General features: G+C 58.9%; 58 protein-coding genes and 3 pseudogenes (2 of these 61 cut by a window edge). 18 read left to right on the top strand and 43 right to left on the bottom strand.

The annotated features are described in order from the left end of the window. The 3 genes in view from ccmI to ACZ1HN_RS11780 are tightly spaced (each overlapping or abutting the next) and all read left to right on the top strand, a layout consistent with a single transcriptional unit that may run on beyond the window. Positions 1 to 306: the final stretch of a c-type cytochrome biogenesis protein CcmI gene (ccmI, locus tag ACZ1HN_RS11790; RefSeq protein ID WP_472727635.1), read on the top strand. The gene continues 912 nt to the left of window position 1, outside the view; the window shows 306 of its 1218 coding nt (coding positions 913-1218); its start codon lies off the left edge, out of view; its stop codon occupies positions 304 to 306. Continuing rightward, complete coding sequence (gene ruvX, locus ACZ1HN_RS11785; protein ID WP_299703250.1) at positions 303 to 779, top strand: Holliday junction resolvase RuvX; 477 nt, start codon at positions 303 to 305, stop codon at positions 777 to 779. Before ccmI ends, ruvX begins: the two co-directional genes overlap by 4 nt. After that, on the top strand, positions 776 to 1018 hold the full coding sequence (locus ACZ1HN_RS11780; RefSeq protein WP_299206792.1) for a DUF1289 domain-containing protein: 243 nt from the start codon (positions 776 to 778) through the stop codon (positions 1016 to 1018). Before ruvX ends, ACZ1HN_RS11780 begins: the two co-directional genes overlap by 4 nt. Before the next feature lie 82 nt (positions 1019 to 1100). Here the strand turns inward: ACZ1HN_RS11780 and ACZ1HN_RS11775 are convergent, their stop codons facing one another. The 26 genes and pseudogenes from ACZ1HN_RS11775 to ACZ1HN_RS11650 form a co-directional block, all read right to left on the bottom strand. Next, positions 1101 to 1832 (bottom strand): hypothetical protein, encoded by a 732-nt coding sequence (locus ACZ1HN_RS11775; RefSeq protein ID WP_472727634.1) that lies wholly within the window; start codon positions 1830 to 1832, stop codon positions 1101 to 1103. Beyond that, positions 1829 to 2650, bottom strand: a complete 822-nt coding sequence (locus ACZ1HN_RS11770; RefSeq protein WP_472727633.1) for a sulfite exporter TauE/SafE family protein — start codon at positions 2648 to 2650, stop codon at positions 1829 to 1831. The genes ACZ1HN_RS11775 and ACZ1HN_RS11770 overlap by 4 nt, the downstream gene beginning before the upstream one ends. Before the next feature lie 29 nt (positions 2651 to 2679). Further along, positions 2680 to 3642, bottom strand: a complete 963-nt coding sequence (gene dusA / locus ACZ1HN_RS11765) for a tRNA dihydrouridine(20/20a) synthase DusA (protein WP_472729313.1) — start codon at positions 3640 to 3642, stop codon at positions 2680 to 2682. Between the two features lie 345 nt (positions 3643 to 3987). Next, on the bottom strand, positions 3988 to 4530 hold the full coding sequence (locus ACZ1HN_RS11760) for a cysteine hydrolase family protein (protein WP_472727632.1): 543 nt from the start codon (positions 4528 to 4530) through the stop codon (positions 3988 to 3990). 227 nt (positions 4531 to 4757) lie between these two features. Further along, positions 4758 to 5414: pseudogene (locus tag ACZ1HN_RS11755) on the bottom strand (SMP-30/gluconolactonase/LRE family protein); the annotation flags it as partial. Positions 5415 to 5564: 150 nt separating this feature from the next. Further along, positions 5565 to 6416, bottom strand: coding sequence for an N-acyl homoserine lactonase family protein (locus ACZ1HN_RS11750; RefSeq protein WP_299605154.1), 852 nt, complete (start codon positions 6414 to 6416; stop codon positions 5565 to 5567). A gap of 17 nt (positions 6417 to 6433) precedes the next feature. Then, entirely contained in the window at positions 6434 to 7321 is an 888-nt protein-coding gene (locus ACZ1HN_RS11745) for an amidohydrolase family protein (RefSeq protein WP_472727631.1), read from the bottom strand. After that, complete coding sequence (locus ACZ1HN_RS11740) at positions 7318 to 8415, bottom strand: vWA domain-containing protein (RefSeq protein WP_472727630.1); 1098 nt, start codon at positions 8413 to 8415, stop codon at positions 7318 to 7320. The genes ACZ1HN_RS11745 and ACZ1HN_RS11740 overlap by 4 nt, the downstream gene beginning before the upstream one ends. Next, positions 8412 to 9293: an AAA family ATPase gene (locus ACZ1HN_RS11735; RefSeq protein ID WP_472727629.1), complete on the bottom strand. Its 882-nt coding sequence runs from the start codon at positions 9291 to 9293 to the stop codon at positions 8412 to 8414. Before ACZ1HN_RS11735 ends, ACZ1HN_RS11740 begins: the two co-directional genes overlap by 4 nt. Further along, positions 9293 to 10315, bottom strand: coding sequence for a xanthine dehydrogenase family protein molybdopterin-binding subunit (locus ACZ1HN_RS11730; protein ID WP_472727628.1), 1023 nt, complete (start codon positions 10313 to 10315; stop codon positions 9293 to 9295). Before ACZ1HN_RS11730 ends, ACZ1HN_RS11735 begins: the two co-directional genes overlap by 1 nt. Further along, on the bottom strand, positions 10315 to 11148 hold the full coding sequence (locus ACZ1HN_RS11725; protein WP_472727627.1) for a molybdopterin cofactor-binding domain-containing protein: 834 nt from the start codon (positions 11146 to 11148) through the stop codon (positions 10315 to 10317). Before ACZ1HN_RS11725 ends, ACZ1HN_RS11730 begins: the two co-directional genes overlap by 1 nt. 94 nt (positions 11149 to 11242) lie before the next feature. Next, positions 11243 to 11989, bottom strand: a pseudogene (locus ACZ1HN_RS11720) (xanthine dehydrogenase family protein molybdopterin-binding subunit); the annotation flags it as partial. Between the two features lie 23 nt (positions 11990 to 12012). Then, entirely contained in the window at positions 12013 to 12489 is a 477-nt protein-coding gene (locus ACZ1HN_RS11715; protein ID WP_472727626.1) for a (2Fe-2S)-binding protein, read from the bottom strand. Further along, complete coding sequence (locus ACZ1HN_RS11710; RefSeq protein WP_472727625.1) at positions 12489 to 13289, bottom strand: FAD binding domain-containing protein; 801 nt, start codon at positions 13287 to 13289, stop codon at positions 12489 to 12491. The genes ACZ1HN_RS11715 and ACZ1HN_RS11710 overlap by 1 nt, the downstream gene beginning before the upstream one ends. Beyond that, complete coding sequence (locus ACZ1HN_RS11705; RefSeq protein WP_299210429.1) at positions 13286 to 13732, bottom strand: SRPBCC family protein; 447 nt, start codon at positions 13730 to 13732, stop codon at positions 13286 to 13288. Before ACZ1HN_RS11705 ends, ACZ1HN_RS11710 begins: the two co-directional genes overlap by 4 nt. 3 nt (positions 13733 to 13735) lie before the next feature. Continuing rightward, positions 13736 to 14173 (bottom strand): SRPBCC family protein, encoded by a 438-nt coding sequence (locus tag ACZ1HN_RS11700; RefSeq protein WP_299210431.1) that lies wholly within the window; start codon positions 14171 to 14173, stop codon positions 13736 to 13738. Next, the gene (locus ACZ1HN_RS11695) at positions 14174 to 17083 is read right to left on the bottom strand and encodes a flotillin family protein (RefSeq protein ID WP_472727624.1); all 2910 of its coding nucleotides are present in this window, start codon (positions 17081 to 17083) and stop codon (positions 14174 to 14176) included. It lies immediately after the preceding gene. Positions 17084 to 17107: 24 nt separating this feature from the next. Beyond that, positions 17108 to 17935 carry a phosphoenolpyruvate hydrolase family protein gene (locus tag ACZ1HN_RS11690; RefSeq protein ID WP_472727623.1) on the bottom strand — a complete coding sequence of 276 codons (828 nt, stop codon included), beginning with the start codon at positions 17933 to 17935 and terminating at the stop codon, positions 17108 to 17110. Continuing rightward, positions 17932 to 18603, bottom strand: coding sequence for a hypothetical protein (locus ACZ1HN_RS11685; RefSeq protein ID WP_472727622.1), 672 nt, complete (start codon positions 18601 to 18603; stop codon positions 17932 to 17934). Before ACZ1HN_RS11685 ends, ACZ1HN_RS11690 begins: the two co-directional genes overlap by 4 nt. 2 nt (positions 18604 to 18605) lie before the next feature. Next, positions 18606 to 19106: a Tm-1-like ATP-binding domain-containing protein gene (locus ACZ1HN_RS11680; protein ID WP_472727621.1), complete on the bottom strand. Its 501-nt coding sequence runs from the start codon at positions 19104 to 19106 to the stop codon at positions 18606 to 18608. 25 nt (positions 19107 to 19131) lie between these two features. After that, complete coding sequence (locus ACZ1HN_RS11675) at positions 19132 to 20133, bottom strand: ABC transporter ATP-binding protein (protein WP_472727620.1); 1002 nt, start codon at positions 20131 to 20133, stop codon at positions 19132 to 19134. Next, complete coding sequence (locus ACZ1HN_RS11670; protein ID WP_472727619.1) at positions 20126 to 20923, bottom strand: ABC transporter ATP-binding protein; 798 nt, start codon at positions 20921 to 20923, stop codon at positions 20126 to 20128. Before ACZ1HN_RS11670 ends, ACZ1HN_RS11675 begins: the two co-directional genes overlap by 8 nt. After that, entirely contained in the window at positions 20920 to 21969 is a 1050-nt protein-coding gene (locus tag ACZ1HN_RS11665) for a branched-chain amino acid ABC transporter permease (RefSeq protein WP_472727618.1), read from the bottom strand. The genes ACZ1HN_RS11670 and ACZ1HN_RS11665 overlap by 4 nt, the downstream gene beginning before the upstream one ends. Beyond that, the gene (locus ACZ1HN_RS11660) at positions 21970 to 22680 is read right to left on the bottom strand and encodes a branched-chain amino acid ABC transporter permease (protein ID WP_472729312.1); all 711 of its coding nucleotides are present in this window, start codon (positions 22678 to 22680) and stop codon (positions 21970 to 21972) included. Between the two features lie 14 nt (positions 22681 to 22694). Beyond that, complete coding sequence (locus ACZ1HN_RS11655) at positions 22695 to 22982, bottom strand: hypothetical protein (protein ID WP_472729383.1); 288 nt, start codon at positions 22980 to 22982, stop codon at positions 22695 to 22697. Between the two features lie 245 nt (positions 22983 to 23227). Further along, entirely contained in the window at positions 23228 to 25093 is a 1866-nt protein-coding gene (locus ACZ1HN_RS11650; protein WP_472727617.1) for a thiamine pyrophosphate-binding protein, read from the bottom strand. A gap of 80 nt (positions 25094 to 25173) precedes the next feature. Here ACZ1HN_RS11650 and ACZ1HN_RS11645 point away from each other — a divergent pair, with 80 nt between their 5' ends. Continuing rightward, positions 25174 to 25776 carry a helix-turn-helix domain-containing protein gene (locus tag ACZ1HN_RS11645; protein WP_472727616.1) on the top strand — a complete coding sequence of 201 codons (603 nt, stop codon included), beginning with the start codon at positions 25174 to 25176 and terminating at the stop codon, positions 25774 to 25776. A gap of 315 nt (positions 25777 to 26091) precedes the next feature. Here the strand turns inward: ACZ1HN_RS11645 and ACZ1HN_RS11640 are convergent, their stop codons facing one another. Beyond that, positions 26092 to 26592 (bottom strand): GNAT family N-acetyltransferase, encoded by a 501-nt coding sequence (locus tag ACZ1HN_RS11640; protein WP_472727615.1) that lies wholly within the window; start codon positions 26590 to 26592, stop codon positions 26092 to 26094. 89 nt (positions 26593 to 26681) lie between these two features. Between ACZ1HN_RS11640 and ACZ1HN_RS11635 the strand changes: the two genes are divergently transcribed. Next, positions 26682 to 27644 carry a LysR family transcriptional regulator gene (locus ACZ1HN_RS11635; RefSeq protein WP_472727614.1) on the top strand — a complete coding sequence of 321 codons (963 nt, stop codon included), beginning with the start codon at positions 26682 to 26684 and terminating at the stop codon, positions 27642 to 27644. Here the strand turns inward: ACZ1HN_RS11635 and ACZ1HN_RS11630 are convergent. After that, positions 27641 to 28756: a class II histone deacetylase gene (locus tag ACZ1HN_RS11630; protein WP_472727613.1), complete on the bottom strand. Its 1116-nt coding sequence runs from the start codon at positions 28754 to 28756 to the stop codon at positions 27641 to 27643. The two genes, ACZ1HN_RS11635 and ACZ1HN_RS11630, sit on opposite strands and share 4 nt — an antisense overlap. Before the next feature lies 1 nt (position 28757). After that, a complete protein-coding gene (locus ACZ1HN_RS11625) occupies positions 28758 to 29963 on the bottom strand; it encodes a pyridoxal-phosphate-dependent aminotransferase family protein (RefSeq protein WP_472727612.1) in 1206 nt (401 codons plus the stop codon). Between the two features lie 320 nt (positions 29964 to 30283). On the opposite strand from ACZ1HN_RS11625, the gene hpaH reads away from it, so the two are divergent. The 5 genes from hpaH to ACZ1HN_RS11600 all read left to right on the top strand — a co-directional run bounded on the left by hpaH (position 30284) and on the right by ACZ1HN_RS11600 (position 33691). After that, on the top strand, positions 30284 to 31099 hold the full coding sequence (gene hpaH / locus ACZ1HN_RS11620; protein WP_472727611.1) for a 2-oxo-hept-4-ene-1,7-dioate hydratase: 816 nt from the start codon (positions 30284 to 30286) through the stop codon (positions 31097 to 31099). Further along, on the top strand, positions 31099 to 31881 hold the full coding sequence (locus ACZ1HN_RS11615) for an aldolase/citrate lyase family protein (protein WP_472727610.1): 783 nt from the start codon (positions 31099 to 31101) through the stop codon (positions 31879 to 31881). Before hpaH ends, ACZ1HN_RS11615 begins: the two co-directional genes overlap by 1 nt. 368 nt (positions 31882 to 32249) lie before the next feature. Next, a complete protein-coding gene (locus tag ACZ1HN_RS11610; RefSeq protein WP_472727609.1) occupies positions 32250 to 32546 on the top strand; it encodes a nuclear transport factor 2 family protein in 297 nt (98 codons plus the stop codon). A 47-nt stretch (positions 32547 to 32593) separates the two neighbouring features. After that, positions 32594 to 33061, top strand: a complete 468-nt coding sequence (locus tag ACZ1HN_RS11605) for a nuclear transport factor 2 family protein (protein WP_472727608.1) — start codon at positions 32594 to 32596, stop codon at positions 33059 to 33061. A gap of 141 nt (positions 33062 to 33202) precedes the next feature. After that, the gene (locus tag ACZ1HN_RS11600) at positions 33203 to 33691 is read left to right on the top strand and encodes a YHS domain-containing (seleno)protein (RefSeq protein ID WP_472727607.1); all 489 of its coding nucleotides are present in this window, start codon (positions 33203 to 33205) and stop codon (positions 33689 to 33691) included. A 188-nt stretch (positions 33692 to 33879) separates the two neighbouring features. Here the strand turns inward: ACZ1HN_RS11600 and ACZ1HN_RS11595 are convergent, their stop codons facing one another. The 3 genes and pseudogenes from ACZ1HN_RS11595 to ACZ1HN_RS11585 all read right to left on the bottom strand — a co-directional run bounded on the left by ACZ1HN_RS11595 (position 33880) and on the right by ACZ1HN_RS11585 (position 36641). Then, the gene (locus tag ACZ1HN_RS11595; RefSeq protein WP_472729311.1) at positions 33880 to 34218 is read right to left on the bottom strand and encodes a molybdopterin cofactor-binding domain-containing protein; all 339 of its coding nucleotides are present in this window, start codon (positions 34216 to 34218) and stop codon (positions 33880 to 33882) included. Positions 34219 to 34551: 333 nt separating this feature from the next. Next, positions 34552 to 35936: pseudogene (locus ACZ1HN_RS11590) on the bottom strand (xanthine dehydrogenase family protein molybdopterin-binding subunit); the annotation flags it as partial. A gap of 252 nt (positions 35937 to 36188) precedes the next feature. Then, positions 36189 to 36641 carry a (2Fe-2S)-binding protein gene (locus ACZ1HN_RS11585; RefSeq protein WP_472727606.1) on the bottom strand — a complete coding sequence of 151 codons (453 nt, stop codon included), beginning with the start codon at positions 36639 to 36641 and terminating at the stop codon, positions 36189 to 36191. Between the two features lie 323 nt (positions 36642 to 36964). On the opposite strand from ACZ1HN_RS11585, the gene ACZ1HN_RS11580 reads away from it, so the two are divergent. From ACZ1HN_RS11580 to ACZ1HN_RS11570, 3 genes are all read left to right on the top strand, one after another. Then, entirely contained in the window at positions 36965 to 37960 is a 996-nt protein-coding gene (locus tag ACZ1HN_RS11580) for an MBL fold metallo-hydrolase (protein ID WP_472727605.1), read from the top strand. A 67-nt stretch (positions 37961 to 38027) separates the two neighbouring features. After that, positions 38028 to 38978: a quinone oxidoreductase family protein gene (locus ACZ1HN_RS11575; protein WP_472727604.1), complete on the top strand. Its 951-nt coding sequence runs from the start codon at positions 38028 to 38030 to the stop codon at positions 38976 to 38978. 91 nt (positions 38979 to 39069) lie between these two features. After that, positions 39070 to 39627, top strand: a complete 558-nt coding sequence (locus tag ACZ1HN_RS11570; RefSeq protein ID WP_472727603.1) for a TetR/AcrR family transcriptional regulator — start codon at positions 39070 to 39072, stop codon at positions 39625 to 39627. Between the two features lie 178 nt (positions 39628 to 39805). Here the strand turns inward: ACZ1HN_RS11570 and ACZ1HN_RS11565 are convergent, their stop codons facing one another. From ACZ1HN_RS11565 to ACZ1HN_RS11555, 3 genes are all read right to left on the bottom strand, one after another. Next, on the bottom strand, positions 39806 to 40426 hold the full coding sequence (locus tag ACZ1HN_RS11565; RefSeq protein WP_472727602.1) for a carboxymuconolactone decarboxylase family protein: 621 nt from the start codon (positions 40424 to 40426) through the stop codon (positions 39806 to 39808). A gap of 127 nt (positions 40427 to 40553) precedes the next feature. Beyond that, the gene (locus tag ACZ1HN_RS11560) at positions 40554 to 40973 is read right to left on the bottom strand and encodes a nuclear transport factor 2 family protein (RefSeq protein WP_472727601.1); all 420 of its coding nucleotides are present in this window, start codon (positions 40971 to 40973) and stop codon (positions 40554 to 40556) included. A 75-nt stretch (positions 40974 to 41048) separates the two neighbouring features. Then, entirely contained in the window at positions 41049 to 41582 is a 534-nt protein-coding gene (locus ACZ1HN_RS11555) for a TetR/AcrR family transcriptional regulator (protein WP_472727600.1), read from the bottom strand. A gap of 547 nt (positions 41583 to 42129) precedes the next feature. On the opposite strand from ACZ1HN_RS11555, the gene ACZ1HN_RS11550 reads away from it, so the two are divergent. The 5 genes from ACZ1HN_RS11550 to ACZ1HN_RS11530 all read left to right on the top strand — a co-directional run bounded on the left by ACZ1HN_RS11550 (position 42130) and on the right by ACZ1HN_RS11530 (position 47766). Then, on the top strand, positions 42130 to 42324 hold the full coding sequence (locus tag ACZ1HN_RS11550) for a hypothetical protein (protein ID WP_472727599.1): 195 nt from the start codon (positions 42130 to 42132) through the stop codon (positions 42322 to 42324). Positions 42325 to 43187: 863 nt separating this feature from the next. Further along, a complete protein-coding gene (locus ACZ1HN_RS11545; RefSeq protein WP_472727598.1) occupies positions 43188 to 44132 on the top strand; it encodes a DUF4123 domain-containing protein in 945 nt (314 codons plus the stop codon). Next, a complete protein-coding gene (locus ACZ1HN_RS11540; RefSeq protein ID WP_472727597.1) occupies positions 44129 to 45817 on the top strand; it encodes a hypothetical protein in 1689 nt (562 codons plus the stop codon). The genes ACZ1HN_RS11545 and ACZ1HN_RS11540 overlap by 4 nt, the downstream gene beginning before the upstream one ends. Positions 45818 to 45863: 46 nt before the next feature. After that, on the top strand, positions 45864 to 46745 hold the full coding sequence (locus ACZ1HN_RS11535; RefSeq protein ID WP_472727596.1) for a hypothetical protein: 882 nt from the start codon (positions 45864 to 45866) through the stop codon (positions 46743 to 46745). A gap of 263 nt (positions 46746 to 47008) precedes the next feature. Further along, positions 47009 to 47766, top strand: a protein-coding gene (locus tag ACZ1HN_RS11530; RefSeq protein WP_472727595.1) for an IS5 family transposase whose coding sequence is annotated in 2 segments (ribosomal slippage) — positions 47009 to 47333 and positions 47333 to 47766 — 759 coding nt in all. Because the reading frame shifts where the segments join, the coding sequence is not laid out codon by codon here. A gap of 193 nt (positions 47767 to 47959) precedes the next feature. Here the strand turns inward: ACZ1HN_RS11530 and xylA are convergent. The 8 genes from xylA to ACZ1HN_RS11490 all read right to left on the bottom strand — a co-directional run. Beyond that, positions 47960 to 49261, bottom strand: a complete 1302-nt coding sequence (gene xylA, locus ACZ1HN_RS11525) for a xylose isomerase (protein ID WP_472727594.1) — start codon at positions 49259 to 49261, stop codon at positions 47960 to 47962. A gap of 31 nt (positions 49262 to 49292) precedes the next feature. After that, positions 49293 to 50504, bottom strand: coding sequence for an NAD(P)/FAD-dependent oxidoreductase (locus ACZ1HN_RS11520; RefSeq protein ID WP_472727593.1), 1212 nt, complete (start codon positions 50502 to 50504; stop codon positions 49293 to 49295). Then, positions 50501 to 51676, bottom strand: coding sequence for an aldose 1-epimerase family protein (locus tag ACZ1HN_RS11515; RefSeq protein WP_472727592.1), 1176 nt, complete (start codon positions 51674 to 51676; stop codon positions 50501 to 50503). Before ACZ1HN_RS11515 ends, ACZ1HN_RS11520 begins: the two co-directional genes overlap by 4 nt. After that, the gene (locus ACZ1HN_RS11510; RefSeq protein WP_472727591.1) at positions 51673 to 52476 is read right to left on the bottom strand and encodes a 3-methyl-2-oxobutanoate hydroxymethyltransferase; all 804 of its coding nucleotides are present in this window, start codon (positions 52474 to 52476) and stop codon (positions 51673 to 51675) included. The genes ACZ1HN_RS11515 and ACZ1HN_RS11510 overlap by 4 nt, the downstream gene beginning before the upstream one ends. Before the next feature lie 4 nt (positions 52477 to 52480). Further along, positions 52481 to 52798, bottom strand: a complete 318-nt coding sequence (locus ACZ1HN_RS11505) for a MocE family 2Fe-2S type ferredoxin (RefSeq protein WP_472727590.1) — start codon at positions 52796 to 52798, stop codon at positions 52481 to 52483. A 9-nt stretch (positions 52799 to 52807) separates the two neighbouring features. Next, entirely contained in the window at positions 52808 to 53887 is a 1080-nt protein-coding gene (locus tag ACZ1HN_RS11500) for a fatty acid desaturase family protein (RefSeq protein ID WP_472727589.1), read from the bottom strand. 62 nt (positions 53888 to 53949) lie between these two features. Next, the gene (locus tag ACZ1HN_RS11495; RefSeq protein ID WP_472727588.1) at positions 53950 to 54864 is read right to left on the bottom strand and encodes a sugar phosphate isomerase/epimerase family protein; all 915 of its coding nucleotides are present in this window, start codon (positions 54862 to 54864) and stop codon (positions 53950 to 53952) included. A 24-nt stretch (positions 54865 to 54888) separates the two neighbouring features. Then, a protein-coding gene (locus ACZ1HN_RS11490; RefSeq protein ID WP_472727587.1) for a Gfo/Idh/MocA family protein crosses the window boundary here: on the bottom strand, positions 54889 to 55055 show its end. 919 nt of this gene lie beyond the right edge of the window; the window shows 167 of its 1086 coding nt (coding positions 920-1086); the start codon falls outside the window, past its right edge — the gene reads right to left on this strand; its stop codon occupies positions 54889 to 54891.

Here is a 55055-nt window from a genome sequence, read left to right as displayed (position 1 = left end):
AACTACGCCATGCCAGCGATCGGTACAGGGCGCGGACCTTCCGCAGATCAGATTGAAGCAGCGCAGGGCCTAAGCCCTGCAGAGCGGATGGAGATGATCCAGGGGATGGTCACTGGCCTGTCTGACCGTCTGGCAACCGAAGGCGGTCCTGTTGAGGATTGGGCGCAGTTGATTTCCGCTTTGGGGGTTTTGGGCCAGATGAATCAGGCCAATGCGATCCTGATCAATGCGCGCGAAGTGTTTGGCGACGATCCCCGCGCCGCAGATATCCTGAGCCGCACCGCTGACCGCGTGGGCTTGGAATGATAACGGACGATACCGTTGCGTTTTTGGCCGGACTGCCCCCAATGCAGGCCCTCATGGGCCTTGATCTGGGCGACAAAACCATTGGTGTAGCGGTTTCAGACACATTCTGGTCCGTTGCAACACCGCTTGAAACGGTGCGACGCAAAAAGTTCGGCGTGGATGCCGCACGCCTGCAGACCCTCATAGCTGAGCGCAACGTCGGTGGTCTTGTGTTGGGCCTGCCCCGCAACATGGATGGAACCGAGGGGCCGCGGTGCCAGTCCACTCGTGCCTTTGCACGCAACTTTGAAAGGCTTTGGGATGGTCCCATCACCTTTTGGGACGAACGATTGAGCACCGTGGCCGCCGAAAAAGCGCTGCTTGAGGCGGATACGACACGTAAACGTCGCGCCGAGGTGATTGATCACGTCGCTGCCGGATATATCTTGCAAGGACTGTTGGACAGGCTGGCAGCAATAAAGAGGCAGGCATGACAGACGTTCCCCGTTCCCTTGTGTGGAAGCGCGACGAGATCGAAAGCCCGTGCGTGCAGATCTGCGTCATTCATCCCGAGACGCGGCTGTGCACTGGCTGCGCCCGCTCTATCGACGAAATCGGTGGTTGGAGCCGAATGAGCACCGATGAACGGCGCATCATCATGGCTGAACTGCCAACGCGAGAAGCCGCACCGAAGGGTCGGCGTGGCGGACGTGCGGCCCGGCTCAAACGGTAGCGAAATCTGACGCAGTCCCTCGTGGTCCTACGACGAACGAACAATCTGGCGCATCGTTAGCAAAGCGATCTTTGCGTCAAGGTTAGTTGAGCCAATCCATCGGGTCCGGGAATTCAGGTCGAAAGAATGCGATCATGCGACGCCCGTCTTCGGGGCCCTTCCACGGTTCAGTGCCATGCAGGGCAAAACGGTGGATCAGGAACGACTGGCCGGGTCTTGCACGTATCTGCACCGCCTCACAGCTGCTGAAGACGATGCGCCGCGCGGCATGGTAGGCGTCGGTCACATCCACCTCACGCGGATCCTGATCGACGATGGCCTCTCTGAGTGCCTTCTGCATGATCCGATGGCTGCCTTTCCAAACAATGGTTGGAGCGGCAGATACATAATTGAGTGGTAGCCCCAGAATATAGGCGTGAAATTCGCGGGCAAAGCGCTGCCGGTCCAGCCCTTCGGGCAACAGGCCATCCACATGCGCGGCCATGCGCGTGATCCGAAACCGATGATTGGCTTCACTTTGGTCCGCGTCGCGTTTGGGATAACCGGGATAGACAATTGACACTTGACCGGCGTGCATCGGCAAATCCGGCACATGGCTTTGCCAAGGTCCGGCAAGGGGCACACCCATCACGCTGCCATCTGTTTTGTTTGGCAAAACATCGACACCTACGAACCATGTGTTGCCGTGCCGCAGATTGTGCAGCCTCGTTTCAGGATCATCAGCGGCCCTTGCCGCTGCTTTTTCTGCCGCTGCGGCCCATCGCACCGTCCGATCATCATAGTCAAAAACCACGAAGCCGTCCGGGTCGATCATCCCCACAGCGCCTTGCGCAGCATGTTGAGCGCGACAAGCACAAGGAAAACCGCAAACACCCGCTTGAGCGGACCGGGATCCATCGCATGTGCCAACCTGACGCCCCAGGGCGCGGTCACAAGGGTCATCGCAATAATGACTGCAAAGGCAACTAGGTTCACGGCCCCCACCGTAAATGGCGGCACCGGCCCATCAAGCGAAACCATCAAAAAGCCGATGACCGATGGAACAGCGATCAGCACACCGAAGCCCGCAGCCGTCGCGACGGCGCGGTGAATCGGAACTGAAAACAGGCTCATCAGCGGCACGCCAAAACTGCCCCCACCGATCCCCATCAGAACCGAAAGAAACCCCATGCCCGGTGACAGGGCAGCCCTGCCCGCACCGGTCGGCATTGCAGGGCCCAGCCGCCAGCTCGCGCGACCAAACCCCATGTAAAGCCCTACGATCAAGGCAAGAATGCCAAATATGGCCTGCAGGGTGGTCGTGCGCAGCTGTGCCACCAGCAGCATGCCCAATACGGCTCCGATCACGATGCCAGGTGCCCAACTGCGCAGGATGTCCCAGTCAACAGCACCTTTCTTGTTGTGGCTCATCACGGACCGGACCGAGGTTACGATGATTGTTGCAAGAGAGGTGGCCAAACACATCTGCATCAAGTCTGGCCCACCATATCCAAGCGTTTGGAATGCATAGAAAAATGCCGGCACCAGAACGATACCTCCGCCAACCCCCAACAGGCCGGCCAGTACGCCGGCAAAGGCACCGATCACGGCCAGCACGATCAGCATCTGGATCAGAAGAAATGTGTCCGGCATCGCCAGCTCCCGCGTGAAGTCGCGTGGTGCTACACTGCTTTGGCTTCGGGGGCCAGTGCCGTGACATGGCGCAGGGCGACCTCGACCAATTCCGGTCCTGCACCGTCACGTGTCGCACCTTCACTCAGAGTACGGCGCCAGCCACGCGCGCCGGGGCGCCCGGCAAAAAGGCCAAGCATATGGCGGGTGATCTGATGTAGACGGCCACCAGCCAAAAGATGCGCGTCGATGTATGGCAGCATGTTTGCAACTGCCTGTTCGGCAGTGCTGTCACGTCCCGTCCCGAAAATGCGTCTGTCAGCCTGCGCCAAAACATCCGTGGGTTGATGATACGCCGCGCGACCGACCATCACGCCATCAAAACCACTGTCGAGCAGCATTTCGACCTGATCCAATGTCGCTACGCCACCATTGATCGAGATATGCAGGTTTGGAAACAGACCCTTCATCCGCTGCACCAGATCATAGTCCAGCGGTGGGATATCCCGGTTCTCTTTTGGGCTTAACCCTTGCAGCCAAGCCTTTCGCGCATGGATCGTTACCCGTTCGCATCCAGCAGCAACGATCCGGGACAAGAATTCCGGCAGCACCTCTTCAGGGTCCTGCTCGTCCACACCGATGCGACACTTGACTGTCACCGGCACGTCAACCGCATCACGCATCGCAGCCACGCATTCGGCAACCCTGCCCGGCTCCCGCATCAAGACAGCCCCAAAGGTGCCGGATTGCACCCGATCTGATGGGCAGCCGCAATTCAGGTTTATCTCGTCGTAGCCAGCTTGCGCGCCCAATTGCGCGGCCTGTGCAAGTTCCCGGGCATCGGACCCGCCCAGTTGTAAGGCGACAGGATGCTCTGCCGCGTCGTGGTCCAGCAGATGCAAAGCGCCGCCGCGCACAAGCGCCGGGGCTGTTACCATCTCGGTGTACAAAAGCGCTTGCCCGCTCAACTGCCGGTGCAGGTAGCGGCAATGCCGATCTGTCCAATCCATCATGGGCGCGGTGGACAATCTCGCTGCCGCGGTGGCTGCGATGTTGGGCACTCCTGAAGCTCCTACGGTCCGCGATTTGCTATTTGCCACCATGCGGCACACATACTGCACACGAATTGGGGCAGTCCAGCCCCTCAAAAGAGAAGAACAATGACTAGGTGGGGCTTTGATCAAGGTCCCCTGCGCGACACTCAGGAACGACAAAAGGCAGCTCTTGGCAGCACAGGTGTTGCTGGCTGACCCATGTAATACCCGTTTCGCGGCGTTTCTCGATACGTCCAGATCTCGGTGCTTCAGGCCTCGAAGCACCGGGTAAAATTGTCAGCGATCCATGCTCCGTATCTCGGCCTAGCCCAGGGCTGCGATGACCGCGTCGGTGTTTGTCACCAAGGCCACGTTTGTCATCGCGTATTCGATGCTTGCTCGGTGCCAGTCGGCGTTCATGGTCGAACATCCGTCTTCGGGGATGACCATGACATAGCCTTTGTCGGCCCCTGTGCGGGCTGTGTGTTCAACGGACATGTTGGTCCACGCGCCTGTCTCAATCAGGACGTCGCGGCCTTCGGCTTTGAGGATGGTTTCAAGCGAACTGCCTTCCCAGGCGCTCATACGCATCTTTTCGACCACGTGATCGCCGGGCATTGGCTCCAGCCCCTCCACGGGCGCCCCACCCCATGTTCCGCGCACGAGGGCATTTTCATCCAGCGTCGCTTCGAAAAGCGGCGCATTGAGCGTCAGGCCAGCAGCCCCCGGGCTCACAAGAAAATGCACGTGGATGACCGGCACGCCCAGTGTGCGGCAATGTGCGGCAAGTCGGGCAGCGTTGGGAATCGCGTTTTGCTCGCGACAGTGTTGGGGGCTGCCTGAAGCGGCAAAGGCACCGCCCTCCATGACCACGTCATTCTGCATGTCCTGAATGATGAGCGCACAGCGCGATGGGTCGAGCCGTAGCAGTTCATCACCAGAAGCCGGTGCCGTTTGGGCACCACTTGCGGGCGCGCGCGCATGAACGGTTCGTTGCGGGGGCCGATCTTGACCGGGATTTCGTAGACGCTGGTCGAAGCCGCGACATAAAGCGTGCGCCAGTCCGCGCCGCCCCAGTGCAAGTTTGCCGCAAGTTCCGGGATCGACACTTTGCCGATCAGCTTGCCGGTCGGTGCATAGACCCAAAGGCCACCAGGTGCGGTGACCCAGACATTGCCCTCGGCGTCACATTTCATGCCATCGGGCACACCCGGCAACAGGCTGTCGCGGATGCCACCAGCAAAAACGCGGCCATTGACCAGCTTGCCGCCAACTTCGACATCAAACACACGGATATTCGCCTGCTCAGTGTCGTTGATGTACAGTTTTGACTCGTCCGGGCAAAAGCACAGCCCATTGGGCATGGTCAGCAGATAGCGGTCAACCACCAGTTCTGGCTCGGCCCCAGGCGTGTGATCGGGGGGCAGGCGGAAAACGCCTTGCCAACCAAGATCGCGCGGGCGTTCGACCCCGAACCCGGGCATGCGGCCATACCAGGGGTCCGTGAACCAGATCGACCCATCGGATTTGACCACGACGTCATTGGGCGAATTCAGTTCTCGGCCCTCGAAATGCGTACAAAGCGTCTCTTTCTGCCCGCTTGGGCGCATCCGCGTAACGCTCGACGTGCTGTGTTCGCAGACCACAAGGTTGAGGTTTGCGTCATAGGTCATGCCATTACCCTTATTGGACGGGCGCAAAACCTCGCGCACACCAGCGGTGTCATAGCGCCGGCGTACGTCCCCGGGCATGTCGGAGAACAGCAGATATTGCTCAGCCGGATGCCAGATCGGGCCTTCGGTAAAGGTGCAGCCTGACGCAATCTGCCGTACGGGCGCGTGTTGGTCGATCAGGCGGTCGAATGCGGGATCAAGAGCGTCATGCGCCATGGAAACGGACCTTTATGCTGGGAACCAGTCGCGGCGTGGCACGGACTGGCTAACCGGGCCGGGTACCACCATGTCAAGACGTCCAACCACCTGACCGTTCTCGACCTTGGCGGGCTTGTCATGGATGGGCAGAAGGAATTTTGCACCTGAATACATCAGCTTGCGGATCGCACCCTTTTCCTGTCGCTTGGTGTTACCGTGGTTGCCGGTGACCTGATATTCTTCGGGTCCGAAAGAGCGCAGGGGATTGATGATCTGGTCGTTGAAGTCATAGATGACGTCGCCGCAAATTGTCGCGCGGCCCTCGTCGGTGTCGACATGCACGTTCATGGACCCTTCGGTGTGTGCGCCCGCGGCCTCAATAAAGACGCCGGGGATGAGTTCCACAGGCCCCGATATCTCAAGGTCTTCGAGCCGCAGCGCACCGGGATGATGCAGACGTTCGACAAGGTGGATGATGTCGGGCTTGGGATACTGCGGATGCATGAGGCCCGAGACCGAGTACTCCAACTCGCGCCGGTTGATGACAACGGTGGTGTTCATCGAAAAGTGATCGTCTTTGCCCGCGTGATCAATGTGCAAATGCGTATGCAGTACATAGCGCACATCGCCGGGTTTGACGCCGTGGTTGGCCAGTTGGCGTTCGATCATGTTCTCGTGGAACTGCAATCCGCGCATCCCCAGCGTTTCCATGATGGCGTTGTCACGGTAGCCGGTATCAACGACAATCGGCACCTGCCCGCCGAGGATCAGAAAGCCGTAAACCGGTACTCGCCGCGTGCGCCCGCAATCGCGGCCCAACACGAGAAAACTGGATTCCAATTCGATATCCCCGTAGTCGAGTATCCTGATTTCCAAACCCATCTGTCATCTCCTCCCGTTCAGGTCAGTCGGTAGACCCGGCATGCTGTTTCGTTGAAAATCGCGTTTTGCTCTGCAGTGCTGAGGCCGCCCGTGGCGGTGCGATGTGCCTCGAAAAGCGATGTGTAATCCGTCCAAAGCTTCTCGATTGGGAAGTTTGATCCCCAAAGACAGCGGTCCGCGCCAAAGAGTGAAACGGTCTCGGTCGTGATCCATGCGATCAGCTCCGGGTCCAGACGGTGCTGAAATGTGCCAAAGCCCGACAGTTTGCTGACCACATTCGGGCATTGTGCCAGCGACGCCATCGACCTGCGCCACGCGCTGCGCCCCATCTCGGACAGGTCCTCAAGCATGCCTGCGTGTTGCAAGACAAAGGTCACATCCGGGCACGCCTTGGCAAGCGCACAGGCCCCGGCCATCTGGCCTTCGAACACCTGAAGGTCAAAGACTAGGTTGTAGTCCGCGAGCCGTGCGATGTTGCGTTGCACCACATGGTTACGACACAGATCGGGATCTTTGGCAAAGCGGTAGGTCGGCGTTTCGTGCCAATGGAACTGTTGCCGGATGCCGCGCAGATGTGGAAAGCACATAAGCTGGTCCAGTGCAGGGCGCACGTCGGGCACGGTCATGTCGGCGTATGCGACCAGCCCATGCGGCCAGCCAGTGTCCTGGGCCAGCGTCTCGATCCATGCCGCTTCGTCTTCGGCACGGTGGGTGGGCCAGTTGGCCTGGACATAGACTGATTTGGTCACCCCACTCGGTGCGACATCCGCCAGGTATTCGGACATTGGATAGTCGCGGCGGATCGGCTCGTAAGGGCCGAAAATGCGCGGTTGCATAGGGCCGCTCAGCCACGGCAGATCGGCCTGTCGCCAGACGTGGAAATGCGCGTCCACCACGGTCATCATCGTCGTGCCCCCTTTGAGAATTGAAGAATTTCCGATGCAATCGCAGACGGCGTGCTGCCGTCACCAAGGTGGTCGAGCAGCGGCAGTATCGCCTGCATCGCGCCGGTCTCGGGTCGGTAGGTCGGATCGGCGGCGAGCGGAGACAACCAGAGCGTTGACCACGCAAGCGCGTCCATCCGCTCCATCGCCGAGACAAGCGCCTCGGGACCGCCGCGCTCCAACCCGTCAGACACGATGATGACAAGCGCGCCGCGCGCGTGGGCGGCAAAGCGTGGAACGGACAGGAACACCTGCAACGCTTCGCCCAGGCGCGTGCCACCGTCCCAATCCGCAACCAGACCGGAGGCCAACATCAGCGCCTGATCCGCACTGCGGTGCCGCAGCGCACGGGTGACCCGCGTGAGGCGGGTGCCAAGGGTAAAGCACTCGACCCGCTCCCCGCCCTGTTGCAGCGCATGGGCCAGTCGCAGAGCGCCATCGGTGCCCTCTTTCATACTTCCCGATACATCGAGCAGCATCAGCACCCGCCGCTGGCGCAACAGGCGGCGACGGGTCGGCAGGCGGATGATCTCTCCGTCCCGGCGCAGCATCTCGCGGAAGGTGCGGCGGGCATCGGCCAGCCGCCCTTTGCCCGGAGCCTGCCTGCGCGATCGCCTGCGCGGCAAGCTTTTGGGCAACGCACGGCGGAACGCGCGCAAGGCGGCACCATCGTCTCCGGCCGTCACGGCCCGCTGAAAGAGACGCTCGGCTGCAGTGGCATCGCCACCGGACGGCTCTTCGTCTTCGGGCATGAGCATCTCTTCCATAGCTCCTGCGTCGTAGCTTTGCGGCAGGTCCTCGGGATCACCCATGGCAGGGGCAGCGATGGACCGGCCTAGGAATACGCTATCAAACACCGCATCAAACGTCTGCGCGCGGTCCGGTCCCGGGCCATAGACGGCGTGTGCCGCACGGCGGATGTCGGTCATACCTTTTGGCCCCAGAAGGCCAACTGCGGTGATGAACGTCTCTGTCCGGTCGGGCGAAGCAGGATAGCCCGCCGCACGCAACGCCTGTGGAAAGGCGAGGAACGGATCAAGCGCGCGCGGGATCATGCCGCAGTTTCCGACAGGATCGCATCCATGCGCTCGCCGATATAGTCAAGGTCATCCTGATCCTTGAGCACAACACCGATGGCCCGCGCAAATGCTGCAGGCCAGGGCGTGCCCTGACTGTTCAGCAGCGTGGCCGCTTCGGCCCATTCAACGGTTTCGGCCACACCCGGAGGTTTTGCCAAAGGTTCGGCCCGCAGCGCATTGACCGCCGCAACAACCCGCCGCGCCGTATCGGCCATCACGGTCGACGCCCGCATCGTGACAATCTGCGCCTCAAGTGCAGGGTCAGGGTAGCCAATCCAATGGTAGATGCAGCGCCTGCGCAACGCTTCGTGCAACTCGCGCGTGCGGTTTGACGTCAGGACAACGACAGGCGGCGTCCCGGCACGCATGGTGCCGCGTTCGGGGATCGACACAGTGAAGTCAGACAAAAACTCCAACAGGAACGCCTCGAACTCGTGATCGGCGCGGTCAATCTCGTCGATCAGCAGAACGCGGTCTTGCGGGGCTTCCAGCGCCTGCAGAATGGGGCGCGAAATGAGGAATTTGTCTTCGTAAAGGTTGACGTATTCGTCGCCCGCCTGCCGGATCGCCAACATCTGCGCGGGGAAGTTCCATTCGTACATCGCCGTGGACGCGTCGATGCCCTCAAAGCACTGCAGCCGCACCAGTTCGCGACCCAGAACCGACGCGAGGGCCTTGGCCGCTTCGGTCTTGCCGACGCCTGGTGCGCCTTCCAGCAGCAAGGGTTTGCCAAGTCCCAGCGCCAGATAGGCCGCCGTGGCAAGACCGTCATCCGCAATATACTGCGCCTGACCCAATGCATCAGCCAACGGGTCCGGCCCGTCGATCCCCTGTATGGAGGCACGCACCGACATCAGAGCGCCTTGCGGGGCTTTGCGCCCCCATTGGACTGCAACCCGCGCAGCACTTTTTCGGGCGTCACTGGCAGATCATCGATGCGCACGCCGACCGCGTCGTAAACGGCATTCACCACGGCGGGCAGCACCGGGTTGGCACACATCTCGCCCGGACCCTTGCCGCCATAGGGACCATCGGCGGCAGGGCGTTCGAGCACGCTGATATGGTGCGGCGCAAGGTCCCCGGGGCCGGGCATCAGGTAGCTGTTGAAGTCCTCTGGCCGGTGGTCGCGCGCGGGGTAGTGCGGCTCGGTCGTTTCCCATGCGGCATGGCTCATGCCCATCCACGCACCACCGCGCAGCTGTTGTTCCACCAGCTTGGGATTAAGCGCGCGTCCGACCTCGTAGGCGGATTGCATGCCGGTGACCGTGACCTCTCCGGTCTCGTCATCCACCTCGACCGTGACCAGCATGGCGGCATGGGCGAACGTGGTCACGGGGGACATTTCGCCTGTCTCGGGGCTCACATCCGACAAAGGCACAAGGAAAATGCCGCGTCCTGCGATGGTGCGTCCCTGCTTGAACTGCGCGGCCTGAGACGCGGCCATCGTGGTGATGGACCGGGATGGCGCGCCGCGCACTTGGATGTTGCCTTGCCCATCGGTCACGAGATCGCTCGCGTCGACTTCAAGCTCTTCGGCGGCGGCTTCCAGCATGACCTCGCGCGCCTCTTCAGAGGCCCGGATGACCGCGTTGCCCATGCGGTGCGTGCCCCGGCTGGCGAAAGAGCCCATGTCATGCGGGCCGGTGTCGCTGTCAGCGGTATCGACATAGACGTCCTCGATGGGCACGCCGAGTGTTTCTGCCGCGATTTGACGGGTAACGGATTTCATCCCCTGACCCAGATCAATCGCGGACAAGGCGACTGTGAACTTGCCATCAGGGTTCGAATGCACCAGCGCCTGTGATGGGTCGCCGCCAAGGTTCATGCCAATCGGATAGTTGATCGCCGCAAAACCGCGGCCCGTGTGAATGGTCATCAGCGTCTCCTGAACCCGGAGAGAGAGGAAAAGCGCATCGCGCCTGAGCGCGCTGGCTTTTTATCGGCAGCGGCCTGTGGTGTTGGTGACGGCGCAGGTGCCGAGGGCGGCGGGACGGGTGGTGTTGTAGCTCGCGGCGCAGGTGCGGGGGCCGTGGATTGGCGTGCCGGGGTGCTGGTCGTCGGCGATGGCTGGGGCGCAGAAGATGCCCCGCTTGTGTTGGCGTAACTGGTGGCCTGGAACCCCTCGACCTGACCATCTTCGTCGGTTGCGGTATGCGCAGGCAATGCGCCACGTGCGCCACCGCCACCTGTCACAGACGTGGCCGCTTTCAACTCGGGCGACAGGGTGACGCCTGCCTTTTCCGCCACTACCTGCGCGCATTCGATCAGCGCGCAGTTCTTGGCCTCTCGGCGGTGGGCCTTCATGTCGCCGTCGCGGTAGGCGTTGAGAATGCGCAGCTCGATGGGGTTCATGCCGACCGTCTCGGCCACCTTGTCCATATGCGCCTCGATTGCGAAATCGACACCGGTGATACCAAAGCCGCGCATCGCTGTGGCGGGCGTGCGGTTGGTGTAGACGCAATAGACATTCGCCGAAACATTAGGGATCGTGTACGGCCCTGGCAGGTGACCGACGCCTTTGATGATCGCGTAGGACGACAGCCGCGTGTAAGCCCCGGCGTCGAAATACCCGGTGAACTTGCGCGCGACGATGCGCCCGTCCTTCATCACGCCGTCGGTGACGTACCAACGCTCGGCCCCGCGCGGGGCACCGACCTGCATTTCCTCGGCCCGGTCCCAGGCGTATTTCACAGGACGCCCCGTAAGCATGGCCCCCAGGATCGCCAAAGGCTCGTGAATCAGAATCCACTTTGCCGCCAAAGCCTCCCCCCACGGTGCCACCGATAAAGTGCAAGCGGGACGACGGGATGTTCAGCACCTTGGCCGCAGTGCCCAGCGAAAAGAACAGAGCTTGGGTCGAGGTATAGCAGACAAACCGGTCATTTTGTTCGGGCGCTGCGATGGCGCCGCAGGTCTCGATCGGTGCCTGCTCAATCGGAGACATCTGGTAGCGGCCTTCGACGATATGGTCAGCCTCGGCCAAGGCGCGGTCTGCATCACCAAAGCGCAGTTTCTGATGGTCGTATTTTCCATGATAGACAAAGAGGTTGTTTGGATAAATGTCGAGGACCGCAGGTGCGCCGGGCTTGATCGCCTCTTCCACGTCGAGGACATGCGGCAGGACGTCCCATTCGACGACAACCGCAGCAGCGGCTGCGCGTGCCTGCGCTTCGGTCTCGGCGATCACGGCGGCGACGGGCTCGCCCATATAGGCCACTTTGGTGTCGGTCAGGATCGGTTCATCGTCCAGCCCGAAATCCAGGAGTGACAAGAGCGTGTTGAGGTTCGTCGGCACGTCCTTTCCAGTGAGCACCCTAACAACGCCGGGCATTCGGTCGGCGGCGGACGTATCAATCCGCCGGATACGGGCATGGTGATGCGGTGAGCGTGTGCACCGCAGGTGCAAGAGCCCGTCAAAGAGGTGATCGTCAAAGAACGGAGACCGCCCGGTCACATGACCCAGAATGTCCTGACGGCGCGTTGGTTTTCCAACCTCGTTCAGGTTGTCGTCGCGTTCGTCCGCAAACAGGTCCTTGCGGAACTCGATCATCGGACCGGATGTGGTCATGTCCTTCATGCGCGCGCCCTCCCTTCGGCGACGGACAGGATGGCGGTGATGATCGGCTCATACCCGGTGCAGCGGCAAAGGTTGCCCGAGATCGCTTCGATCACCTCGTCCCGCGTCGGGCGTGGATTGCGGTCCAAAAGCGCGCGGGCCGACACCAGCATGCCGGGTGTGCAGTATCCGCATTGTGCCGCGAAATGGTCCATGAGCGCGTCCTGCAGCGGATCAAGCGTGGCGCCATTGGCAAGGCCAGACGCGGTGCGCACCTCTTTGCCATCGACGGTTTCGGCAAGTACAAGGCAGGACAAATGCGTCTCGCCGTCAATGGTCACGGTGCACGCTCCACAAGTGCCCTGCCCGCAGCCAAATTTCGGGGAGAGATCCCCAATCTCGCGCCTGATGAAATCAAGCAGGTTCTGTCCCGGATCGGCAAACGCCGCGCGCGGGCTGTCGTTGAGCGTCAGATTGACCGGTTTTTTGACCATTATCCGCGCTCCATCTCTGTCAGAAGTCGTTTCAAGTGCACGCCCGCGACCTCGCGCCGATACCATTCCGTTGCGATCTGGTCGGTCGCGGGGCTGAGCCCTTCTGTCGCAGCCGCCGCCGCGCCTTCAGCAGTGGCGGTGTCCAGCATTTGCCCCTCAAGCGCCCGTTCCGCGCCCGAGGACCGCAAAGGCGTTGGCCCCATCGCGCCAAACGCCACCCGCGCGCCGCGGATGCGTCCGCTTTCGCGCGGCAGGTAGGCCGCAATGCACAGGACCGAGACGCCCTTGGGTTTGACCCGGCTGACCTTGCGAAAGCCAAACGACCGCACGTCGCGCGGCCTTGGGACTTCAACCGCAGAGACCAGCCCGGCGCGGTTGCGGTCCCGCAGCACGTCGTCGATAGCACGCGGACCGCCCTGCCCCGTCATTGTGACATGCGCGCCAAGCGCGAGAAGTGCAGTGGCAAAGTCTCCGTAAGGATGCTCGGCAAACAGATTGCCAGCTACAGTTGCCATATTGCGCACCTGCGGCCCACCTATCTGACGCGCAACGGGGTGAAGAAAGGCCAGATCGCGATGGGCCAACACATCGGCCATCGTGACGCTGGCACCCAGACGGAGGACCTCTCCCACCGTCGATATCTGCGCGAGCCCCGGATCGGTGACCCGGATCAGCCTTGGGGTTGCGACGCCTTCGTTCACAGCGCGCATAACCACAGTGCCGCCCCCAAGAAAGGTCGCATCGGCACCCATCGCGCGGGCGGCGTCTTCCATCGTTGGATAGGTTTCAAGCGTTGTCATGCGCCCTCCAGTTCCATATGCGCGCGGATCGCATCAAAGCCGCTCTGGTAAATGCCTTCGGAGACGAGGGTCTTTAGCTCACCTTCCCGTCCCTGCGGCGTGTCAAAGCGGCTTTCCCACGCCCAAAACGTCCGATCGCCGTCCGTCACGGGTGCAAGCCGCACATGTGCGACGTAGTTCAACAGCGGCACGGGCGTCTCAAGCAGGCAATAGCTGAAGGCCATGTCGGCATCCGACAGCGTCAAAAGCTGTTCCCGCAGTTCCGACCCATCATTCAGGTGAAAGCGCCGCACGCAGCCCACCTTGTCCGACGGCTGGCCACGATCAATCGCGCTGTCGGCAATGGCGGGATGCCACCCGTCATGCCCGTTAAAGTCGCGCAGCACCGCCCACACGTCCTCAACTGGGGCATCCAAAATGGTGCTTTTGACGACCTTGACCATGATTCAGACCGCCAGATTCCGTTGCAGCGCGGAAAACCCCGCCTGAAATACATTTGTGCTGATACCGTCGACCAACTCGTCCGCGACCTCATCGGCGCATTCGAATTCGGCGGTCCATTCGGCAAAGGTCACGTTCCCGTCGGTGACCGGCGTCAGACGCAACGTCGCCACGTAGTCCGTCAGCGGCATGGGGCTTTCGAGGATCGCATAGGTGCAGAACATGTCGTAATCGCTCATCCCCAAAAGCTTCTCGCGAATACGGTCTCCGTTTTGAAGATTGAAGTCGCGCACGCAGCCCACCTTGTCCGATGGTTCTCCGTTTTCGATCCTGCTGTCGCGAATGCGGGGATGCCAACGCGGAAGCGCGTTGAAATCGCGTATCTTGTCCCAAACCTTGGCAATGGGCGCTTCGATAACCGATGAGACGTAGACGCGGGGCACTTACTTGGACCCCTTGCTGTCATCGGTGGGCGGAGGTGTGTCCTTGTCATCTCCCTTGGCACCTGCGGCTTTCTGTACAGCGTCGCTGATGCGCTGCATGTCTGATGCCTCGCGGATCAGGCCCCCCTGCTTGGCGATCCCGCCTCCCTCAATGCCGATATCATCGAGAAGCGAGTCGATCAGTGGCGCCTGCACACGGTAGCGCAGGGCCGAATTGATGACCTCATCCGTGGGACTGCCACCCTTGCCGCCACCGGTCCCGCCAGTGACGCCATCAAGTTGCATGATGCGGATGTCGTTGATCTTCTCAAGCGGCTTGACCGAGGCCGTGACGATGCCCTCGACATGCTCCAGGAGTTTGCGACGGAAGAGCGAGGCACGTGCCGGATCGGTAAGCACGTTTTCGGCCTCGTTGATAAGACGCTGCGCCTCGGCCTCGACCACTGCACGGACCTTTTCGGCTTCGGCGTTCAGCTTGGCCTCTTCGGCCTGCTTTTCCGCCATTGTCACGTCGATGGACTTGCGACGGTTCGCCTCTTCGGTTTCGCGAACGGTCTTGACCTTTTCCTCCGCCTCTGCGGCCAGCGCACGGGCGGCGTCCGCCTTGGCCCGCGCCGCACTTTCCTCAAGCGATTTCTGGTAGAGTACGATGGCCTTGTCCATCTGCGCGGTCTCTACGTTTTTCTCGCGGTCCACCTCAAGCTGACGACGTACGGTCTCGTGACTGATGCGTATCTCATCCAAGCCGCGCTCGGACGCCACGCGGGCGCGTTCGACTTCTTCCTGCGAGGCGATCTCGGCCTCACGAAGGGTTTGCACACGGGCAATTTCAAGTTGTTCAAGCGCACGACGGCGTTCCAGCTTGGCCGCTTCAAGCGCTTTGTCGCGTTCGACCTCGGCCACCTCGATGGCGCGCTGCGCAGTGATTTCGGCCTTGCGGATACTGGCCTCGGCGGATGATCGTTCGGCCTTGGTCTCGGCCAGTTCGACAATGCGTTTTTCGTCTGCTTGCTCGACCGCGCGGCGGCGTTCGATATCGGTCACCTCGCGGGTTTTCTGGCTGGCGATGCGTTCTTGTTCCAGCGCCAATTCAGAAGCGACACGGGCTTTTTCCACGGCTTCGCGACGCGAAATCTCGGCGGATTCAATCTCGCGCTCTTTTGCAATTTCCTGCGCGCGGACGTCTTGGTCAGCGGCAATCCGTTCCGCCTCAAGCGCTCGATGCTGCGCGATGCGCGCCTGTTCGACAGCCTCGTCTGCGGCGACGCGCGCCTCGTCGATGGCTTGATTGCGCGCAATCTCGCGCGTGCTGGTCTCGCCATCAGCCTCGATGCGGCTCGCGGCGATCTGCTTTTCGCGGGCGATCCGTGCAGCTTCAATCGCTTCGCTGGCGGCGATCTCGGCGGCATCGACGGCTTGCGTGCGCTCAATCTCAAGCGCGCGAATACGTTTGTCTTCGGCAATCCGCGCCTCGCTGATCTGCGAGTCCTGAAGGATGCGCATCCGTTCAATCGCCTCTTTCGAGCCGATCTCGGCCTCATCCAGCGACTTCTGACGCGCAATCTCGCGCTGGCGAATGTCCTCTTCACCTTTGATCCGGGTCTGGGCCAGCAACAGATCCTGCGCCATCCGTCGTTTTTCGTTGGCTTCGTTGGCGGCGATTTCAGCGTCTCGGGTGCTCTTCTGCCGTTCGATTTCAAGCGCTTGGGTTTCGCCTTCCTTGGCGATACGTGCCTCGGCGACGGCCTTTTCCTGCGCAATACGGGCGCGTTCGGTCGCCTCTCGCGCGGTGATCTCGGCCTCTTCGATGCTGCGCTGGCGCTCAATCTCTTTGGCTTGCGTGTCCTGCTCGTTCTGAATGCGGGTCTCGCGCACCTTGCGTTCCTGCAGGATGCGCGCAGTCTCGGTTGCTTCTTGTGCAGCAATTTCTTCGGCGTCGATCTCTTTTTGCCGCGCAATCTCGCGGGCACGTACCGCCCGTTCGGATAATATCCGGGCTTCGGAGACTGCCTGCTCATTGGAGATACGCGCTTTTTCTATCGCCTCGCGGGCAGTGATCTGGGCGGATTCGGCCTCGGTCTCGCGTTCGGCCCGTTCACGGGTCAAGTCTGCGCGCTGCTGCGCACGGCGGGTCTCAACGTCGCGCTCCTGTTCCAGTCGGGCCTCCTCGCTCTCCCGTTCAATGTTGAGCACCTGCTTTTCGGCCTCCAGGTTGCGCGAACGGATCTTGATCATCGAGTCCTGCTCAATGTCATTGCGCAATTTGCGCCGCTCCTCGATGTCCTTGATGAGCGAGGTCAAACCCTCGGCGTCAAAGCGGTTGGAGGGGTTGAAAAATTCAAGTGCGGTCTGATCGATGTCGATGATCGCGACGCTTTCCAACTCAAGCCCGTTCTTCTCCAGATCGTCCTGGGACAATTCCTTGACGCGGCTGACATAGGCGTTGCGGTTCTCGTGCATCTCGCCCATCGCCATTTCGGCAGCGACGGCGCGCAAGGCGCTTTCGAACTTGCCAGCAAGAAGCCCATGCAGGTTTTCCGCCTCAAGCGTGCGCCGCCCCAGCGTCGAGGCAGCCATCGCAACCGAGGTTTGGTCAGATCGCACACGGACGTAGAACTCGGCTTCGACATCGACACGCATCCGGTCTTTGGTAATCAATGCCTGTTCGCGGGTCCGCCCGACGGCCAGCGGCAGCGTATTCATGTTCACCGGTGTGATATCATGGATGATGGGCCAGACAAACGCGCCCCCGTCGATCACAACTTTCTCACCCAGAAAACCCGTTCTGACAAAAGCGATTTCCTTGGTCGAGCGCCGATAGAGCCACTGCATCACCCAGTAAATGATCGCAATGACGACCACCGCCACAATCAGCCACAAGATCAACTGTCCGATAAGTTGTCCGGTCATGTCTTATCCTCCCCGCGTTGCGCGTTACTGGCCTTTGATGGCCTTGAAGGCGCGCGTTTGCTCCGTCATTGCCACCTCGGTCGGCAAACGTTCCATCGAGGACGCGCCGTAAAACCCATGGCAATTTGACGTGTTCTTCAGGACGAATTCAGCATCGTCCGGCATCGCAACAGGTCCGCCATGGACCAGCACGATGGCGTCCTTGTTCACTGTCAGCGCCGCCTCGGCCCATGCGTCGACAAGTGCTGGGCAGTCTTGCAGCGTGACGGCTGTCTCTGCGCCAATGGCGCCGCCGGTCGTGAGGCCCAAATGGCACACGATGACATCTGCGCCTGCCTTGGCCATCTCGACCGCGCTGTCCTCGTCAAAGACATAGGGCGTCGTGAGCATCCCCTTGGCATGCGCCTTGGCGATCATGTCAACCTCAAGCCCAAAGCCCATGCCCGTCTCTTCGAGGTTTGCACGGAACGAGCCGTCGATCAGCCCGACAGTCGGAAAATTCTGCACGCCGGAAAAACCGATGTCCTTCAGTTGATCAAGAAACTTGTCCATGAGGCGGAACGGATCGGTGGCACAGACCCCGGCCAGAACCGGCGTGTGTTTGACCACCGGCAGCACTTCGGACGCCATCTCGACCACAATCGCGTTGGCATCGCCGTAGGGCATCAGCCCCGCAAGGCTGCCGCGCCCCGCCATGCGATAACGGCCCGAATTGTAGATCACGATCAGATCAATACCGCCCGCCTCTTCGCATTTTGCCGAAAGCCCGGTACCGGCACCGCCGCCGACAATGGGTTCACCGCGCGCAACCATGTCGCGGAACTTGGCAAGGATGGTATCTCGGTCGATCATCGGCGGGCCTCTTTGCGTCTTGGGGGCCGCCCACCGTGAAAGTCGCGGAACGCGTCGATCACAAGGGCAGCAAATTCGGGATCGTTGATATTGTGCGGCACCCGGATCAGTTGCCGCGTCGAGGTTTGTCGCACGGTGTCTTCGAGCGCTGTGAACAGGGCATGTCGCGCGGCCGGGTCGTCAAACGGCTGACCCGGACTATCGAGTGCTGACACGCCACCTTCAGGCAGGAAGAAGCGCACGGGTGCTTCCATCTCGTTCAGTCTGCCCCCGATCCAACGCCCCATCGCCGTGTTTTCTTCGGGCGTGGTGCGCATCAGCGTGACTTGCGGATTGTGTTCGTAGAACGTGCGGGTCTGGTACTTTTCCGGCACCGTGTCCGGGGCGCCAAAATTGACCATATCCAGCGCCCCGACAGAGCCGATGTAAGGCATTCGCCGCCGGATCACCGCGCCAAAGCGGTCTTCGGTGGCAGGGAACACGCCACCGAACAGCATGTCGCAGACCTCGGTCGTGGTCAGGTCAATGACCCCGTCCACTTTTCCTGAATCGACGAGCTTTTCCATCGACTGCCCGCCGATACCGGTGGCATGGAACACAAGGCAGTCGTAGTCATCGTCCAACGCGTCGGTCACCTGACTAACGGCGGGGGTTGTGACACCGAACATCGTCAACGCCACCGCCGGTTTCGTTGCCTGCCGCGGGGGGCGGAACGGCGCGCAGTGACCATGCCGATCATCGCCTGAGCAGCATTCGACAGCACCTCTTCGGTGATGACGTTCAAGCCCTGCACATCGGCGACCGAGTGCATCATCGTGATGTCCGCAGCGCCGACGTATTTCGCCACCTCGCCGGACGCTACAGTCGAAACGATAAGTTTGGGGACTCCAACGGGCAAGGTACGCATTGCGGGGGACACGATCGCCGTGCCGCCAGACCCACCGGCAGAAAGGACGCCCATCACGCCATCTTGTCGCTGCATCCAGCGGGCGAATGCTTCGGTCATTCCAGCAACAGATTTGCCGCGATCGCCGGTGAATACGCCAGCGGACCCGCGCGGATGGAATGCAGCGATCTGGTGGGCGGGTATCTCGGCCCCGGAATGGCCACCGCTGGTCGACAAATCGACCAGCCGTACGGGCAATCCGGCAGCGCGGATCTGGTCGCGCATGAACCGCAGCTCGACCCCTTTCGTGTCAAGCGTGCCTGCGACCAACACCACCTGTTCGCCTGGTGCTGCAAGGGGGCGAGATCTCGGCCTGTGCCGACGACATGGTTGGCAAGGCCGCAGTCACCACGCGTGCCGCGCGTTCGATCTGCGGGACCGGGACGGGTTTGGCCCACCGCGTCGGCACGTTTGGGTTCGACATATAGATCTTGGTGGCGTGCGGCTTGGCAGGTGGCCCATCGCCGGTGGCGCTTGCATGAGGTGTCGGTTCGACCTCGGGTGTGTCGTCATGCGCATGACGGCCAACGCCCAAAAGCCTCTGTTGCAGATCGCGGTCGGCCGCGAGCTCGCGCGCAGGCACCATGCGGTTGATCTGCCCGTTGATCATGATCGCGACACGGTCAGCCACCGCACAGGCGACCCCGATATTCTGCTCGATCACAAGCACGTCCATCTCGCCCTCGTCGGCAAGTCGCAAAAGCATCTCTTCGACTTGGCTGACAATCACCGGGGCCAGACCCTCGGTCGGTTCGTCCATGATCAGCAGGCGCGGGTTCGACAAAAGCGCGCGCGCAATGGCGAGCATTTGCTGCTCACCCCCTGAAAGCTGAGCGCCCCCGTTGCGCCGCCGCTCGGCCAGACGGGGGAACGTCGTGTAGATACGCTCGCTGCTCCAGGCGCCGTTCTTTTGCTCCACCATCTTGAGGTGTTCATCCACCGTCAACGAGCGCCAAAGCCGCCGCCCCTGCGGCACATAGCCAATGCCCAAGCGCGCAATGTCGGCAGAGGTCAGACCCAAAAGCGGCTGCCCCCATGCGCTGATCGCGCCCGAGGCGGCGGGCACCAGACCCATGATCGTCTGGCACAGCGTCGTCTTGCCCATGCCATTGCGGCCCACGACCGACAAAACACCGGTTTCCAGCCGAAGATCGACGCCTTGCAGGGCGTGGGATGCGCCGTAGTAAACATTGAGCCCCCGCACTTCGAGGGCCGCCGGGGTTGCACGGTGCTGATTGCGACGCTCAGCCATGACCATCCCCCAGATACAGCTCCTGCACCTCTTGGTCGTTCTCGATTTCTTCGGGTGTGCCTTCCTTGAAGATCATGCCGTTGTGCATCATCGTCACGCTTTCCGCGACGCGCAGCGCGGCGTCCATGTCATGCTCGATGATAATGTAACCGATATGACCCGGCAGACCGTTGAGGATCGACACCAGTTCCGCCCGTTCAGTTGGCGAAAGGCCTGCCGCGGGCTCATCAAAAAGAATGATCCGCGGGGCACCGGCAAGGGCGAGTGCAATCTCCAGCTGGCGTTGCTGCCCATAGCTCAGGTTGGCGACGGATGTGTCGCGCCATGGCGCCAGGTGCACTGCCTCGATCAGTTCGTCAGCGCGGCTGAGCAACGTATCATTCTCGCGCGGGCGCAGAAACGAGAACCGCCCCCGCGACACGCCCCGACAGGCCAGATAGACATTGTCGGCCACGGTCAGGCCGTTGAACAAAAGGCTGATCTGGTACGTGCGGCGCAGGCCCCGGCGAATGCGTTCATGGGCCGGAAAGCGTGTCACGTCTTCTCCGAAAAGGCGGATGGTACCGCTTGTCGGAAGAAAGTCTCCGGTCACACAGTTGAAGAGCGTCGTCTTGCCCGCACCGTTTGAGCCCAGCACCGCGCGGCGTTCGCCCGATCCCACCGTCAACGTGATGTCCCGGATGGCAGCCAAGGCGCCGAACATCTTGGTGACGCCGCGCAGTTCAAGCGCATTGCCGGAACTGACCGACCCCAGACGTTCTGCGGCACCTGTCTGTTCCATCAGGCTCATCGGTCTTCCCCCGTCAGAGGGTCCTGCCCGCGCGCGCGCCGATTGCGCCACCGCTCCCACAAGCCAAGCACGCCGTCGGGTGAGAAAAAGACGATGGCGAGAAAGCCCAGCCCGATCAACAGCTTGAAACGCTCGCCAGACAGGCCGAATGCCAGCAGGACATCGGGTGAAAACGTGCGCAGTAACACATAGATCAGCGCTCCGATAAACGGGCCAATCGGGCGTGTAATACCGCCGACGACCGCGATCACGAGAATATCAATCACCGCAGGAATACCAGCCGTCCCCGGCGCGATCTGCGCGTTCTGCCAGGCCAAAAGGATACCGCCAATCGCCGCGATCACACTGGCAAATGTGTAGGCCGCAACCCTGTGCGCGGTCACGTTGAACCCCAGCGCCGCCATCCGGCGCGGGTTGTCACGCACCCCTTGCAAGGACAGTCCAAACGGCGAGCGCGACACATAGACGACCACCAGGTAACAGATCGCGGCACACCCCAGCGTCAAGTAATAGAATGGCATCGGCGCGCGCCAGTCGACGCCGAACAAGGGCGGCGGCACGACCAGGTTAAATCCGGAATACCCGTTGAAAATCGTGTAGTTCTGCCGGGTGAAATAGAAAAACGCGGCCGCAATCGCGAGGGTGATCATAATCGTGTAGATGCCCTCGGTCCGCACGGCCAACGCGCCCACCAGCGTTCCGAACAGTGCCGCGATAGCAACGGCAATTGGCAGATAGAGCCACCATGGCAGCCCCATACTGATCTCGCCCATACCGGAATTGCCAAAGATCGCCACCATATACCCTGCCATCGCGGCGACGGACATCTGGATGAGACTGACCATGCCTCCATAGCCCGCAAGGAACATCAACGAGAGCGCGATCATCCCAAGGATGAAAGTCCAGCCCATGACCTGAAAAAGAACGAAGTCATTGGCCCAGGCGGGCATCGTCAAGAGAATGAGAACCAGGGCCCACCAGCCCGCAGGAATCTTTTCGAACCACATCGGCTGGACCGCCGCTTTTCTGGGTTCAGCGATGGACATCTAGCGCGTCTCTCCCAAAAGGCCCTGCGGACGGAACGCGAGCACGGCGGCCATGATCAGGAAGGTGAACACCACCGAATAGGTCGGCGCGTAGACGAGCCCCAACTGCTCGGACAGGCCGATGATCAGTGCTCCGATCGCCGCGCCGGGGATAGAGCCCATGCCGCCGACGATCACCACGACCAGACTGGCCAGCAGAAATCGCGTATCCTCGCCCGGTGACAGCGATTGGAAGGTGCCGCCAACGATCCCGGCCATACCCGCAAGGCCCGCACCAAAGGCAAACACGGCGAGGAACACGTATTGTATGCGCACGCCGGATGCTGCCAGCATTTCACGGTCATCGACACCTGCGCGCACCAGCATGCCCAGCTTTGTCTTGTTGAGCACCAGCCACATTGCAATGCCAATCACGATAGCCGCAAAGAGGATCGCCATACGCACAGCCGGGTAGCGAAGGTAAACCACCTCACCGGAGTCGCGGATCGACGACACAATGGGCAATGTCATCGGGCCCGACAGCCAATCCGGGGAATAAATTGTGTAGGATTGCCCACCCCAGGTCCACAGCAAGAGATCAGCGATCACCACCGACAGACCAATGGTCACCATCGTCTGGCGAAGCTCCTCGCCCTCCATACGGCGAAATACCTGATTTTGCAGAATAATCCCCACAATTGCAACGATGATGAACACCACCGGAAAAGCCAGCAGCCAAGACCCCGTCAGCTCGGATACTTCAAAGCCGAGATACCCCCCAGCAGATAAAGCGAGCCGTGCGCAAGGTTCACGTTGCGCATCAGGCCGAAGATCAACGTAAAGCCCGAGGCCACCAGGAAATACAAAGCGCCCAATGTAATGCCGCCAAAGATAGCGTTCAGAAAAACGCGCTTGCGGCCCATAACTTCGACCATTTCTTCGGACCAGGTCGCAAAGATCAGCCACAGGAACACCGCCGCGACAAGCGCGATAATGATCGACCAGATGGGATGGCGCTGTAAAAACCCCTGCATACGACCCTGCTTGTCCCCCGTACATGTGGTGGCACGACGGTTTAGCGTAACGCTCAATCCGCGTAGGGCAGATACCCGAGCGTCTGATCCTTGTGCTTCGCGTTGCAAAAAACGCTTGGGCTTTGGAGGCGGAGGACGGGGGCGGTTTGCAATTATGGGGATACTTTGCATGAACGGCGGCTTTGAGCCCATCTCGACCGTTTCAGCACCATGCACCAATGGCCGCTTTCAGTCAGAGCTTTTGATCAGCCATAGATCGCAAGCGGCGGTTTTATAAGAGCAACTGATGTGTCAGCTCCCAAATGCTGCTGAGCCGCCCGTCCGACCGTGTAATCTTGCCTGATTTCAACGGCGGCGTCATTGGAGGGCGGAAAGTCCCACCATCCAGCGCCTTCCGCACCGGCCAGTGCCGGATCGCGCGTGATCGGGACTTCGATGAGAGCAGGTCCTTGCAAGGCAATGGCCCGCAAGATTGCGGGTTCGATGTCTTGCAGCGTTGCCACGCGTACTGCCGTGTCGATCTGAAAGGACCGGGCAAGGGCAACGAAGTCGGGAGAATAGTCGGCGGCGCTCGCATCGCGGTGCTGGAACTCCGATGCTACGTTTCGCTGGAAAATCGCGTTCTGACCATCGCGGATCGAGATGAAGCCGGAGTTGTTCAGAACTAGAACGATGATAGGCATTCCCAGCATCGCGCACGTGGCCAGCTCATGCGCGGACATCAGAAAATCTCCGTCTCCAACGATGGCCACAACTGGCGTGCCGGGTCTCACGATAGCAGATGCCATCGCTGCCGGAACAGCGAAGCCCATTGTCGAGTATCCACCAGAGGTCACGTGGGTGTGCGGTTCGAGACACTGAAAGCCTTGCCTGACGGCTGCCTGACAATGGCCGGAGCCCACGGTAACGACCGCTTCTGGCGGCAGAGCGCGTTGCAACCTGCTGAAGACGGCCAGCATCGATGCAGGCACGCCAGACGCATCGCGTCGCGGTGCCAAGGTGGCGTCCCACGCCTTCTTTCGGGTTGCAATATCGTCGAGCCAGGACGCGCGCGTCCTCCATGCGGCGGCGCTGTTCGCTTTGGTTACGCCCGCCTGCAAGTCGAGCAGGGTTTGCTTCACGTCCGCGACGATACCAACTTCGACCGGATAGCTCCGTCCGATGTTCTGCGGGTCGATATCAACATGGATCAGTTTGCTTTCGGGGATCGAGAACGTGACGCCCTTGCGGAAGGAAGACGATGACCAGTCGGAGAACCGACACCCCAGAGCCAGCACGACATCGGCCTTTGCCGCAATCTCATTGGCGGCCTTCGAGCCGCCTACGCCTATCGGCCCCACATTGAGGGGATGATCGTCCACCAGAGCGCCCTTGCCGTTCCACGTATGCACAGCCGGGAGACAGGCCAGCTCAAGAAACTCCCGCAGGTGCGACGTGGCTTCGGCCGTTAGAACGCCCCCACCCAAGACAACGCATGGCCGTTCCGCTGACCTCAACAGTTTCAGAGCAGCTTCCAGCGCATCCGTATCCGGCCTTGGCGCGCCCGTCGGCATTCTCTGCGTGAGATCGCTCACGTCGATATCCGTGGATGCGACCTGAACGTCCATCGGAACGTCGATGCTCACAGGCCCAGGTCGTCCCGTCAGCATGGCGTTGAAGCTGCGATGAAGGATGGACGCCGTGGCATCGGGCGCGTGAATTTCAAATGCGGCCTTCGTGACCGGTTCGGCGAGGCGAGGAAAATCCGGCGCGAACTTTCGGTCCAGCGATTGCATGACACCGTGGCCGCGCATGTGGGTCGCGACAGCACCGGTAAGTGCGAGGCAGGCGCTGGAGTCCGAGTACGCAGTGGCAAGCGCCATCAGCGTATTCGCCGCACCCGGCCCGACAGAACCTGTTACCGCACCGGGCTTCCCGGTGAGCCGAAAGCAGGCATCGGCCATGTGTGCTGCCGACTGCTCGTGCATCACCTGGACGAACCGAGGCGCGGCTTCTGTCTGATGGAAGGCGTCCGTCAGCGCCCAGTTCCCATGCCCTGGTATGCCTGCAACGAACGGCACATCGTAGGTTTTCAACGCTTTTGCGATGACTTGGCTTACGGTTCTTGGCATAATTCGCTCACATCATTTTCATTTCATCAAAAAAGTGGCACAAAATTTTTGATGAAACAAGCACAGGTAAGCCAATCTCGATGATAGACCCTACAGAAAGCGATGAACAACCCAGGCCACGAGAAACGGCGACGATCCTTGGCGCGCGTCTCCGCGAGTTGAGGAAGGCGAAGGCCATGACACTCCAGACCCTCGCCAACAAAGCTGGTCTGTCCGTTGGTTTTCTGAGTCAGTTGGAGCGGGACCAGGCATCGCCTTCCGTGCGTGCGCTGAACGCCATTGCATCGGCGCTTGATGTCAGCATCCACTGGTTTTTTCCCGATCCCGAGACCGAGCAGGACCCCGATGCAGACATCATAGTCCGCTCCGGACGGCGGCGCGCCATCCGGTTTGATACAGGTATTAAGGATGAGTTGTTGTGCCCGAGCCTGTCAGGCCAGCTCGAAATGCTGCTCTGCACCCTTCAGCCTGGTGCCACATCCGGCGACGATCTATACAGCCACAACGGGGAAGAAGCTGGCTTTGTCGCCAGTGGCGTTCTCGAACTGACCATCGACAATAAGGTGTATGTTCTGGATGTCGGCGACAGCTTTCACTTTGAATCCGACCGTCCCCACCGATACCGAAACCCCTCTGATGCGATCACTACCGTGGTCTGGGCGGTGACACCTCCGCACTACTGAGCTGGTCTTGAAACACACACCTTGCCCAAAAATTGCTGGGTTTTGACAGGTTATGCAGTGCGGCTAAGGTCCGCAGAGAGCCCAATCTACCAAGTGCTGCAGCTTGCACGAACGTCAGTAAGCACTGATGAAAGCCGACATTGAGTTTGCTGAGGCTCATCTATTCCAGACGTTCGCGCAGTAACACGCAGGTCGTGCCGCAGCTTGTCGAAAGAAGCATTCGTTGCAGACGCACTGATAGAGGTGGATGCATGACCGGTCAGGATTTGCGCATGCATGGCTTGCGTGACGCTTCCTATCTGGCACACTGGGCCACTACAAACCCATAATCTGCATCGAAACAGTCTTTCCACTGTCCAAGATACGCGTTCCTAACTTCTTGAAACCCGTTTTTTCGTGGAAATTCAATGACCCGACATTTGGAGGTTCCAGATCCATTTCTGCGGCCATGACAGTGCAACCCGTCGATTTTGCAGCGTCCGCTAAATGAGAGTAAAGCATCCCGCCGATCCCGTGTCCGCGGCCTCCTTCGGAAATCACGATACGGTCAATATAGACAAACCTGCCAAGCCGTTGCCCAAACCAGTCGAAGTTTCCATTGTCGTAAGCAGCGCCTTTTTTCATGGCCAGTACGAAGCCAACGACTTCACCCTCTTTTTCAGCCACGACGCAATAGTCGGACAGCTCGAACAGATGATAAAACCGTGCGTCATCCATAGGGCTTGTCACCGCAACGACGTCCTCGTTCAGCGCAACAATCCTGGCGGCATCAGCAAGTGTCGCGTCGCGTAGGCGGATCATTTCAGGATACCTCATCAAGTTCGTTCGCACATCCAAACATACTGCGGGAAATCTATAAAATATAAAAATTGACAATCTAAAGACGTGGGATGTATTTCCCAGCGATGCGACTAACGTACCGCCAGGTGCAATATCTCAGAGAACTCGCGCGTCATGACAGCATCGCTGCGGCCTGCAAGGTTCTGGCCATTTCGCAGTCGTCGGTGTTGGCCGCGATTGACGTCGCCGAGGATGTTACCGGTACGCAGCTGTTTACCCGCCGTAAGGGTCATGGCATCGCGCTGACGCCTGCCGGTCGAACCTTTTTGATCTCCGCACATCGGTTTTTGGCATCGGGTGAAGAATTCTCGCGCGCGCTTGAACAGTTTTCCGAAACATCAGGTGCCGCGCTCCGCATCGGGTGTTTTGTACCGTTCGGCGCGTTGCTGATCCCCCCTGTGATCAAGCGCTACACAGAACAGTTCGGACCGTGCGAATTCACGCTGCTGGAAGGGGATCAGACAGAATTGCGCGCGTGGCTAGCCTCGGGCGACGTCGATCTGATCGTAACCTACGACATCGGCCAGGAGTTCGGCAGCAGCACCACAGCGATTTGCAAATTTCCGACCCACGCGTTGGTCAGGGCGGACAGCAACATTGCCAAGATGCCAGCCGTTTCCCTCAAGACACTTGCGGAGCATCCGTTGATCCTGCTCGACCTGCCGGAGACGCGGGTCTACCTCTTGGGGTTGTTCGATACAGTGGTAAACCGCCCGAGAATTGGGCTGCGGACGCAGTCGTATGAGACAGTCAGGTCTGCGGTGTCGAACGGGTTAGGTGTGTCGATCCTCAACATCAAACCAACTTCTGAGACGATCCCTGACAACGAAAATCTCGCACGTGTTCCGCTGCTGGAGAACCTGAGGCAACCGACATTGCTTGTTGCGGACCCTTACGGCGCGCAAAAGCCTGCCAGCGTGAGCGCCTTCATCTCGGTCCTGCATAGCTACGTGGAGGAAATTGGTCCCGAACAGTTCGCGGTGGTCCGCTCGGACGACGTAGACGACCTGATGTACCCGGCGCCTTAGAGTAACACGCCCTGGGTCTTGAGTTCGCTCTCGAGGCGGTCAATCACCTGACCATGGAACACATCTGTATAGGCATCGGGTTGCTGCCCCGTGATCCGGGCCTGCAAAGGGTCTTCGGCGCGTATGGTTGAGCCTGACATCTCTTCCAACATCGCGTGGCCACAGAAGGGAACGTAAAGCTCGGAATAGCCGCCCTCGTGTGCTACGACCAACCGCCCGTTCGTGATGTCCATCACTTGCCGGGTCATCAGGCGATAAGTCTTGGGCGAGCACATCATCCGCGCCAAGGGATCAAACCCCGAGGCATCAAACCCACAGGCAATGATCAAAAGGTCTGCATCGAACGCCTTCAGTTTCGGGATCACGAGCCGTTCCATCACCTCAAGGTACGCCTTGTGCCCACATCCGGGCGGCAGTGGGATGTTCATGTTCAGGCCCGCGCCTGCACCGGTGCCGGACACGTCCGTGCCGCCGGTGTCATGGGGGTAACATCTGTCTTGATGGATCGAGATCGTCAGCACGTCGTCCCGATCCAGAAAGATCGCTTCGGTCCCGTTGCCGTGGTGCACATCCCAGTCGAGCACCGCAAATCTCTTGCCCAACCCTTGAGCGCGGGCGGCCTCGATGGCAATGGCGATATTGGCCAACAGGCAAAACCCGTTCGGGAAATCCGGCAGGCAGTGATGCCCCGGTGGACGCGACAGGGCATAGGCATTTCGGGCCTGACCTGTCTGCACACGCTTGATGGCCTCCGTGACCAACCCCGCCGAAAGTGCTGCAATCTCGAACGCGCCTGAACCGAACGGGGTCCGCAAACCAAGCTCACCGCCGCCCGTATCCGACATCTCCTTGAAAGCATCAAGGTAACTTTGCGGGTGAACGCGCAACAGATCTTCCATGGACGCAGGTGCTGCGCTGCCCATGTCCAACTCATTCGACAGGCCCGTCACATCCATCAGGTTCTTCAACCTGCGCTTGGTTTCCGGGGCCTCCGGCAAACCGCCCGACACCATCGGCTGGACCAATCCGCCAACGGGGGACAGCAGCGCGTAGTTTCCGCCGTAGTGCCAGAAACACTTTTCATCCCAAAGAAATGCGGTCTTGTCGCTCATCTTACGTCCTCGTTTGGTTTGCGTGGGCGGACAGAACCTGTGCGGCGGCCGCAAGCGCCCCGCTGCCATGGGGTATGTCTTGGGCAAGCATGGCCGTCTCAATCGCGCCAAGCACGCCCATCACCATGTGAATATTCAGGTGGCCCATGTGGCCAATCCTGAAATGGTCTTCCAATTCTTCGGGCGAAAAACCCAGCGAGTTACCCAATGTTACGCCAGCCTCGTTCTGACACCACATGCGGATCTTTTGAGCGAGCCCGGGGGCAGTGTTGATCGTTGTTACACCGGTCGCACGGCGGGTCGGATCAGCAATATTCAGTCGCAACGCACCCGCTTGTCCCCATGCGTCACAGGCGGCCCAAACGGCCTTGGCAATTGTGGTGTGACGGGCCCAAACGGCGGGCATCCCTTCTTCGTGGACCATCATGTTGAGCGTTTCGCGCAAGGCAAACATAAGGTGACCCGGAGGGCTGCCGGACCAGCGCGGATAAAAGGATTTCGACTTGGCCCGGTTCGTCCAGTCCCAATATTGGCCCGGATGTGCGCCTGCCCGTGCTGCGTCTGCCTTGTCATTGAAGAACACAAAAGCCAGGCCAATGGGGTTCATCATCCCCTTCTGCCCAGCAGAAACCATGACATCCACGCCAAGCGCGTCCATCTCAAACCGGTCACACCCAAGCGAGGCGATGCAATCGACCATGAACAGGGCATCATGCCCGGCCGCATCAATCGCGCGTCGCAGGGCGGCGACGTCATTGCGGACGGACGAGGACGTCTCGGACTGCACGGTAAGCACAGCCTTTATTTCGCCGTTTGAGTCTGCGCGCAAAACGTCTTCCAACCGCATGGGGTCCGCATACTCAGCCATGCTGTATTCGATAAACTCGACCCGCACGCCAAGCGTTTCTGCAACCGTCCCCCATTTGTGCGAGAAAAAGCCATTGCTGAGCACGACGATCTTGTCGCCTGAATTTAGCGTATTGCGCAGCGCCGCCTCCCATGCGCCGTGGCCATTGGCGAGGTAGATCGCGGCAAAGGCGTCCGTTCCCGCAACATGTTTCAGGTCGTCCAGCAAGCCATCGGTCATTTCGACCAACGCGCCGTCATAAATGCTGGCGGATGGGCGGTGCATTGCATTCAAAACACGGTCGGGAATGACCGAAGGCCCCGGGATGGCCAAGATGGATCTGCCCTGGTTGAGCGACATGTCAGGAGATCCTTCTTGTTTCGGCGATAACACATTGCCCGACGGCGTCTTGAGAAGACCAAATCATTTTGTCAAAAGTCTATAAAATATAAAATTTGAACGAGCATAGCCTCGCAATGTACTTAGGCGCAGTCAGCGCGCCTCCTGCACATTCCATGCATATCATTTGCCAATTTTTATATTTTATAGCATTTTAGATTTATGTTCATCTGCATGGAAACGGGTGAGAACCTTGCCGGTCGACGGGGTCGCGGGATGACGCACAGAGCCGTTGCAACCCGAAGCCTCATCCAAAGTCACTATCACGCCAAGGAAGCCGCATGGTCCTGAATGACACGCAGATCAAAGACCTTGCTGCTGCCTATGACGCGGCTGAAACAACCCGCACTCTCACCCGCGCGCCATCCTGCTTGCATCCGGATTTTTCGATGTCTGATGCGTACAAAGTGCAGTCTGCATGGGTCAATTTGCGGTTGGCAAAGGGTGAAAAGATCATCGGCCACAAGATCGGCCTGACCAGTCGCGCCATGCAATTGGCGGTCGGTATAGACACGCCGGACTATGGCGTGCTGACCGATGCGATGGTCATTGATGACGGGGCGGTCATCGCTGCCGATCACTTTATCATGCCACGCTTTGAGGTGGAGCTTGGGTTCAAATTGAAATCCGACTTGGCAGGCCCTGATGTCACGATCTTTGATGTGTTGAACGCGACGAATTGGGTCATCCCCGCAATCGAAGTCATTGATTGCCGCTCGGCTCTTGTCGACCCGGAGACAGGCAAGCCATTGAATGTGAGGGACTCTATCGCGGACAACGCCGCCAACGGTGGCATCATCTGGGGTGGTGTGCCGATGCGTCCCGACGACTTCGACCTGCGTCTGGTGCCCGGCATCCTCTACAAGAACGGCAAGATCGAAGAGACGGGCGTATCTGCCGGAGTTCTGGGCCATCCCGCGAACGGTCTGGTCTGGCTCACACGCGAGTTGCACAAGGTCGGCGCATCGCTCAACGCCGGTGAATTCGTTCTGGGCGGCAGTTTTACCCGACCCGTGGCGGGCAAACCCGGCGACAGCATTCAATGCGACTTTGGGTCGATGGGCCAGGTGTCGTGTTCTATTGCGGGGGCCAACTGATGCCTGCCCCTACGAACCTGTTCAAGAAAAAGCTGCTGGAGGGCACCCGCCAAATGGGATGCTGGGTGGGCCTTGCCAATGCCTATGCGACCGAGATCGCGGGCACCGCCGGGTTTGACTGGTTGTTGATTGATGGAGAGCACGCGCCAAACGACCTGCGCTCGATCTCGGATCAGGTTGCCGTCTTGCAGGCCAGCAACAGCGAGGTCGTGGTGCGCCTGCCCAAAGGCGACACTGATCTGATCAAGCAAGTGCTGGATGCAGGCGTGCAAAGCCTGCTGATCCCCATGGTCGAAAGCGCCGAACAGGCGCGCGACCTGGTTCGGGCATTGCGTTACCCACCGCACGGCATACGGGGTGTGGGCTACGCGCTTGCGCGCGCCTCGCAATTCGCTGCAATCCCGGACTATCTTCCAACTGCGGACAAAGAGATTTGTCTGCTGGTGCAGGTCGAAAGCAAGGCCGGGCTCGAAGCTTTGGGTGACATTCTGGACGTCGAGGGGGTTGACGGCGTGTTCATTGGCCCAGCGGATTTGTCCGTCGATTTGGGCTTTGCGCCGACAGCGGATGCGCCTGAGATCCGGGCCATCGTCCTTGAGGCGATCGACCAGATTGCAGCCAGTGGCAAGGCGCCGGGCATTCTGACACTCGATCAAGACTTCATCGCTGAATGCCTCGCACATAGAGCGACGTTTGTTGCAGTGGGGATCGATGTGCTTGTCCTGGCCGGTGGACTGCGGGACATGGCGAAAGCCGCGCACGCCACGGCTGAAAAGGTATAAGCCCAGGCGCTGCACCCACTTTCGACCTCATCTCATAAAGGTCGGTTGTTCCAGACATCTTCTTGGCCACATGTCGCGTGTCATATGGCATTGAACTTTGCGCGGTCGCGCCTCGACTGACCACATCAAGAGATATGTGTCATATCTCAGGCGCTTGCAGGCCTGGAATTTGGCACGGCTGCAAGCTGGTGCGGTGCAAGATCCAGCCAGATCGCCAAAGCCCCTGAACATCGCGCAGGAAGACAGTCTCCCGAGTACAGCCAAACACCTGCCGTTGAACTTTCTGTGAGGATCCATCATTCACTCTTTCGTCTTTATATACCGATATATAGATAGATATCAAACTTCACACCAGAGAGAACAAATACATGCTTGCATCACAAACCAGACCCGAAACATCGACCAACAGCGCTATTCGCGCTGACATTTCCATCATTGAGTACCTCCTTGCTCAGTCCGCCGGGGCGTCCGCGCCGTCCAATCAGCCCTGCCAAGACCGGAACCACCATGTGTCTTCGATTGACCTGGTCGGGGACGCCGCTGCGGCCCTTGTGGAATTCACCGATTGCACCGGCTCTTCGTTCACAGATCTCTATGTGCTGCAAAAGCATGACCAGACCTGGATGATTGAAAGTAAGGCATGGGATTCCCACGCGTTCAGCTGACGCAGTCACATCGCACAACCCACCCACCTCTCATGAAAGGAACCCAAATGCTCAAGACAACACTCAAGAGCACGGCACTCGCACTCGGCTTGCTCTCCGCACCGCTTCATGCAGCCCATGCGTCTGAAGATGGCAAAACCATTGAGCAGCAGAGCTTTAGCGAATACACTGCGATCGAAAAGGCGCTGCAGCCTTACATCGTTTCCGCGCGCACCGGCGACGGCGAACTGACACGCACCGCATTTTATGACCACGCACATATCGTGGGGTCGATCGGCGGCACGGTGTACAATCTGGACGCCGATACATTTGCCGGTGCGGTTGCCGATGGAGGCCGGTCAGAGAACGTTCGCCACCACATCGCATGGATCAACGTCTCGGGCCCCGCAGCCGCCGCTCGTGTCGAGTTCATAGATTGGGGCGGCAACCGTTTTACGGACTTCTTCATCCTCTACAAAGAGGAAGGCGAATGGAAGATCAGCGGCAAAGTCTACGACTCCCACACAAACAACTGAACAGTCTGGGCTGCGTCGAGTTGGGAACCGATCGGTAACGTTTCTTTGACGAGATACGCAGCTCATATCCTTCATTTATCTACCTATAAGTAGATATATATGTTGCACCACTCACTCCCCAACCTCTAAAAGGACAAACCAATGAAAAACTTCGCAACATCCGGCATCGTCGCTCTGTCAATACTGGGCGCTTCTTTTGCCATGACGCCTGCCTTTGCCGCAGATGAATTCAATGTGGCCCCTGGCATGACCTACGCGGGCGCACCGCTTGGCCTGCATGGCGTGGATCCCGTTGCCCTGCTGAACGGCACACAGGTCAATGGCAACCCGCAGTACTTTGCCGCACATGACGGCGTGGCATACTACTTCGACAGCGAGGAAAACAAAGCTGCTTTTGAGGCCAACCCAGCCCAGTACATGCCGCAAAACGGTGGCTTCTGCACGTTCGGCGTGGCCTTCGCCAAAAAGCTCGACGGCAACCCGGAATACTCCGCCGTTGTTGACGGCAAGCTGTACGTGTTCCTGAACGGTGACGTTCTGAACAAGTTCATGGAAGACAAAGCTGGCATCATCACTAAGGCCGATGAAAACTGGGCCAACATTCGCAGCACTGCCGCAACCGACCTGTAAGCCTGCAAAAAAACGAAGAAAGGGGGAGCCTGCGAAAGGCTCCCCCCCTTTTGTGTTCAGCCCTAGGGTTTTGGCACTGTGACGACGGGCAGACTAAGCGCGGCCTTTTCTATCTTCCCCCTGACACTCCCCCAACGACTTCAGCAAAAAGCCCCACTGCAGAGCAAACTGCAGCGGGGCTGATTGATTTAGGCGTCGATGCCCAACGGCAACCTGCGCCGCCGCTCGCCCGTCGCCGCAAAGAGCGCGTTGGCAATGGCCGGTGGCACCGGTGGCATGCCCGGCTCTCCTACACCGGTTGCATGCACCGAGAACGGGTGCTTGGCGATATGCGTCACAACCTTGCGGGGGAAGTTATCGGCGCGCACCACGTCGTAGTCGTAGAAGTTTTCCTGCACCACCGCACCGTCCTCAAAGGTGATGCCGGAATGTAGCGCCGTGGTCATGCCCATTACGGCCGCGCCCTGCATCTGGCTTTCAATGCGTTCGGGGTTGGCGGCAAAACCGCAGTCGATGGCCATGTGCATCTCGGGAATGGTAATCGTGCCGTCCACGATTTTCAGATGCACAGCGCATGCGACATACGACACAAAGCTGCGGTGCACGGCCAGGCCAATCCCTTCGCCTGGCGGCAGCTCTTTGCCATAGCCAATGCCCTCAGCAGCCCGCTTCAGCGTGTCTGCCATCCGGCCTGTGTCAATCGGGAACTCGTCCCAGGACTCGCCATAGTTCCAAAAATTCTCAGGAAAGGCAGCTTCAGCATAGTCCAGTTTGCGCGGCGTTCCCAAAAGCTCCAGCCATATGGTCAGCTGGTCTTTGCCCAGTTCATAGGCCAGCTCTCCAACGAACGAGCCAATCGCCCAGGCGTGCGGCAGGTTCGACACGGCCCGGAACCAGCCGATCCGCGTGTGGGCCAGGGCCTTGCCGTTCTCGGCCCGGATGTTCGGGATATCAAACGGCAGGTCGGTCAGGCCCATGCCCTGCTCAATGGGCAGGACGTTCCCTTCATCCGGCGCGAAGGTCGACAGGATCGACGGTTGCACGGCCCGGTGGTGCCACCCCGTGACTTTGCCAGCATCGTCCAATGCCACCTCGATCTTTTGGGCCGAGATAGTGTGATAGAACGAGTGCTTCACATCGTCTTCCCGCGTCCATTGCACCCGCACCGGTGTTCCGGTCTCGCGTGACAAAAGGGCAGCCTCGGTAACGAAATCGCCTTTGGACTTTCGACCAAACCCGCCCCCAGAAGCGTCACATTCATCGTGACCTGTTCCGGGTCCAACCCAAGGGTCGCGGCGGTATCGGTGCGCGCCGTATAGGGGCTTTGCACAGGAGCCCAAAGTTCGAGCGTGCCGTCCTCTTTGTAGTGCGCAACAGCGGCAGGTGGTTCCATCGGGATGTGGGCGATGTGATCCTGCGTATAGGTCCGGGAGAAGGTGCGGGCGGCATTGGCGAGCGCGCCGTCAATATCGCCTTTGTCCCGCGCAATTGTGCCCGGCTGATCCGCCGTTTGGGCCAGCTCTTGCAGATAGCTTTCGGAGTTGTAGCTGCCGTGCGCGCCTGCTTCCCATTCGATCTGCAACATGTCCCGGCCTTGCATCGCCGCCCAGGTGTTGTCAGCAACAACCGCAATCCCGCCAAGTGGCGCGAATTTTTGAGCCAGCCCGCCATAAGGGATTTCATGCACAGAGTGCATACCCGGCACCGCCAAGGCATCCGTCGCATCAAAAGAGACGGCACGCCCGCCAACAACCGGCGGCCGCGCGATCACCGCAACTTTCATACCTTCGATTTGGACATCCGCGCCATAGACGGCAGTGCCCATCGTAATGTCGCGCAGATCGGTGATACCGACCTTGCCTTTACCGATGTAACGGAACTGATCCTCAGTCTTGTACGCGATCTCTCCATGCGTCGGGACAGGCTGCGCCATGGCCGCCTCGGCCAGGTCACCAAAGCCCAGCGTTGTGCCATCGGGATGGATCGCAACGTGGTTTTCAACGCGGACTTGCGCGGCATCCACACCCCATTTCTCGGCTGCAGCGCGCGCCATCATAGTGCGCACCGATCCGCCAATTTTACGGGCGGCCTGAATGTGGTGACGCAGCGACCGGGACCCGTCAGTATCTTGATTGCCATATTTGGGCTCATCGCCTGGGGCCTGAACGATCTTCACGCGGTCCCAATCTGCCTCCATTTCATCAGCCATAACCATGGGCAGGGAGGTGCGGCTGCCCGTCCCCATCTCTGAACGGTGCGCGACCAATGTCACCGCCCCGTCCGTGTCGATCGAGACAAAGATCATCGGATCATCCACGAGGCCGTGCGGCATATCCGTTCCGCCAACCGCATAGGTATCGAACGCATGGCTCGGCTTGGTCCAGGCCGCCAACACCAATGCACCTGTCACACCCATGAATCCACGACGCGACATCTTGCCAACGCTGACCTGCGCGGGGGCTGTGGGTGACTTTTGTTCCAGATATTTAAGCATCGTTCAGGTCCTTGTACTTGCCAGACGTACAGCGTCAACGATCCGCCCATAGGCCCCACATCGGCACACATTGCCGGACATGTTTTCCATGATCTCTTCATCCGTCGGGTTTGGGTTTTCCTTGAGGAACGACGACGCCTGCATGATCTGGCCCGCTTGGCAAAACCCGCATTGCGGCACGTTCAACTCACGCCAGGCTTCCTGAACGGGATGGTCGCCCTTGGGATCAAGTCCTTCGATGGTGGTAACTTGCAGGCCCTCGACGTCCGCCAATGAAACTTGGCAAGACCGCTCGGCTACGCCGTCTACATGAACAGTACAGGCGCCACAAAGTCCGGCACCACAACCAAACTTGGTGCCCTGCAAACCGGCGAGGTCACGGATGGCCCACAGAAGTGGCATGTCTGGATCACCGCTTATTTCATGCAGCGCTCCGTTAAGTGTCAGTGTTGTCATATTCTTCTCCAGTGAAACCGGCGTGGCGGCCTGTTTGGCATGTAAACGCCAGTAGATTGGCGCTGATGGAATCGTTCTGTGGCTGTCTTCGGATCAATTAAATGTGCGCCGGAGGCATGAACTTATTATATCTATATATAGATAGTCATTGCGATCCAAATAAACAACCCACGCAAGGCGGAACGCGCAGGTTTTCGCGCAGCAAATGCGTCCCCAAACGAAGGCCAAACAAAAGTTATGCAATCATCTTGAATTCAAGACGACCGGTCACTTTCTACAAGAGGCGAAGCACTCGTAACGACATCTGAGCTGAAGGATCACCAATGTCTGACACCACTCTCATCAAACCGAACCGCCGCCTGTTTCTGTCCGGTGCAGCAGGCGCTGCACTCGGAGGTGCGGCCCTCACGTCTGTGACCATGCCCGCATATGCAAAAACCCCATTGGTAGGCGCACAGGTCACGCAAGCTTACCGCCGCAAACTCGGCAAATACGAAATCACCGTGCTGTCGGACGGCTACGTGGATTTGCCCCACCAGGTTTGGGCCAATGTCAGCCCAGAAGACGCGGACGGATATCTGAAAGGCGCGTTCCTGCCCAAAGGTTCGATCCGCAACGGGGTCAATGCCTACCTGATCAACACCGGCGAAAAACTGATCCTCGTGGACAGTGGTGCGCGCGACCTGTTTGGCCCGAACCTTGGCCTATTCCCGAACAACCTCGCCGATGTCGGCGTAAGCCCGGAAGACATCGACAAAATCCTAATCACCCACGTTCACCCCGACCACGTTGGCGGACTCTACACAGCCGACGGCCAAGTCACGATCCCCAATGCCGAAGTGGTCGTAGATGAAACAGATTTGAACTTCTGGACAAGCATATCAGAGCAAGCCAAGTCCATCGACTTCTCCAAACCTTGGTTCGACGTCGCACGCGCGTGGCAGGGCGCATATGATGGGCGCATTTCCACGTTCAAAGGTGAAACCGATCTTGGCGATGGCATCTCGTCCTTCCCACTGCCGGGTCACACACCCGGCCACACCGGTTTCCGCGTGGAAAGCGACGGCGAAGTGCTACTGATCGTCGGCGACGTTGTCATCAGCTCGACCATTCAGTTCGCAGACCCAGATGCATCCAACATCTGGGAAACCAACTCGGACGACTCCAAGAAATCGCGTCGCGCGATCTTTGACGTGGCTGCACGGGATCGCACTTTGATCACCGCAACGCATCTGCCCTTCCCATCTTTCGGTTATGTCGACCGGACGGCGGACGGCGGTTACCGCTGGGTGCCCGAAGACTGGCGCTACGCCTCCTAAGCAAAACGTGCGCTGACAGCAGTCTGTCAGCGCACTCTCCCCTCCCCAAAAACAATGGATCCCTCCAATGCGTGCGATTGTCGCTGAAACCTTCGGTGGACCCGAGGTTCTTGAACTCAAAGATATTCCAAAACCCATGCCAGGCCCAGGCGAAGTCCTCGTCAACGTTGTGGCAACGTCCGTCAACCCGCTTGATATCCAGATCAGACGTGGCGACTACGCAGACTATGTTCCGATGCCTTTCAAGGTGGGGGTCGATGTCTCTGGAACAGTCGAAGCCGTCGGTGAAGGTGTTGAAAGTTTCGCGATTGGTGACGAGGTTTTCTACAGTACACGCGTTCTGTCCAACGAGGGCGGTTACGCCGAATACCATGTCGAACAGGCGCATTTGATCGCGAAAAAACCAACTGATCTGTCCTTTGTCGATGCAGCAGCACTGCCAATTGCAGCCAGCACAGCCTGGGTATGTCTGATCGAGCGGGGGCGGCTTCAACCCGGTGACCGCGTTCTGGTCCACGGCGGGTCCGGCGGTGTGGGTCTCTTCGCCATTCAGATCGCGCGCCTCACCGGGACCGAAGTCGTGACGACCACCCGCAAAGACGCCCAAGCCCTTGTCAAGGAACTCGGAGCGGACCAAACGGTTGATTACCGTGACGCCGATGCATGGGACCAACTCGCGGCTCGCTCCAACGGCGGATATGATGTCATCGTCGATCTGGTGGGCGGCGATACCGTAGAAAAATCGCTCGGTCTTCTGGCGGACGGTGGCCGTGTCGTCAGTATTGTGGATCAGGAAAATCCTCAAAGCCTCTATGCAGGCTGGGATTTCAATGCAGAAATCCACCTTGTGTTTCTGACGCCAAGCGCGGACCGCTTGGCCCGTTTGGGTGCCTTGGTGACGCGCGGGCTGATCAAACCTGTGATCGAACGCACTCTTCCGTTGGAAGGCGCCGCCGAGGCGCACCGCTTGATCGAGGCTGGCGGCCGCACCGGTAAAATTGTACTCACCACGTCCTGACGGTAACACGTATTGCTAAACGTGCGGGCAGACCCAAATCTGTCCGCACATTCCCATACCCAAAACGGGTCCACAGAAACGGTCGCAAGACATGCCCAAACCAAGCCACAAAGGTAAACTTCTCCAGTCTGCATTAGCCGAATTCCATGAATTCGGTTTCCACGCGACCGGCGTCCAAAGCATTGTAGACCGCGCAGGCGTGCCCAAGGGGTCATTCTACAACCATTTCAAAAGCAAGGACGCGCTGGGACTCGAGGTTCTGGATGTCTATTGGGCTGAAAACCAGGCGGCACATGAACTGCTTGCAGACCGCACTCGACCGGCATTGGACCGAATTGACCGTCACCTTGCCGCTTTTGGTGAGAGCGAATTTGGCTGCCTCGTGGGAAACTTCTCTCTCGAAATGGCAAATTCCGAAGTGTTCCGCGACAAGCTGAACGGCTTTTATGTCGGCTGGCTGGTCGGTCTGGCGAGCTGCATCAAAGAAGGTCAAAGTGACGGCAGCATTCGAAGCAACGAAAGCGCCGAACGTCTGGCCGAATTCATAATCTCGGGTTTGGAAGGCGCAATACTTGTACGCAAAATCAACCTCAAAGACACATCTTTAAAAGCGTTTCGTGCCTCAATCCAAAAATTCCTGAGCGCTTAGGCAGACTCATTCGAAAACCTGTTCATCAGGTGCCTGATGACATCTATCCCAAGGCATTCCATTGGCGACGTGTGGGACTGCGTCAAAAGCTGATGCAGCGTATGATCTTAAGACCCCACCAAAAAGTGGCCCAAGCCAAAGCTCAGACCACCTTCTTTCGGCAAGCAAGGTATGGACACTACGCCCAGTTTGCAGAAGCCTCACCCAACTCTTTGGCCGACACTGTCGCCTCTACATCCGGCTGAGTGTTCGCCGGCGCCCAAGCTTTCGGTTGAAACGGCGGATCGAGAGGCGTCTCTGAGATATGGTTGGTGTAGTTGGACAGGGTTTTCAAACCTGTGCCCAGGATCACATCCAGAATGTTCGCTTGCGTGTAACCTGCTGCGAGAAACGCACTAACGTCTTCTTGAGTGACATGGCCACGTGCTTCGTTGATGCGTGCAGTAAACACATGCAACGCTTGCAGCTTCGGATTCGCGATGTCTGTCCCGTCCCGGAGTGCGGCAACAACTTCCGCGGGAATGTTCTGCATTTGCGAAATCGTCGAGTGGGCGGCCATGCAATAGGTGCAACCATTCAGACGGTTGTTGGTCATCAGAACGATCTGCCGCTCTGTCTTTGTGAGGTCCGTCTTTTCGAAGTGGTTGGACAGAACGCCATAGGCTTCGATCATCGCCGGTGAGTTGGCGAACACAGCGGTCAGGTTCGGGATGAAACCATAGGCCTTTTCTGCCTGATCGAGGAATGGTTTGCTGGCTTCTGGCGCGGTATCTCTGGTTTGTACGTTCAAGATGCTCATCGTGTGTCTCCTATGTGAGGCCGCGCGTTCTGAGTTGCCTGCACACGTGGTGCAGGCATCCGGAACAAGAGGCTGCGGGTCGAGGAGGGAAGACGACCTGTCGACCTATGACCGACAGGTCAGTGGTTTAGTTCTTGGCGTGCGAGTCAAAAACCTTACTGCTGATCTTCCATGTGCCGTCTTTTTTGTAGAGCACAAAGAAGTCGGTGTAGCGCATGCCGCTCCAATCAAGGATCTCGACGCGCGCAGCGGCAGCCGGTCCGGAGATGTTGATCCATGCAATGTGGTGCTGGATGTTCTCGGAAGCGCCGCCTTCTGTCACGGCACCGCCGAATGTGTCGGCATCCATTTCAAACGTTTCGCCAGCGATGGAGCCAACGACATAGGCATGATCGTAAAAGGCGCTGCGCGACAGTGCGCCATCACCCAGTTTAGCTGCATCAAGATAGATTTTGATCGCAGCTTTGATCGCGGCATATTCGGCGAAGCTGTGGGCTTCGTCGGCTGCGGTGATCTGTGTCAGGTCTGTTTGTGTTCCGTCGGGCATTGGTCTCTCCAAAGTGGAATTACGTCATGCCATTCATCTATCTATATATAAGTAGATAGCAAGTCCCGATGCGATTTATGCTATCACGAAACCGTCAAGTGACCGGTCAACAACAGACGCATCACCTTCCAACCTCGCCAACAGAAGGGACCCCTCAAGCGTACTTATGTATTGGAGCGCGACAGCCGGTGGGTTTGGATGCCCAAGCGCCGAAAACTGCTTGGCCAACCAATTTTGAAAGCCGCGAAAGTAAAGCGCCAGAGCTTTGCGCACGGCCGGGCTGATGCTTTCGAACTCAGCAGCCATCATCCCGCACATGCATATCTTCTCTTCGCTGATGTACCCTTTGAAATGCGTCACGATGGCATTCAAGCGGTCGGCAGGGTCCCCAACATCTTGATCAAGGCGCTGAAACGCATTCTCTATGTCTTCACGGTGACGGTCGACAAGCGCCAACGCAAGGTCAGCCTTGGTCTTGTAATGGTAGTGGATGCTCGAAGTCTTGATACCGATCTCTGCCGCAAGATCCAGATAGCTGAAACCGTTGAAGCCTTTCGTCTGCGTCAGACTCTCCGCGAGATCGAGAATGCGGGTTTTTGTATCAGTCATTCTACCGTCTTTCTTTAGAACCTTTTGCGCGAGGCACGAATTTCCATGTCGAACGTTGCCGTTTGTGGACGTGTGTCTAGATACCGGAACGCTTCAGGCATCCCTATGTTCGCAAACCAGGTCCCCGGGGTTGGCGGCCCTAGACTGCCATGCATGATACTGTGCGCAGTATAGATGCGAAAAAACACCAACATGTGAACCATACGAATATCCCTGTTTCACCACCACATAACCTCAAGATCTGTTCCAAATCAATCCACCTACCTATGCATATATTTATTAAAAGTAAGTTGGATAGTCTCGTGATCACTGATCACGTCGATGCCTGCGTCATTACTCCGGCTTTGTCGATACGCATGCCGGACACAGACGGGCTGCTTTGGGCGTAGCCAAAGGTCGTCCTGCCCAACGCGTAAAGCTGCGTTACTGCTGCCAAGTATCCGAGGCCGGATTGTTGAACTGATCCCGTCGTATTTCTAGTGCCGTGGCTCTAACTTCTGCCGGCCAGTCATTTTTGCCAACACGCAGCGCAGTTTATCTCAATAGCATGATGGTCGGAGAACTGGCAGGCGCCGGCTTGACCTCGCGGGTCATCTTGCCGCTTGTAGACGGTGATTGGCGGCGCGCACTGTTGATCTGTGCGCTGTCTGCGATCATCATCGCCGCACTGGCCCTATTCGCGAGGAACGAACGCGCACCATCGATGCCGGCCCTTGGAGACCCGATTGGCAAGCGCCCTTGACGTGGGAACTTGGCCTTTGGCTAGCGATTTCTAGGCCAAAGGCTGAGCGATTTATGTTTCGACGAGGTTTTGCGTACTTGCGTTGGTGTTCATGATCACTCCCCGCACCCGCAGTCAGTGACGGTTTTTCGCTCGTGATGTTTTTGACCCAATCGGGAACCGCACAAAGCAGACCTTAGGGTCGGCAGATCCAACAGCAGCTTTGTCCCGCGTAGCGGTCACCAAAGCGCACTAGATGAACGTCCGCTTCCACTGCAATTGAACCAACCATCAGCTCACTTGGCACTACTCTTTACCGCGGGCTTTTGTCTACAGCATGCGCTAATCTGACCTGTTTTTGCTTTTTTTCTCAGCTCGGTGCCACGCGCATGTCTCAAGTGAATTTTGCCGTCCAGGTTGGTGGTACACTCCTCGGCGTATTGCCATCCTCGACCGCAACATCGCTTTGGCCATGCCCATCAGTGGGTCCGTAAGCTGAATCCATCCCGGCAAAGGGACATGCGCCCGGCAAGCTTGCCCGGGCCGACGACAGAGTATATGCAAACGAGTACCATAATTGGGAAGCCTTGGCTGGGCAGGTCACTTCAGGCAATCCAACAGCCCCATTCGCAAGGGTGCTTCAGCGTGCAAGACGATACACACTTTTGGCGTGAAAACGATTGGGACCACGCGACCGACGACCCGGTGCTGTTTAACTCGTTTGACGTCAAGATGTCCGATACCACGCGAAACCTATCTCGGTTTAGGACTGCAGCTTTTCCGCATGGCCACATCGGCGCCGACCACACCCGAGTGTCACAGGCGCCTCAGCTTCTCGCTCGTCACAAACTGGCCGCCATCCCTTTGTGTGAAGGGGGCGGTTGATGGTCGTGGTCCCAGCCGATCATCTGGTCGCTGCTCCGGACATCTTGGAGCTAGCGGGGGCACCGCTTTGGGCAATTATAGATGGCGCGTCCTGTCCAGAGCTGCCGCAGCTGGTTGATGAAAACGGCGGTATCTGTCTTTATCGTGCGTCCACGCCGCAGGATGCACCACACGCGCCCTGGCTGATCCCGGTTCTGCCTGATGCGCCAATGGCCGAAGACTTGGCGGCGCTCGGGAACATCCAGCACTGGGGTATCGTCTTTGCCTCGGATGCGGGCGAGCGGAAGCTACATCGGCATTTCAGGCGGTTCACCATGCTGTGGACCGATGCAAACGAACAGGCTCCAGTGTATTTTCGCTTTTTTGACCCGCGTGTTCTTGGCGATGCAATTCACGCGTTGCCCGTCTCCGACATGGCGCATCTTCTCGCCCCGGTACGGCAGCTTTGGGTCCCGCTGTCACCGCTTTTAGGAGAGTGGACCGGTCTGTCGCCCCTTGTCGAGCCGGAGTTGTTTCGTGGGAAATTCTTTCAACTTGCCCTGCCTGAAAAAGAGAGCCCGGAGCGACCGCGGGCATTCGCGGTGCGGGGTCACGCCTATCGCGAGATGGAACGGTTGCACGGGATACGCAACCGCCGCAAATTGGCCCGTGATCTTGCTCACCGCTTTCCTACCGCCCCTGAACGCGTCGTCATGACATGCGCCGAATTGGCCCCGCAAAAGGCTGCATCCTACGGACTGTTCTCGGTGAAGCATGTCGGCATTTACGCGGATGCGATGATGATCTTCGGACCGCATTTCGACAAGAACGAACCAGAGGCAGCTGCAATCCTTGCACGCCACACTCCGGTTTCATTGACAAAAGCCGAGGCGTTGCGGACTTGGTCCAACGATGCTTGGGCGCGCAAACGTGAACGTAAACACTTGTCCGGAAGCATGGCATGAGCGGAAATGATCCGACACTTGACGATATCGAAACGCTCGTCACCAACCATCCCGAGAAATTCACGAGCCCGTTGCAGACCCGGCGGTCAATCCGGAATGCCCGCTCGCAAGGTGGCATAGTCGAAGAGATCACCGCGCGGAGCCAATATGACGACTACCTGACCAATGGCGGCACCCCCATGGGGGACAATGGTGAACTGCCGGTCAAAGAGCCTCTGGCCAGCGATCAGGAATTTGCCTCCGCATGTGCGCAATGTGCTGCTGCGGGCGGATGTTGCATAAAGAGTATCACTTTTGGGTGTTCCCATGGCGACGCGCGAATGGTGCTGCCCCTGAAGGATGACACAAGAGATCCCGTCCTTGCGGTTGTGTGTGACAAGGAAACCAATCCGACCATCGATGAAGTCAAGATCGACGTCGAACACACGCCCAATGCAACCTGCTGCATGGATGGGCAAGTACCAAGCCTCACACTACGCTCGTCTCCGCCAGTATCCGGCTCCGGCACCAATTTGACGGCAAAGCTGCAATATGACTTTCACGGCGAAAGCATGACCGGCACGGACCTGGAGCTTTTCGTCAAGGTCACCGGCAAATCCTTGTGGTCCGGAGTGAACAGCCTCGGGCGTGACAACCCATTCGAGGTCTGCGCCTGCGGTGGCGGCGATCAGTGGGCCGCGATCGTTCGCACGTATCCCAAATTGTCATGGGAAGCGGCAGATTTCGCCTTCGGTCTGACGGGGATTTACGATAGCAGTTTCAACTTTCAGTCCACCGTCGAATTCGGCGGCAAACTGGAAGGCACCTACGGGGCGTCCAAGTTTGAGATCAAAGCTGGATATGAAAGTGACCCGACGCAGCAGTCAAAATCGGCTGTTCCGTTCTTGGATCGGGCGATGCAGCGCCTGAGACCTATGGTCGCCGATGGCGGGGCCACCCCTGAGAGGTCGATCCGCTCTGAGGTCAAAGCAGAGCACAAGATGCTGATAGCGTCCGCCGATCTTTCGTTGGCAGAAAGGCCCGACGATCACTCGAGGGTAGGCGTGGATGCCAAGATCACGATGGGTTTTCAGCCGCTGATTGGATTGACGGCAAAATTTGAAGTTATCGACATGCTTCTCACTGCATCGCAGGCCTACGGTGCGCCTAAGCCCTTTGTAGATGCTGTCAAAGGGGCACGAGACTGGATGGCACGTAAACCAGATCCGGATGATCTGGTCTATGCGAGCGCGAACGCGATCTGCGATCTTGAGTTCTTTGCAAAGACGTCGCTGGGGCGCGATCTGAATGCGACGCCCGACACTTGGAGCCGCACCGAAGACGTAACGTTGACCAGTTTAATTGACAGGGACAGCTGGGACGTTACAGGGTCTAGCGTCACAGAGGTTGGTGTAAAGGTTGTCGTCAAAATCAACGTTGATGGGCGGGCCTGGATAGTCAAGGCGACCTTTTCAGCAAGCGGAGAGGCGTCTTCGTCGCTCAAGGGAACTCTGAGCGGTCTGACAGAGGTCGAGAAGCAGGCAAATCCGGAGGCAAAACTGAATGTACATGTGGAATGGACAGGTGTTTCAATCCAAGTTCAGGCGGCTATCGAAGGTAGTGTCGCCGGCTTCAGCGCCGGCGCATCGGGCGCCAAGAAAATTCCGATTTTCGAAGCGGTCGATCTCTACAAAAGCGCCCTTTAGCAGTGTTTTTGCCGTTCTTGTATTGTTTCTATCCGGAGGGCTCGCGATGGCCGATCTGAGAAATCCCGAGTTTTCCGCTGTCGGAATTGATATCAACATCCGTGCGGCCGAAATGCACCTGCTGGTAAACGATGTGCCCACATTCGATCCATCAGAACCCCTTGGCGGACCATCCGAGATTGATACGCAGATCCGCTTGAACGCCTCGTTTCAGCGGGGCAAGAACACGGTCACTGTCATGCTGCGCATGTTGCCGGACAATGACCTTGGATTGGCCCCGTACTTTCGGATGGATCTGGGCTACTGGGATTTTCTAGCTGCTCCGGAACAGTTTGACGGACGCCCGATGGCCGTGCGGATGCAGGTCGACCAGGTCGCGCCCGAGATCGGCGAACCGGCAGAGCAAAAATTAACTACGGCCATCGAAGCACAACCTCTGATAGAGTCCAGTCCACCTATCGAAGTAAGCCGCAATGGCGCGGGCTGGGTCGTATATCAATTTCATGTAATGATTGATGTGAGTTTGCCCAAGATGGCGTGGATGGAAGGGCAAATTTTGGAAGACACGCCGCAATTGCGGCAATCGTTGATCGCCGAGATGCAGGCCGTGCATAGGGCACTAGGGCAAGGCGCGACAGCCGCTCGCCCCTACCTGGATAAGTTTGCCGCGCGAACGGCAGCGGCTGTAGGGGCACCACCGGATGCCTATTACGCACGTTCGATCATCCCGCTGATCGATGACCCGGAAACGGCCCTTGTTCCCTTCGATGTTGCGGAGGCCGAGTTCCGCATTTTCGGGAATGGGCGGTTGGCGGCATTTGTCCCCCTGCCGCATCGTTTTGCCAGCATCGCTAATGAAGGCTGGCAAACAACGCTGTATCTTTATTATTGGAAGGATACCCAAGGGAATTGGCGCATCAATCATTGACCATTTAGTACGGCTGCGCCGCCCTAATCTGTTAACAAGCGTGTATCCTATTTCCCTCGGTGGAATTCGCTTCCGGATTCGGCATTCGGTTTCGCGGTCTGGGACGGCAATGCGGACTTGGGTTTCCCCGCCCTGCCGGTTGAGGTCTCTTGCTATGAGGGTTTGGCCCGTCTGTCCGGTACCGGACTCTGCATAGCTAGGGTCAGGATGCATTGATTTTCAGTGCGCTGCATGATTCACGGCTTGGAAAACGGAGCGGTGACATGAGCGACCTTTTCTGGCTGAGCGACGAGCAGATGACCAAGCTTTCCCCTTTCTTCCCGAAGTCGCACGGCAGGCCACGGGTCGATGACAAAAGGGTGTTGAGCGGGATTATCTTCATCAACCGCAATGGGTTACGATGGCGAGATGCGCCTGAGGCCTCCGGGCCGCACAAGACGCTCTACAGCCGGTGGAAACGTTGGAGCGAGAAAGGTATCTTCGCCCAGATGATGGTCGGCCTGGCTGCCGAACACGGCCAGGAAAAGACCGTGATGATTGATGCGACCTATCTGAAAGCACACCGTACCGCGACCAGCATGGCCGCGAAAAAGGGGGGCGTGGCCGCCTGATTGGTCGAACCAAGGGCGGCATGAACACCAAACTGCATGCTATCTGTGACAGCCAAGGGCGGCCGCTCAGCCTTTTTGTCACCGCTGGTCAAGTCAGTGACTACATCGGCGCGCGAGCGCTACTGAACAGCGTACCAAATGTGGACTGGCTGCTCGGTGATCGCGGCTATGACGCCGACTGGTTCCGAGATGCGTTAAAAGACAAAGGCATACGCGCCTGCATCCCGGGTCGAAAGCAACGCAAGACTACCGTGAAGTACGACAAACGCCGATACAAACGGCGTAACCGGATTGAGATCATGTTCGGCAGGCTCAAGGACTGGCGGCGGGTGGCGACACGCTACGACAGGTGCCCCAAGGTCTTCCTGTCCGCAATCGCTCTCGCAGCGACCGTAATCTATTGGTTATGAATCCTGACCCTAGGCACAGGCTGGACGCTTTTCTTTTTTCTTTCCTCGGGCAATTCGAAAAAAAGAGATAGTGACAAGCGCAGCACGCGAGCTTCACAAAAATTGGTCTGCCGCGCTGGAGGCAGGGCTCAATCAGTTCTGCAATCGCGCAGAAAGCTGACAATCGAGGGGCATCCCTTGTGGGTAGGCGAATTTATACAAAGCGATTCACGATGTTTTCGAGGCGTTCTTGCCTGCCGGAACGTGGTTCGGGGTTGATGGCATTTTCGCGGGTCAATGCCTCGATTTCTGCCAGATTTGAAGCCACCAGTATCTGGCCCAATTCACTTTCCCATCCTGAATATCGTGCGGTGCGTTGCTCTTCCAAGGCGCCGCTTTCAAACAGAGCTGCAGCGGCCTTGAACCCTGCCGCACAGGTGTCCATTCCTCCGATATGAGCAAGGATCAAGTCTTCGGGATCAATTGATTGGCGGCGCAACTTCGCGTCGAAGTTTGTGCCACCAGTCGTGAATCCACCGGCACGCAATACTTCGTAGTAGGCCAACGCAACCTCTGGCACGTTGTTGGGGAATTGATCCGTGTCCCAGCCTGACTGGTAATCGTTGCGGTTCATGTCGATGGAACCGAATATGCCCAGCTCGCGCGCCATGGCCAGTTCGTGCTCGAAACTGTGCCCGGCAAGAATTGCGTGACCCTGTTCGATGTTGACCTGAACCTCGCCTTGCAACCCGAACTCCTTCAGAAAGCCGTAGACCGTAGCGACGTCATAGTCATACTGATGCTTGGTGGGTTCCTGCGGTTTGGGTTCGATCAGGATCGCGCCCTTGAAGCCTGTCTTGTGTTTGTAGTCCACAACCATTTGCAGCATGCGACCCGCCTGTTGGCGTTCACGCCCCAGATCGGTGTTCAGAAGGGTCTCATAACCCTCGCGCCCGCCCCAAAGCACATAGTTCTCGCCGCCGAGCTTGATGGTTGCATCCATGCAAGTCTTGATCGTGGCCGCGGAAAAGGCAAACACCTCCGGATCGGGATTTGTGGCGGCACCTGCCATGTAGCGGCGGTGCGAAAACAGGTTCGCTGTGCCCCAAAGCAGCTTCACTCCGGTCTCGGCCATCTTTTCCGTGAAATAGTCTACCATTTCCTCGAGGTTCCGCATGTTTTCGGCAAAACCCTGACCTTCAGGTCGCACATCGGCGTCGTGAAAACAGAAGAACGGCAGGCCCAGCCGTTGAAACATGTCAAAAGCGACGTCTGCCTTGTGCTTGGCCAGCGCCATCGTGTCCCCGAACCAAGGGCGTTCAAAGGTCTGACCGCCAAACGGATCCCCGCCGGGCCAGGCGAAGGAATGCCAGTAGGCCGCCGAAAAGCGCAGGTGATCCTTGAGTGGCTTGCCCATGATCATTTCGTTCGGATTGTAGTGGCGAAAAGCGAATTCGGTTGTGGTTTCCGGCCCCTCAAAGGCGATGGTGGGTATATCTTTGAAAAAGTCCGTCATATGTGGGTCCGTTCTTCTGGCTGGGGGCGGTTCAACGCTGTTTCAGAATGGTTTTCAGAGGCGTGTTCGGGTCCGCAAGTGCGGCGGGATCTGGGGTCACACCGGCTTGCATGAGTTTTTGGATGATCTTGATGTCGCGACCCACGGCATTGCCGGAGGCAAAGCCCGCGGCGGCGGTAAGTGTGCCATTGTCGTCGGTTTCGATTGTGATCAATCCACCTGACGGCAAAGGGCGCAGGATCCTCGTTCCAGCAGGTGACGGCTGGCCGACGACTTGCAGGGAATGGTCAAACTGATCTGACCAGAACCAGGGGGGCGGCGTGGGGTCAGGTGTGACACCTGCCATGACCTGTCCGGCGCGATACCCCTGATCCCGGGCCACTTGCCAGGACTCAAACCGGGTGCGCCCGGCGCCCTCGACAGGCAGGCTGCAGCAGTCACCGGCGGCAAAGATATCTGGATCATTGGTGACAAAACACCCGTCAACGGCAATGCCATTGTCCACTGTCAGCCCTGCGTTTGCAGCGAGGACGGTGTTGGGTTCTGATCCGATCCCGATGATGAGATGTTCTGCCCGCACACTTTGCCCCGTGGACAGGGACACCAGGTTGTTCTTGATCGCATCGACAGTGGTGCCCGTGTGAACTGTCACCCCGCGCTTCTTGTGCAGATCGAGGACCATCTGCGAGATTTCAGGTGGTACCGCACGGGCCAGGATCCGCTCCTGTGCCTCGATGACATGGACAAAGGCCTTGCGCGTTGAAAGGCTGGCGGCCAGTTCCAGCCCGATAAACCCGCCACCGATGATCATCACGTCAGACCCGGCGCCGACGTCCTGCGCCAAATTCCTGGCGTCCGTGTAGCTGCGCAGGTAGCGTTCACATTCGTCCGACAGCGCGTGGGGCGGCAAGTGTCGCGGGGATGCGCCGGTCGCGAGCAGGAGTTTGGCATAGGGCAGCGTGACCCCGGTGCCAAGCGTCACGTTTCGTGCGCTGCGATCTATGGCGGTGACCACGGCACCCCGTTTGAGGTCGATCCGGTTCTGCGTATACCAATCTTCGGGAAAGATCGGTTGCAGGCGCGGCATGGCCCCGTCCCATTTTGACAAGGGCGGGCGTTCATAAGGCCATTCCGGGTCGTCCCCGACCAGGGTAATCGGACCGTCATAGCCAGCCGCGCGCGCGCCATGGGCCGCGCTCAGCCCGCAATATCCAGCCCCGACAATGACGATACCTGCCATCATTCCCGGCCCGGAATTGTCCGAAAATGGCCGGAGGGTGTGGGAAAGGGGTCAATTGGTTGTTGCTGCGTGGCCTTGATCGCGGCCTCGCTTTCCGCGATCTCATCCGCATTTGTCAGCACCCGGAACCGGACGGTGTAGCATCGGCTGTCGCCATGGCCGAGCCAGATCATCTCTCCCCGGTCGCGGGCGAACTGGTTGCCCAGCACATGATGCGTTGAGGGTTCGATACCGAAGGCATAACCGCCCGACTGCAGGTGCTGCCATTCGTAGGTGCAGGGCAATTCGGATTTTCTTGTCTTCACCTCAAGCCCAAGCGGCAGCGCGTCATTGACCAGTGCGATGGCGACGTCGCCTGCTGTGTCGGCCTTCATCTCGTGCTGCCAGACTTGTTCGCGGAAGGTATCGGCAGGGCCGGAGGGCCGGGCATAGCCGACGCCCTGGTCGGTGTAGGTATCGGCGTGGGCAGCCCAGACCACGTCTTCGATCGGGGCGAGATAGCGCGCGCCTTCGGCGAGAACCGGGTACCCTAGATTGATGTGATAGCACAGCATATGCGGCGTGCGGTTGAAGCCGCGGTTTCGCACTTCGTCGCTGAGTTGGATGTCATTGGTGCCGACCTCGATCTCGATCCGACGGATCAGTTCGAGGTCTTCGGCAAAGACAGCCGATTGGCGCACCGTACCTTCAGCCCAGAGGAAACAACGGTCGCCTTCCCACCTTTCGCCATAACCGGTCAGGCGCGCGGGCAACATGCTGACACGCCCATGGATGCCGTAAGTCGCAGTGGGGCGTCCGGGATAATTGTATTCGGGCACATCTGCCGTGTGGCTTCCCAGAATGTGATCCAGCCCGCAGGTCATCAAAAGTCCAGAGAACGAGCGCATGAAGCCCAGACCATCTTCGCCTTCGGGATCATGCAGGGCGGGTGCACGGAAGCCTGGGGCAGAGGTCCAGCCAATGGCCATGCCGTTGTAGTCGCAACTCCCAATGTCCAGGCATCGGTCCACCATCAGGGTAAAGCGCAGGCCCGTACCAGAGCGGAATTCCAGTACCCGCTGGCCGGCCTCGGCCCCATCGGCCAGCGTCACCAGCCTTACACCTGCGAATTGGGAAAGATCACCAGACAGTGCGGCGACTTCCCGACGTGTCAGTTCTTGGCCATAGAGCCTCACGAGGCCGCATCCAGTTGAGATATGAAGCTGTCAAGCTCGCCCGGATCCATCTTCACGATGTGGCGGTCTTCCGGGTAGGCCAGACTATCCACGTCGGATTTGAATTCCTGGAAGGCCGCGATGCGTTCGTCTTGCAACCGTGCAAACTCGGCGTTGAAATCGCGGTAGACCTTGCCGTGGCGTGGAACCTTGCCGTGGGTTTGACCCAGAATGTCATCGGCAAAAAGATATTGCGCATCGCATCCGGTTCCTGCGCCCATGGAAATCAGGAACAGCGACGTGCGCTTGCAAATTGCTTCGGCCACTTCGACCGGCACCACTTCGATCTCGGCGCCAAAGGCCCCGGCCGCCTCGTACTTGCGCACCGCATTCATGATCTCCAACGCCGATTGCGCGGTCTTGCCCACGGCCTTGAACCCGCCGGTCCACGTGGCCCGCGACGGGATCAGGCCCACATGGCCAATGACGGGGATTGCCTCATCCGCCATCTTCTTGACCGTGCCGAAACCAGCGCTGCAATAGACCGCATCGGCCCCCGCGCGGTACATCTGGAAGGACCATCGCAGGAAATCATCCGGCCCGCCGATCTCATAGAAATTGTCACCCGGCATGGAGAAGAGGCTAGGCGCGGCGTCCCGGTATTCGGGGTCAAGCAACAGGTCAGGAGGGATCGAGACGATGTCGATGCCCGCCTTTTCCGCCGCTTCCGCCTCTTGTAGGGTCATCACACGCAGCATGGTCAGCTGGCGCGTGCCACGGATGGCGCGCAGATCGGCAATTGTGGGTCTGGTACGAGGCATGCGCTTACTCACTCAGTTGCATTTGGACCCGGCCATCCACAACCCGGACCGGGTAGGTGCCCAGATGATCGCAGGCAGGCAGGCGTGAGGCCTTGCCAGTTTTGTAGTTGAACTGGCCGTTGTGCTTGGGGCATTCGATGATGTGGTCCATCACCAGCCCGTCAGCCAGATGCACCTGCTCATGGGTACAAAGCCCGTCGGTGGCAAAGAATTCGCCCTCGGGCGAATGGTAGATAGCATAGCTATGCGCACCGTGGTCGAAGCGGATGACATCCTCCTCCTCGATGTCATCGGTGGCACATACATCAATCCAGTCAGACATCGGGGCCTCTCAAATCTCGTGAAGGTCTTCGCGGTAAGGTTTCGCGGTGGGCGGCAGTTCGCGGCGCACGAAATAGTCTTCGTTTCGCAACTGCCGCAGGAAGGCCGGGACCATCTCTCGGTAACCGTCCCAGATTGAGGGGTTCGGCGCGGGCAGATCGTGTTTGATCAACTCATGCAGTTGCGGCAGCGCGTGGAACGGGACCATCGGGAACATGTGATGTTCCACGTGGTAGTTCATGTTCCAGTAGATGAAGCGACTGACAGGGTTCATGAGCACGGTGCGGGAATTCAGCCGGTGATCGGTAACGTTGTCGGCCAGCCCGCCGTGCTGCAATAGCCCCGTCATCAGCATGTGCCAGCAACCGTACATGCGTGGCCCGCCGATCAGGATCAGAGGCAACCACGAGCCTATGGCGACCGCCACCGCAATCGTCGCGCCATAGATCAGGACATGCACGCGGGCCGCAAAAACGGCTTTGCCGTGCTCTTGCTCGGGCACGAAACTCAGCTCGTGTTCCTGAAGCACGCCGCCCGCATTCAGCAACAGCGCCTTCATCGAATACCAGACGTCATAGACGCCAACAAAGTTCAACACGACCTTCAGTAGATCCGGCGGGCGCATCACAGCGATCTCTGCGTCGCGCCCGACAATCACTGTGTCGGTGTGGTGACGCGCATGGCTCCACCGCCATGTGACCGGGTTGCGCATCACCAGAAAACTGGCGAACTGGTAGACGGCGTTGTTCATCCAGGCCGTTTTGAATGCCGTGCCATGGCCGCATTCGTGCCAGCGCGCGTCACAGGCTGATCCATATAGTACGCCGTAAACCAGCACGAAGGGCAACACCCACCACGATCCCCAAAGCGCGATGACACCTGCACCTGAGGCAGCCAACAGGCCAAGCCAGATCAGCGTGTCCCTGATGGCGGGACCATCGCTACGCTTCATCAAAGCCTTGATTGCCTTGCGATCCACTTCGGTGTGATACCAGTCAGCCGAGGCAAGGCCGCGCGCAAAGGCCAGCTGAGCATTCTCATCTGAGAGTCGATAGTCGCGTGGCGGAGTGTTGGTTGTCACAGTGGTCACAGTCGGCTCCTGCGCTGATTGGGTGGAATGGCCCGGACCCGCAACGGTCCGGGCGGGTGGTGTCAAAGGCCGTTCTCAGACAGCTTCTGATCCAGAAACGCCTTGGCGCGCGGCACGTCACTTTCGTCCAGATGTTCGATGATCATCGAAATGTTGGGATGTTTCTTGGCCAGCCGCCGCAGGTAGAGGTCGTAATTCAGCACACCCAGGCCGGGTGCGGGCAATTCGATGGCCCCTACTCCACGGAAGGTATGGCTTTCGGCCGCATCGTCATCGCCAATATCAGCGTGCTTTTCCGCACCATCGTCTTCGGCGCGGGCGACGTCCTTGGCATGGGCGAGGTAGATCTTGTCTGACAGCGCATCAAAGACGTGGTTCAGTGTCTCGTCCATCTTGTCGATGTTGTGGTCCTCGAAATAGTTCGTGGGATCCATGATCAGACCCAGACCGGGATGATCCACTTCCGCAAACATCCGCAGGGTTTCTTCGACCGAGCCGACGACGTTGTTCACATAGGTCTCAAGAAGAAAGACCGCGCCGTGGTCATAGGCATATTGCGCCAGTTCGGCGATGACCGTTCTGCAGTCATCCCAGCCTTCTTCGGTCTTATTCTTTGGGTGGTGGACCCAGTCACTTTCCGTATCGAACGTACCGGTTTCTGAGCAGACGTAGGGAGAGCCAAGATATTGCGCGTGGCGCAGGATTTCCTTGAAGCGGTCCAGCAGGACCTTCCGTTTGTCGAGGTCCGGATTGATGATGTTGGTGTAGCAAGAAATGGCCGAGACCGGCAGGTGGTGACGCCGAAACATCTCGCGCACCTGAATGCACTTGTCTTTGGTGATCTGACCGTCGGAGACGTCCAAATCCTTGAAATGCATGTCGAGTTGCACACAATTGAAGTTGTGCGACCGGATCACCTTGGCGGTTTCTTCCAGCGTGTAGGGGAAATACCCCGAGAATATCCCTGTTTGCATCATTGGTCCGTTCCTCCCGTTCGATGTTCAGTGTTTGATGTCGTTCATGTGCACGGTTTTCCCGTGTTCGATGGATTGATAGGCCGCCTCGACAAGCGCCATGGTGCGCACGTTGTCGGCCACGTTCAGCGCAGGTTCAGTCCCGCTGTCGAGTGCGTATTGCAGCTGCTCCATCACGCCGATGAAGGCATGCG

Source organism: Tateyamaria sp. GN1-10, from assembly GCF_055693845.1.
This window is presented reverse-complemented; position numbering and strand designations above follow the sequence as displayed.

What these genes read in the sequence shown, in the direction of transcription:
- ACZ1HN_RS11570 (WP_472727603.1), top strand. Translation starts at nt 39,070, where the DNA reads ATGCCCAAACCAAGCCACAAAGGTAAACTTCTCCAGTCTGCATTAGCC.
- ACZ1HN_RS11555 (WP_472727600.1), bottom strand. Translation starts at nt 41,582, where the DNA reads ATGACTGATACAAAAACCCGCATTCTCGATCTCGCGGAGAGTCTGACG.
- ACZ1HN_RS11750 (WP_299605154.1), bottom strand. Translation starts at nt 6,416, where the DNA reads ATGGGTTTGGAAATCAGGATACTCGACTACGGGGATATCGAATTGGAA.
- ACZ1HN_RS11495 (WP_472727588.1), bottom strand. Translation starts at nt 54,864, where the DNA reads ATGATGCAAACAGGGATATTCTCGGGGTATTTCCCCTACACGCTGGAA.
- ACZ1HN_RS11775 (WP_472727634.1), bottom strand. Translation starts at nt 1,832, where the DNA reads ATGATCGACCCGGACGGCTTCGTGGTTTTTGACTATGATGATCGGACG.
- xylA (WP_472727594.1), bottom strand. Translation starts at nt 49,261, where the DNA reads ATGACGGACTTTTTCAAAGATATACCCACCATCGCCTTTGAGGGGCCG.
- ACZ1HN_RS11745 (WP_472727631.1), bottom strand. Translation starts at nt 7,321, where the DNA reads ATGATGACCGTGGTGGACGCGCATTTCCACGTCTGGCGACAGGCCGAT.
- ruvX (WP_299703250.1), top strand. Translation starts at nt 303, where the DNA reads ATGATAACGGACGATACCGTTGCGTTTTTGGCCGGACTGCCCCCAATG.
- ACZ1HN_RS11625 (WP_472727612.1), bottom strand. Translation starts at nt 29,963, where the DNA reads ATGTCGCTCAACCAGGGCAGATCCATCTTGGCCATCCCGGGGCCTTCG.
- ACZ1HN_RS11595 (WP_472729311.1), bottom strand. Translation starts at nt 34,218, where the DNA reads ATGCACATGGCCATCGACTGCGGTTTTGCCGCCAACCCCGAACGCATT.
- ACZ1HN_RS11540 (WP_472727597.1), top strand. Translation starts at nt 44,129, where the DNA reads ATGAGCGGAAATGATCCGACACTTGACGATATCGAAACGCTCGTCACC.
- ACZ1HN_RS11670 (WP_472727619.1), bottom strand. Translation starts at nt 20,923, where the DNA reads ATGAGCCTGATGGAACAGACAGGTGCCGCAGAACGTCTGGGGTCGGTC.
- ACZ1HN_RS11630 (WP_472727613.1), bottom strand. Translation starts at nt 28,756, where the DNA reads ATGAGCGACAAGACCGCATTTCTTTGGGATGAAAAGTGTTTCTGGCAC.
- ACZ1HN_RS11535 (WP_472727596.1), top strand. Translation starts at nt 45,864, where the DNA reads ATGGCCGATCTGAGAAATCCCGAGTTTTCCGCTGTCGGAATTGATATC.
- ACZ1HN_RS11680 (WP_472727621.1), bottom strand. Translation starts at nt 19,106, where the DNA reads ATGCGCGACCAGATCCGCGCTGCCGGATTGCCCGTACGGCTGGTCGAT.
- ACZ1HN_RS11690 (WP_472727623.1), bottom strand. Translation starts at nt 17,935, where the DNA reads ATGATCGACCGAGATACCATCCTTGCCAAGTTCCGCGACATGGTTGCG.
- ACZ1HN_RS11725 (WP_472727627.1), bottom strand. Translation starts at nt 11,148, where the DNA reads ATGCTTACGGGGCGTCCTGTGAAATACGCCTGGGACCGGGCCGAGGAA.
- ACZ1HN_RS11705 (WP_299210429.1), bottom strand. Translation starts at nt 13,732, where the DNA reads ATGGTCAAGGTCGTCAAAAGCACCATTTTGGATGCCCCAGTTGAGGAC.
- ACZ1HN_RS11580 (WP_472727605.1), top strand. Translation starts at nt 36,965, where the DNA reads ATGTCTGACACCACTCTCATCAAACCGAACCGCCGCCTGTTTCTGTCC.
- ACZ1HN_RS11730 (WP_472727628.1), bottom strand. Translation starts at nt 10,315, where the DNA reads ATGACCATTCACACGGGCCGCGGTTTTGCGGCGATCAACTATCCGATT.
- ACZ1HN_RS11740 (WP_472727630.1), bottom strand. Translation starts at nt 8,415, where the DNA reads ATGATCCCGCGCGCGCTTGATCCGTTCCTCGCCTTTCCACAGGCGTTG.
- ACZ1HN_RS11770 (WP_472727633.1), bottom strand. Translation starts at nt 2,650, where the DNA reads ATGCCGGACACATTTCTTCTGATCCAGATGCTGATCGTGCTGGCCGTG.
- dusA (WP_472729313.1), bottom strand. Translation starts at nt 3,642, where the DNA reads ATGATGGATTGGACAGATCGGCATTGCCGCTACCTGCACCGGCAGTTG.
- ACZ1HN_RS11665 (WP_472727618.1), bottom strand. Translation starts at nt 21,969, where the DNA reads ATGTCCATCGCTGAACCCAGAAAAGCGGCGGTCCAGCCGATGTGGTTC.
- ACZ1HN_RS11780 (WP_299206792.1), top strand. Translation starts at nt 776, where the DNA reads ATGACAGACGTTCCCCGTTCCCTTGTGTGGAAGCGCGACGAGATCGAA.
- ACZ1HN_RS11715 (WP_472727626.1), bottom strand. Translation starts at nt 12,489, where the DNA reads ATGGTCAAAAAACCGGTCAATCTGACGCTCAACGACAGCCCGCGCGCG.
- ACZ1HN_RS11610 (WP_472727609.1), top strand. Translation starts at nt 32,250, where the DNA reads ATGCTTGCATCACAAACCAGACCCGAAACATCGACCAACAGCGCTATT.
- ACZ1HN_RS11565 (WP_472727602.1), bottom strand. Translation starts at nt 40,426, where the DNA reads ATGAGCATCTTGAACGTACAAACCAGAGATACCGCGCCAGAAGCCAGC.
- ACZ1HN_RS11575 (WP_472727604.1), top strand. Translation starts at nt 38,028, where the DNA reads ATGCGTGCGATTGTCGCTGAAACCTTCGGTGGACCCGAGGTTCTTGAA.
- ACZ1HN_RS11645 (WP_472727616.1), top strand. Translation starts at nt 25,174, where the DNA reads ATGATAGACCCTACAGAAAGCGATGAACAACCCAGGCCACGAGAAACG.
- ACZ1HN_RS11520 (WP_472727593.1), bottom strand. Translation starts at nt 50,504, where the DNA reads ATGATGGCAGGTATCGTCATTGTCGGGGCTGGATATTGCGGGCTGAGC.
- ACZ1HN_RS11505 (WP_472727590.1), bottom strand. Translation starts at nt 52,798, where the DNA reads ATGTCTGACTGGATTGATGTATGTGCCACCGATGACATCGAGGAGGAG.
- hpaH (WP_472727611.1), top strand. Translation starts at nt 30,284, where the DNA reads ATGGTCCTGAATGACACGCAGATCAAAGACCTTGCTGCTGCCTATGAC.
- ACZ1HN_RS11675 (WP_472727620.1), bottom strand. Translation starts at nt 20,133, where the DNA reads ATGGCTGAGCGTCGCAATCAGCACCGTGCAACCCCGGCGGCCCTCGAA.
- ACZ1HN_RS11510 (WP_472727591.1), bottom strand. Translation starts at nt 52,476, where the DNA reads ATGCCTCGTACCAGACCCACAATTGCCGATCTGCGCGCCATCCGTGGC.
- ACZ1HN_RS11735 (WP_472727629.1), bottom strand. Translation starts at nt 9,293, where the DNA reads ATGTCGGTGCGTGCCTCCATACAGGGGATCGACGGGCCGGACCCGTTG.
- ACZ1HN_RS11550 (WP_472727599.1), top strand. Translation starts at nt 42,130, where the DNA reads ATGATGGTCGGAGAACTGGCAGGCGCCGGCTTGACCTCGCGGGTCATC.
- ACZ1HN_RS11600 (WP_472727607.1), top strand. Translation starts at nt 33,203, where the DNA reads ATGAAAAACTTCGCAACATCCGGCATCGTCGCTCTGTCAATACTGGGC.
- ACZ1HN_RS11635 (WP_472727614.1), top strand. Translation starts at nt 26,682, where the DNA reads ATGCGACTAACGTACCGCCAGGTGCAATATCTCAGAGAACTCGCGCGT.
- ACZ1HN_RS11760 (WP_472727632.1), bottom strand. Translation starts at nt 4,530, where the DNA reads ATGGAGGGCGGTGCCTTTGCCGCTTCAGGCAGCCCCCAACACTGTCGC.
- ACZ1HN_RS11605 (WP_472727608.1), top strand. Translation starts at nt 32,594, where the DNA reads ATGCTCAAGACAACACTCAAGAGCACGGCACTCGCACTCGGCTTGCTC.
- ACZ1HN_RS11710 (WP_472727625.1), bottom strand. Translation starts at nt 13,289, where the DNA reads ATGACAACGCTTGAAACCTATCCAACGATGGAAGACGCCGCCCGCGCG.
- ACZ1HN_RS11695 (WP_472727624.1), bottom strand. Translation starts at nt 17,083, where the DNA reads ATGACCGGACAACTTATCGGACAGTTGATCTTGTGGCTGATTGTGGCG.
- ACZ1HN_RS11685 (WP_472727622.1), bottom strand. Translation starts at nt 18,603, where the DNA reads ATGTTCGGTGTCACAACCCCCGCCGTTAGTCAGGTGACCGACGCGTTG.
- ACZ1HN_RS11655 (WP_472729383.1), bottom strand. Translation starts at nt 22,982, where the DNA reads ATGCAGGGGTTTTTACAGCGCCATCCCATCTGGTCGATCATTATCGCG.
- ACZ1HN_RS11560 (WP_472727601.1), bottom strand. Translation starts at nt 40,973, where the DNA reads ATGCCCGACGGAACACAAACAGACCTGACACAGATCACCGCAGCCGAC.
- ACZ1HN_RS11545 (WP_472727598.1), top strand. Translation starts at nt 43,188, where the DNA reads ATGGTCGTGGTCCCAGCCGATCATCTGGTCGCTGCTCCGGACATCTTG.
- ACZ1HN_RS11615 (WP_472727610.1), top strand. Translation starts at nt 31,099, where the DNA reads ATGCCTGCCCCTACGAACCTGTTCAAGAAAAAGCTGCTGGAGGGCACC.
- ACZ1HN_RS11585 (WP_472727606.1), bottom strand. Translation starts at nt 36,641, where the DNA reads ATGACAACACTGACACTTAACGGAGCGCTGCATGAAATAAGCGGTGAT.
- ACZ1HN_RS11650 (WP_472727617.1), bottom strand. Translation starts at nt 25,093, where the DNA reads ATGCCAAGAACCGTAAGCCAAGTCATCGCAAAAGCGTTGAAAACCTAC.
- ACZ1HN_RS11640 (WP_472727615.1), bottom strand. Translation starts at nt 26,592, where the DNA reads ATGAGGTATCCTGAAATGATCCGCCTACGCGACGCGACACTTGCTGAT.